The sequence below is a fragment of the Streptomyces sp. NPDC047515 genome (assembly GCF_040643055.1).
In the GTDB taxonomy this organism is placed as follows: domain Bacteria; phylum Actinomycetota; class Actinomycetes; order Streptomycetales; family Streptomycetaceae; genus Streptomyces.
The window spans coordinates 1-51,991 of record NZ_JBEYTM010000057.1 but is presented as its reverse complement, the minus strand read 5'-3'; the positions used below and the strand labels follow the sequence as shown (position 1 = coordinate 51,991).

Here is a 51,991-nt window from a genome sequence, read left to right as displayed (position 1 = left end):
CCTCGCCCGCCAGCGCATCAGCGTCCTGTTCGCGATGCTCCGCGACGGCACCTTCTACGAGTCCCGAACCCCCACCGTCACCCTCGCCGCATGAACGGGACCCACACCCCCAAAACCGACAGCGCGGGATTGACGAACGACATAGAGGCACCCCCCCCCCGCAACCCTTCCACCGTAAGTGACAGTGATGACGAAGCGAGATCACCTTGTGTATCAAATTGGCGCTTCAGCTTCGCCTTTCATCGTAGGGAGGCCTGCCGTGGGACGAGTTGAAATCAGGCGAAGCGGCGGGAGTGGACCCGTAAGGCGTGTTCGTGGGCTGATGCTGAGGCGGGGTCTGCTGGTACGGGTTGGGGTACGGGGGTTGTTGCGTATAAGCGGGCGTGACAGCTGCGGCTGCAGACTTGCGGCGGCGGGAGCGGATGGTCAGGGCGGCGGCCACTGCGCCGATGAGCGCGACTGCGCCGATTCCGATGCCGATCCAGAGGCCGGTATTGCTGCTGTTGTCGTCGGATGCGGGGGCTGCTGCGGCGGGTTTGTCGTTGTCCTTTGAACTTCCGGTCGCCTTGGAAGGCTCGGAGGAAGGACTGGGCTTCTCGGCCGCCGCAAAGTCGGGGAGCGGGTAAACATCCGCCGGGCCGGGGTCTCCGGGGGTCTTGAGTGCGATGCGGGGGCGGACGCAGCCGTAGCCCACGTAGTCATTGCGCTTGGCACCGCTGGTCGGGCCACCGGCCGTGTTCAGCATGACGCGGAGGACCTGGTTGTTGGTCCAGTCGGGGTGCTTGGACCAGATGAGGGCGGCAGAGGCGGAGGCGATGGCAGTGGCGTCACTAGTTCCGTGAGACTTACACAACTGCGTTCCGCCCGTACATGCGTGAACCATGTCGATACCTGGTGCCGAGAGGTCCACCTGAGCACCGTGCTGGGACTCTTCAGTCTTTTCTATACCCCTATCAAGCGCCCCGACACCAATGACACCCGGGGTCGCCGCAGGGTACTCCAGGCCATTATCCTTATTGCCACTGTTTCCAACTGCGGCAAAAACTAGAGACCCCTTTCCAATAGCATACTTTACGGCATCCGAAAGCTCCTGCGAGCCAGTTTCGTCACCTTGCGAAATATTAATAACCTTGGCGCCCCCGTCGACCGCAAATCGAATACCCGCGGAAACATCTTCGCTGAAATTCACACTCCCGGTCGCACCATTAACCTTCCCAGTATCGTCCCTCAGCCGAATGGGCAAGATCTTAGCTCCCGGAGCGAGCCCGAAGGCGCCGTCACCTCCACCCGATTTCCCCGTTCCTGCGATCAGACCGGCCATGGACGTCCCGTGACCGTTATAGTCAACCCTTTCGTCTCCAGGCGATCCGTGCGCCAAATCCAGCCCTTTGAGTACCTGTCCAAGAAGATCAGGGTTTGAGGAGTCCACACCGGTGTCAATGACTGCAACTTTCACGTTTTCACCAGTACTTGACTTCCACATCTGGTCAGCCTTCATTACATCCAGATGCCATTGATCCGATCGAACAGAATCCGTAAATGCAGGAATAGCCCCAACCAGCAGCAGCCCCAGCGCGGTGGACACTACAGTTCCACAGCGAGCAACCCTCGCCATACGGATGCTACTGGTATGCATTCAGATCCCTTTCAGCGAATTCTCACTGCTTAGTCGATGACTGGAGGCACCACAGGGCGCCCGCTCTGCCAAGTCGCCTCGTCCTCTGTGAGGTAATTTGACCTCTCCTCGCCTTCGCCGCGTCGGGCATTGCCCTGGCGCTGCGGGGCAACACCCGATCGCCCTGCGCTAGCACCCACGCCCTCAGCACCCCGCACCAAACCTGTACCACCCGGGGTGAAGGGCCGGGCACTCGTACGTCCAGGCTGCTGTGGGCGGCCACCGACAATTCCGCCCGTCTCACCTGTCAAGCGTCGACCGTCGACTACGCCATTCCGGCCGCCGCCGAGGCCGCCCGTACCCATGCCGTGCATCATTGGTCCACGGCCGGAGTGAGTTCCCTCGCCACCGATTACGGTGCCGCGAGGGAGACCACCCATCGGCCGACCGGAAGTCTGCGGAGCAGGGCGGCCACCAACGATGCCGCTATCGCCTGCCGGTCGGCTGACCGGCCCAGTTGCCTGGCTCACCCTGCCCGAAGAGATCGGCAGACGTCCCCCTCCCGGAGTCCTATTACTGCCGGTCGTTGCGGGTGGCGAGACAGGACCCGTACTGACGATGGGTGGCAATCCGCTGGGGCCGGGAGGACTACCACGGTCGACCGTTCCTCCAGCGGGCAAACTTGGGGGAGTTGCCGTCGGCACCGCTGGGGTGTCCGGCAACACAGCAACACTGTCTATGTCCATGCCCACGGGGCGCGACACCGCGTGAACCGCCGATGAGGGCGCACTCACCATCCCAGCCTGTACTGCCGTTCTGCCTTCCGGCTCAGGGCCGTGTGCGGCCACGCTGGCACTACTCGCGTAACCTCCTGCGGCGCTGGATGCATCTCCCTGTCGGTAGTACTCCCCACGTCCCCCCGATTTGTCTTCGGCCCTGTCTGGCGCGATCACCCCGGGCACGGCCGGAAATACCGGCTTCTCCAGATCCTTCATCTGCGACGACGAGAAGGTGTAGGTCTGCGCCAGCTTCCGCATTTGCGCAGCCGCCTCCTCGCGGTTCTTCTCCTTCGCCGCGATCAGGTCCTTGGCCAACGTCACCGCATCGGGATCGTTCCGCGCAGCAAGAGCCGCATCCAGGTTCGCCTGATCCCCCGCGTGGGGCCGAGGAATCGCGGTCTGAGCCAACGTGACCGCATGCGATGCCTCGCCCAGGCACTTCGACACAGCCTCGCTGTAGTCCCCCAGCCGAAGCGTCGCATTGGCCAGGTCCGCACTCCATGTACGAAACGCGTCGGCCCCTTCGCCCTTCCACTCCACCCACTGCGGGCGGACCTTCAAGTCCTGGGCAATCTTGTGGATCTCCGACGCCGCGCTCTTCAGTCGATCTGCAGCCCCCTGGATCTCACCGCTGCTGGCCTGGTCCAGCCACTTCAGCATCTCCTCGTGAGTCTTGCTGTCGAAATCCGTACCCATGACGCTGCCCCTCTCCCCGTCCCCGTCCTTCGCATGCAGAGAACATGTCCACCGGCATTAATTAGGCATGGCTGCCCGATGTGTCCCCCGGCTCCTCCGATTTGGCCTGAGGCTCGTGCGCCTTCTTCGCCGCAGCGTCCGCCGCGGCCTGTTCGGCCTTGTGGTGCGCCTCCGTGCTGCCCTGGATCGCGAGCATTCGCTGACGGACATCCAAGTCGACGTGCTCGTAACCCTTGTGGGATGCGAGGACCGCGATGCTCATGCCCTCGATGGAGTCGGACAGCAGCTGAGACAGCCCTTCCAGCTCCTTGATGACCGCGGAGTACGAGCCGTGGAGAGCCTCTGCCTCCATCCACCCCTTCTCACCGCCGCCGAACTTCTCGCGCCCCATCGTGTCCTCTCCGACCTTCCCCGGCCCGGCCGGAGACGCCTTGAGGTTGCGCAGGAGTTCGTCGACGCGTTCGCGAAACTTGGTGAACGACGAGAGTTCGGTGAATAGTTCGTTCGCGGCGCCCGGGGCCACCGCCCCCATTGCGCCCACGGCACCCACGAAACTCAGTGGATACGCCGAAGACTCCGCCCCTGGATCACTCTGTCCCACAGCACCCTCCCCCGTTTAGCAACAGCCGATTGACGCTTCGACTTCAGCCTTGGGGTTCACCTTAGTCAGCAGTGGTGACAGTGCGCACCTCCGGGTTGCAGGTGCAACCCGGATCACGCCAACCTTGCAGGGCTCAGGACTTGGGGGCTGCCACCGCCGCCTGGGGCCTGATGGGGAGGCGGTTGATCGGGCGGCCGGTGGCGGCTCGTACCGCTGCGGCCACCGCTGCGGGGGAGGTCACCACGGGGATCGCGGAGGCGGGCTTGGCGCCGAAGGGGGCTACCACGTCTCGTTCCTCGATGAGTTTGACGATGCGAATGTCCGGCGCATCCAGGGCCGTCGGCAGTGCGTAGCCGGTGAGGTCGGGGTGGCGGATCAGGCCGCGGGCGCTGCGGAGGTTCTCGGTGAGGGCGGCGCCGATGCCCTGGGTGATGCCCGCTTCGATACGGGTCGCCAGTTGGGACGGGTTGAGGATCCGGCCGACGTCCTGGGCGACGGCCATCTCCACGACCCGGACCGAGCCGAGTTCGATGTCCACGTCCACCACCGCGCGGATCGCGCAGAAGGCGAGGCCGACGAAGGCGTCGCCCTGGCCGGACTCGTCCAGGGGTTCGGTCGGGTGGGGGCGGCACTGGGCGGTGGCCCAGAGTTCCTTGCCGTCCATCGCTTCCGTGACCGTCGTGGACAGCACCCCGTCGTAGGAGGTGATCTTGCCGCCGGCGATCTGCAGCAGCTCCGTGGACATGCCGAACTTGTGGGCCAGGGGCTGGAGAAGCTGTGTCCGGACCATCTTGGCGGCGCGTTCCACCGCTCCCGCCGAAACCCAGGTGTGGCGACCGTGCGTGGCGGGACCCGCCGGGGGCTGATCGGTGTCGACGGACGCCACATGGACCTCTTCGATGCCCAGGGTCTCCTGGACCACCTGGCGGGCGAGGGTCGAGAAGCCCTGGCCCGTCTCCACCGCGGCGCAGATGACCGTGGCGACGCCGTCGTGGACCCTGACGGTGGCCGTGGAGACCTCGTCGGCGCCCTCCGCTCCGAGCATGTGGACCATGCCGAGCGCATAGCCGACGCCCCGGCGCACCGCACCTGGCTCGCCAGCGCCCTCCGGGCCGCCGGGGAGCAGCCAGTCGTCCTCCGGGGAGTCCTTGGGGAGAGAGGGGAGAGGGAAGTTCCTTACGGACTCCAGGAGTTCGTTCACCGGCGCCGGACAGGTCACCGTCTGGCCGGTGGGGAGGATGTCGCCGGTGGACAGGGCGTTGCGCAGCCGCAGCTCGGCCGGGTCGATGCCGAGTTTGGCGGCCAGCTTGTCCATCTGGCCCTCGTACGCCGCGCAGACCTGCATCGCACCCTCACCGCGCACATGGCCGGACGGCGGGTTGTTCGTACGGACCGCCCAGCCCTCGATGAAGGCGTGCGGGACGACGTACGGGCCACAGGCGAAGGCGACCGCCGCGGCCAGTGACTCGGACGAGGCGTCGGCGTACGCGCCCGCGTCGAGCAGGATCTGCGCCTCGACCTTCACCAGCCGGCCCTCGGCGTCCGCGTGGTGGCGGTAGCGCAGGAGCGTCGGGTGGCGGTGGGCGTGGCCGAGGAAGGACTCCTCGCGGGTGGCGGCCAGTTTGACCGGGCAGCCGGTACGCAGGGCCAGCAGGCCCAGCGGGAGCTGGAAACCGGGGTCCTCGCGGTCGCCGGTCGCGCCGGGGACACCGGTGACGACGACCTTGACCCGGTCCGGTTCGAGACCGAAGCAGGCGGCGGCAAGGTCGCGGTCGGTGTGCGGGTCGGTGGAGGCCGTGTAGATCTCCACGCCGCCGTCGGGCCGGGGCACGGCGAGTCCGGCCTCGGCGCCGATCGGGGCCGGGTCCTGACGGCCGATGCGGTACAGGCCCTCGACGATGACCTCGCCGACGACCTCCGGGTCGCCGTAGCGCAGCGGGATGTGGCGGATCAAATTGCCGTCGGGGTGCAGCGGTTCGGCCTCGAACGCCTTCTCCGGATCGGTGACCGGTTCCAGGACCTCGTACTCGACGGCGATGGCCGCGGCGGCGAGCCGAGCCGTGTCGGGGTGGTCGGCGGCGACCGCGGCGATCGGCTCACCGTGGTGTCGGACCAGGTCGGAGGCGAAGACCGGACGGTCGACGACCCTGCGTCCGTACGCGCCCTCCCCCGGGACGTCCGCGTGCGTGATGACGGCCCGTACCCCCGGCATCTCGGCGGCGCCCGAGGTGTCGATGGACAGGATGCGGGCGTGCGGGTGCGGGGAGCGGAGGACGGCCGCCCACAGCAGGCCCTCGGCCCAGAGGTCGGCGGCGTACGGGAAGGTGCCCTCGGTCTTAACGCGCGCGTCGGCGGCCGGGAGGGAGACGCCGAGGCCTAGCGCGGGCTGCTCGGTGTCGGGTCCTTCCACCGAGGGGGCGGTGATCCGTGTGCTGGTCGCGTTGGCAGCGGTGGCTGCGTCGTTGCTCACGCCATGCCTCCGTCCTGCGAGTGCGGCTGGACACCACCGGCGCCGGCGGCGGCCTGATGCGGAATGCGGGCCTCGTCGGACTCCGGGGACGGGGAGTCCGACGAGGCGGATCCGGCGCCGGCTTCGCGGCCTGCGACGACCTCGTTCACGGCGTCGAGGACGCCCCGGTAGCCGGAGCAGCGGCAGAGGTTGCCGCAGAGTGCTTGACGCGTCTCCAGTTCGCTGGGGGCGTGGTTGCCCTCCAGGAGGTCGTGGACGGTCATGGCCATGCCCGGGATGCAGAAACCACACTGGACGGCACCGCACTTGGCGAGGGCACGCTGGACGTCGGACGGCTCACCGTCCACGGCCAGACCTTCGACCGTACGGACCTCGCTCCCGGCCGTGATCGCCGCGGGGACCAGGCAGGAGGCGACCAGACGGCCGTCCACCTGGACGTTGCAGGCGCCGCACTCGCCCTGTGAACAGCCGTCCTTGGCACCGGCGAGGCCGAGGCGCTCGCGCAGCACGTAGAGCAGCGACTCGCCGACCCAGGCGTCGGTGACGGGGCGGTCGGCGCCGTTCACGTGCAGGACGTAGGAGGTGGCGGGGTGTTCGCTGGGGACGTCGAGGGGTTGGGCTTCGAGGGGCTGGGCTTCGAGGAGCTGAGCCTCGACGGGTTCGACTTCGAGGGGCTCGGCGTCGCCGGATTGAGTTTCGGAGGTCTGCTCTTCGGCGGATTGCGCTTCGACGGGGTGGGCTTCGGAGGTCTGCGCTTCGAGCGGCGGGGCCTTTGGCAGTGGCGCCTCTCCCGGGGTGCCCCGGAGGGGTGCGTCGAAGTCCGTGGCTGCTGTCGCACCCGGCTCCGCGTCGGGCGCCGTGCCGGTCGACGGCTCGGCCGGGCGCTGCTCGGGCAGGCTGTCGGCCGCCGGTGCGGCATCGACGGCGGGGACCTGCGAGAGGTCCACTCCTAGAGCGGGGGTGCCTCCGGTGACAGGGGCGGGGCCGTCCTCGACGACGGTGACCGGTGCCTCCGGTGCCGCCTCGGAGGCCTGCGGGGACTCCTCGTACGCCCCAGAAGACGTCACGGAAGACATCGCGGACGCCGTCGCGGAAAGCTGTGAATCGGGCGCGGGAAGCTGTGAATCGGGCGCGGGAAGCTGTGAACCGGGCGCGGAATCGGCTTCCGGCGCGTGCTGCGGCTCGATGTCCGCGCCTGGGGCCGGCTCCACAGCGGGCTCAGGCCCGACCTCGGCCTCGGGCTCCGCGACCGGCTGCTGTGTCGCCCACGGTGCGGGCGCACCGCCCGGCAACGTGGCCGGAGGAGTCCGGTCCGCATACCACTGGGAGGCGAGAGCCGAGGCCGCGAACTCGCCGGACTCCTCCGGGAGGTCGCCATCGGCGACCGGAATCGTCCACTGACCGGTGTGGCCGGACTCGCCGGTGTGGTCGGACTGGCCGGTGTGGCCGGCCGGTCCGGACTGGCCACCATGAACACCGTGGCCGATCGAACCGCCCTGGTCACCATGAACACCGTGGCCGATCGAACCGCCTTGGTCGGCATGCCCCCCATGGCCGGTGTGACCACCGTGTTCGACGTGAGCGCCGTGGTCGACATGACCACCGTGGTCGACATGAGCGCCGTGGTCGGCATGGCTCGTATGGTCGGCATGTCCGACGAACTCCGTGGGTCCGGCGGCCTGCGCGGACTCGGTGAAGTTCCACTGGCCGGTCGCGGCCGACGTTCCCCCGTACTGATCCTGCTGCGGGTACCCGTATCCGTACTGCGGCTGCTGCTGGTTCGGGTCCGGCCAGTGCACCACGTCGGGTTCCGGCTGCTCCGCTCCCGTGCCCTGCTGGCTCTGCGTCTGCATGACCCAGCTGCCCGTGGCCGCCGGGTCGGGCCCGGCCGCCGGCGTCAGCGGCACGATCATCGGCGGTACGTAGCCCTGGCCGGGCGCGGCCAGCGGGATGTTCGCCAGGTCCTCCGGCGGCAGGTGGACGAAGGCGGTCGCCTCGGCGTCGTACTCGCCGCCCTGCGGCGTCGGCTGCCAGCCCCCGTGCTGCGGCTGCTCCCGCTGCCCGTGCTGTTCGTTGTGTTCCTCGTTGCTCACGACAGTGCCCTCCCCAGCGCGCGTCGGGCCAGCGCGGCGACGGTACGCCGCAGATGCAGTACGGCGGGGGGCAGTGGTGGTGCCTCTCCCCCGTCGGCGGGCGGTGCCTGGTCCGGGATGCAGGCCGCGGCGACGTACTCGCCGAAGGCGGCCAGCGCGTCGGGGGCCAGACCCCGTTCGCCGTCCCAGTCGATCAGTGAGGCGATCCAGCGTTCGGCCTCCAGCGGGCGCAGCGGCATCGGCGCGATGGCGCCGACCGCGCAGCGCACCCCGCGCCGGGCCGGGTCGAGGACGATCGCGACGGATGCGGTGGCGCGGCCGGGACCGGTGCGGCCGGTGGCCTTCAGGAAGACCTGGGGGGCGTGCAGCAGCGGTACGCGGACGAAGCCGATCAGTTCGGCGGGTTCGAGCATGTCGCGGCCGGCCAGCAGGTGCGAGACCGGGATCTCGCGGCGGGCGCCTCCCGGGCCCGCGATGACGAGCTCGGCCTCCAGAGCGGCGAGCACCGGCAGGGCGTCACCGGTCGGGGCCGCGGTGGCGATGTTGCCGCCGAGCGTTCCGGCGTTCCGGATCTGGGGCGGGCCCGCGGCGCGCGCGGACGCGGCCAGGGCGGGGATGAGGGCGGCGAAGTCGGGCCGCCCCATGCGTGCGTGGGTGAGTCCGGTACCGAGCAGGGCGTGGCCGTCCTGGTAGTGCCAGCCGCGGAGCTCACTGATCCGGCCCAGGCCGACCAGCCCCGAGGGGCGCAGCAGCCCCTTGTTGACGGCCGACATCAGGTCCGTCCCCCCTGCCACAGGAACGGCGGCGGGCATGGCGCCGAGTGCCGCCACGGCCTCGTCGAGCGAGGCCGGCAGCGTCACCGGCTGCGTCGCCTGCGGTGCGTGCGTGGTCAACCCAGCTGCCCCTTCCCGGTGTCCCGGCTGTCCGGCTCGTTTCGCCGTACGGTACGTGCTCGAAGCCTGGACGTGGCAACTCTGGCACATCTTCCGAGCGGACCGACGCGAGGGTCCACGAAGGGCGTATGCGTCCCCGACCTGGAGGATGATCCCGATTCGACCCGCTTCCGTGCGGAGTGTGAATTGCCGCCTCCCGGCGGGCCTCACACGGGTCGTTCGCGCTCGGGCAGCTCCGTTCCGACGGCGCGCGTCCCGCCGGGGCGCGTACCGGTGGGAGCGTGGCCGTGGCACGCGTACCGGGTGACGCGCGCCGGCCGTCACGGCCCTCGGAGCGCGACGGCCGGTCCCGGAGCGCGGCCGGGATCACACGTTCGGGGGCGGTCCCTCAAGAGGGCGTCCGAGGACGCCGGGGCGCTGCTGCCGGGGCAACGGGCCGCTCGGTGGCCGGTAATCGACGCCGAGGGCGTCCAAGCGGGCGTAGTGCGTGGTCATCCGGCGTTCGAAGTCGGCGAAGTCCCGGTCGGCGGGGGCGGGCAGCGGCGACCAGGCGACCTCCGCGAACGCGGCGAGGCGCGGGAAGACCTGGTAGTCGACGCGGGCCCGGTTCTGCATGACCTCGGTCCACACATTGGCCTGGGTGCCGAGAATGTGACGGGCCGCCTCCTCGGAGAGCCCCGCGGGCACGGGTTCGAATCGGTAGACGTCCTCCAGGGTGCGGATGAACCCGATGGGCATCGGCTCGTCGGGGCCGCCGTCCTGACGGTGGTCCAGGTACACGTGCTGCTCCGGGCACATCACGACGTCGTGTCCGGCCTCGGCGGCCGTGACGCCTCCGCCGTACCCCCGCCAGGACGACACGGCGGCGCCCGCCGGGAGGCCGCCTTCGAGGATCTCGTCCCAGCCGATCAGGCGGCGGCCGCGAGCGGTGAGCCAGGTGTCGAAGTGCCGGATGATCCAGGACTGCAGCTCGTCCTCGTTGGCCAGGCCGAATTCGTCGATCCGGGCCTGGGCGGCCGGGGACTCCTTCCACTGGTCCTTGCGGCACTCGTCGCCGCCGATGTGGATGAACGGCGAGGTGGCGGCCGGGAAGAGGTCCAGGACCTCTTCGAGCACGCCCTCGAAGAAGCGCAGAGTGTTGTCAGTGGGGGCGAGTACGTTCGCGTTGATGCCCCAGGTGTCCCAGACGGAGAGGGTGGTGGTGTCGATGACGTCGGTGTTGCCCAGTTCGGGGTACGCGGCGATGGCGGCCTGCGAGTGGCCCGGGATGTCGATCTCGGGGACGACCCGGATATGCCGCTCGGCCGCGTACGCGACGATCTCGCGGATGTCGTCCTGGGTGTAGTGGCCGCCGTGCGGGGTCTCGTCCCACAGCTCGGAGGCCCGGTGGCCGTGCTTGGTGCGGGCGCGCCAGGAGCCGACCTCGGTGAGCCTCGGGTAGCGCTTGATCTCGATGCGCCAGCCCTGGTCGTCGGTGAGGTGGAAGTGGAAGACGTTCAGCTTGTGGGTCGCGAGGAGGTCGAGGTAGCGCAGGACGTCGTCCTTGGGCAGGAAGTGCCGTGCCACGTCGAGCATCATGCCGCGCCACGGGAAGCGGGGCCGGTCCTCGATGTCCGTGACGGGGATGACGCGCCGCGTGCCGGGGTTGACCGGCGCACGGCGGAAGGCTTCCGGTCCCAGGAGCTGGCGGAGCGTCTGCGCGCCCCAGAAGACTCCGGCGGCGCTCCCTCCGGTGATCTCGACGTACCGGCAGCCGGGCCCGGTGCCCAGCCGGTACCCCTCGGGCTCCAGAGCCGGGTCGATGCGCAGCCGGATGCCGTTCGCGGCGTCCTCGCCGTCCGGTGCGAGGGGCAGGCCGAAGGCGGCTCCGAGCGTGGAGCGCAGCCAGCGTTCGGTGTCCTCGGTGCCGGGGGCCGCCGTGATGGTGGTGAACGGGTCCAGCGGGAATCCGTCCTGCCCCGCCGCGTCACCGGAATCAGCCGCGTCACCGGCGTGCACGGGTGCCGGGATCAGCGCCGGGATCAGTTCCATGGCCATGGCGTCAGTCCTTTACCGCTCCGCCGAGTCCCGAGACCAGGCGGCGCTGTACGAGTACGAAGAAGACCAGCACGGGAATGGTCATCACCGTCGAGGCTGCCATGATCCCTCCCCAGTCGTTCTCATCGGGTTTGAAGAAGACCAGCAGCGCCATCGGGAGCGTCGACTGGGACGTGTCGCTGATGATGAACGACTTCGCGAACAGAAAGTCGTTCCAGGTCGAGATGAACGAGAAGACGCTGGTGGCCACCAGGCCGGGGAAGACCAGCGGGAAGAGGATCTGCCACAGGAAGCGGGCGCGGCTCGCGCCGTCGATCCAGGCGGCCTCCTCCAGCGCCTCCGGGACGGCCTTGACGAAGCCGCGCAGCATCCAGATCGCGAACGGCAGCGAGAAGGCGAGGTGCGGCAGGATCAGCGAGCCGAGCGTGTTCAGCCGGCCGAAGTCCCGCATCAGGAAGAACAGCGGGATGGTCAGCGCCTCGACCGGCACCATCTGCGCGACCAGGAACATGATCAGCAGCGTGGTGCGGAAGCGGAATCTGAACCGGGTCACGGCCGTCGCCGCCAGGAAGGCGATCAGCGCGGAGGCGATGACGACCGTCCCGGCGACGATCAGGCTGTTGAGGAAGTACCGCCCGAAGTCGTGCTGTTCGAAGACCCGGCGGAACGAGTCCAGGGACGGTGACAGCGTCCATGGGCGAGGGTCGGTGGACTGGATCTCGCCGGCCGGTTTGAGGGCGGAGAGCACCATCCAGTACAGGGGGAAGGCGACCGCGGCGGCGATCAGGAGGGCCGCGCCCTCAGCGGCCAGCCGGCCCGGCCGGCGGACATTCAGCATGGTCCGCGCGCTCACAGTTCCTCCCCCTGGCGCCGCGTCAGACGCAGATGGACGAGCGTGACGGCCAGCAGGATCACCAGCATCACGACACCGATCGCCGAGCCCAGGCTGTACTGCGAGGACGCGAACGCCTTCTGGTACGCGTACACGTTGAGCACCAGGTTCTGGCCGGCGATACCGCCGCCGTTGGTCATGACATAGATCTGGGTGAAGACCTTGAAGTCCCAGATGATCGACTGGATGGTGACGACGACGAGAATCGGCCGCAGCATCGGGGCCATGACCGAGCGCCAGATCCGCCACTGCGAGGCGCCGTCCAGCGCGGCCGCTTCGAGCACCTCGGCGGGGATCGCCCGGATGCCCGCGTACACGGTCACCATCACGAACGGGAACGAGCACCACAGGACTTCGAGGAGCACCAGGGCGAAGGCGCTGTAGCGCCCGTACGTCCAGGAGAAGTCGCCAAGCCCCAGCACCCGGTTGACCGGGCCGAAGTCCGGGTCGAAGAGGAACACCCAGACGGTGGAACCGGTGATCGCGGGGGTCGCCCAGGCGCCGAGCGCGGCCAGCATCAGCGCGAGCCGCGGCAGGGCCCTGATCCGGGTCAGCAGGACGGCGAGCGCGCAGCCGACCAGCAGGGTGGCCAGCACACAGGCGGCGGCGAAGACCACGGTCGCCAGGAGCACCTGCCAGAACTGGTCGTCCCCGAAGAGCGTCGCGTAGTTCCCGAACCCCTGGAAGGTGGTCGGTTCACCGCCGCTGACCTGGGCCTGGGTGTACTCCAGGAAGGAGATCAGGCCGAGTTGGTAGATCGGGTAGACGAGCAGCCCGCCGAGGAGCACGAGCGCGGGCAGGAGGTAGAGCCAGGGGGTCCAGCCGGGGCGACGGGCGGACGGGGCGGGGCGGCGGCGCCGGGGCGGGCGGGCAAAGGTCCCGCCCGCCCCGGACGTGCTGGGCACTTTGTACGCGGTACTGTTCGCGGTCATCGTCAGCCCGCGTCGGCGAACGCGGCGTCCATCTTCTTCGCCGCGTCGTCCGAGGCCTTCGCCACGTCCTTGCGGCCGCTGACGATCTCCTGGAACATCGTCGGCAGGATCAGCGAGGAGTCGATCCGGCCCCAGCCCGGCGAGGCCGGGACGAACTTCGCGCCCGCGCCGAGGTGACTCACGAACGGCTCGACGAACGGCTCCTTCTTCGCGACCGTCGCCCGCACGTCCGTGTACGTCGGCAGGAAGCCCATCGCGTCGAACATCTTCGTCTGGGTCTCCTTGCCGGTCAGGGACTTCATCAGATCCACGGCAAGGGTGCGGTGCGCGCTGCTCCTCAGTACGCCGATGTTGTTCCCGCCCGCGAACGCGGGGGCGATGGAGCCCTCGGCGACACCCGGCAGCGGCACCACCGCGTACGCGCCCTTCACCGAGCCCGCCTCGACGGCCGCGTGGCTGAAGTCGCCGCCGATCGCCATGGCGGCCTTGCCGGAGGCGAACGCGGTGACGGTGGCGTTGCCGCCCATGGACGCGCACTTGGCGGCCGGGCAGTTGTCGTCGCCGAAGAGCGAGGTGTATGCCTCGATGCCCTTGCGGGCCTTGTCGCTGTTGATGGCTGCCTCGTACGTGCCGCCGTTGTCGTCGGCCAGCTCACCGCCATGGGCCCAGATGAACGGCATCGCACTGTACGTGTACGCACCACCGACCGCCAGTCCGTACAGATCCGGCTTCTTCTTGTGGATCTTCTTCGCGGTGGAGATCAGCTCGGCCTGGGACTTGGGAGCCTCGATCCCCAAGTCCTTGAAGATGTCGGTGCGGTAGTACAGCGCGCGGACGCCGACGAAGAACGGGGCCCCGTAGATCTTGCCGCCGACCGTGACGGACTGCTTGGCGGTCGGGTCGGTGTCCCTGGCCTCGTCCCAGGCGGCGAACTCCGCGCCGATGTCGGCGAGTCCGCCGTCCTTGACGTATCCGGCGGTGTCCGTGTTGCCGTACTCGATGAGGTCCGGGGCGCTCTTCGGGTCGTTGAACGCTGCCTTGATCCGCTGGGCGCGGGTGTCGACCGGTATGTACTCGACCTCGACCTTCGCGCCCTTGTGCGCCTTCTCGAAGTCGGCGACCGCCGCGTCGGCGACCTGCTCCTTGGGCTTGTTGCCGACCTCCTGGAACAGCCAGACCCGCAGCGTGCCGCTCTTCTCGTCCCCCTTGGCTCCGTTGTCGGAGGTCTGCGGCGCGCAGGCGGTGACGGTGAGGCCCGCCAGCACAAGCGCCGTGGCCGGGGCGGCAATTCGGGCAGACAGCTTCATCCGGAACCCCCTACCGATAGGCGTTGCAACATACGCAACGCACGTTTCGTTCTGCACAACTGGCAGGAGAGTAGGTGCGCGTGCGGACGCCGACAAGTGGTCTCGACCACTCTGTGACCCGGGGGAGCAGCCCGTGCAACGCAAAGGGCCCCCGGGGTGCGCGTCAACGCGCACCCCGGGGGCCCGAAGCAGTGGCGGCCGAACGGCCCAGGACTACTTCTTGTCCTTGCCGCCCTTGCCCTTGTCCTTGTCGCCGCCGGCGCCCATGGACTCGTAGATCTCCTTGCACATGGGACAGACCGGATACTTCTTGGGGTCGCGCCCCGGTACCCAGACCTTCCCGCACAGTGCGACCACGGGGGTGCCCTCCAGGGCACTCGCCATGATCTTGTCCTTCTGGACGTAATGGGCGTAGCGCTCGTGGTCGCCGTCGCCGTTCGACACCTGCGGCGTCGGCTCTACGAGGGTCCCCGTACCTGCCCCGCGCTCGGGCTCAAGAGTGCTCATAACCGCCAAGGGTACTGAAAGCCCGGAGCTTCAGTTCAGCGACGGGTCGTCCGGGTAGGTGGCGATCATCGCCAGTTCGCTGCGCTGGCGGCGCAGGACCGCCCGCCAGAGGTGCTCCGGGCGCGGGGAGGAGACGTCTCCTGGCTCGGACTCGACGACGTACCAGGCCCCCTCGGTCAGCTCCGTCTCCAGCTGCCCGGGGCCCCAGCCGGCGTATCCGGCGAAGATCCGCAGCGAGCCGAGCGCCGCAGCCAGCAGCTCCGGCGGCGCCTCCAGGTCGACCAGGCCGATCGCCCCGTACACCCGGCGGAAGCCGAGGGGGTCCTCCCTGTTCGAGCGGGGACGGGAGCGCGGTGGCGGGCCCTCGTCTCCGGGGATGACGGCCACTCCGAGCGCCGAGTCGAGCGAGACCGGGCCACCCTGGAAGACGACGTCCGGTTCGCCGGTCAGGCCGGCCCAGGACGTGAGGATGTCACCGACGCCGACCGGGGTCGGGCGGTTCAGGACCACGCCGAGCGAGCCCTCCTCGTCGTGGTCGAGGAGCAGCACCACCGCGCGGTCGAAATTCGGGTCCGCGAGCGCGGGTGTGGCCACGAGCAGTCGCCCTGTGAGCGAGGACACCTCGGTCATGGCAGAAATGATCCCGCATCTTCGCTCCTCGCGGTGGCCAAGTGGGCCGCCATGTCATCGAACGGGCCCGAGCGCAGCTCAGGGCGCACAGAGGCATGGAGAGCGCACGGCCCCGGGGGGCGTTGCGGACGGTAACCCTCCGCAAGAGCCGGGGAGCAGAGCGTGTTGTGGCGGATTCATGACGTTCGCACACCCCCCGACCTCTTACGGAAGGGGGGGCGCGGGCCATTACCCTTTCGTTTGGCCCCCTGCCCGACCACTCCGGAACGCGAGATTCATGACCGGCACAGACGATGTCCTGCTTGTCCACGGCGGAACCCCGCTGGAGGGCGAGATCCGCGTCAGAGGCGCCAAGAACCTGGTGCCGAAGGCAATGGTCGCCGCGCTGCTCGGCAGCGGGCCCAGCCGGCTGCGCAACGTGCCCGACATCCGCGACGTGCGGGTGGTGCGAGGTCTGTTGCAGTTGCACGGTGTGACGGTCCGGCCGGGTGACGAACCGGGCGAGCTGATCCTTGACCCGACCCATGTCGAGAGCGCCAACGTCGCCGACATCGATGCCCACGCGGGCTCGTCGCGCATCCCGATCCTGTTCTGCGGCCCGCTGCTGCACCGGCTGGGCCACGCGTTCATCCCGGGGCTCGGCGGCTGCGACATCGGCGGCCGGCCGATCGACTTCCACTTCGACGTGCTGCGGCAGTTCGGCGCGACCATCGAGAAGCGCGCGGACGGCCAGTACCTGGAGGCCCCGCAGCGACTGCGCGGCACGAAGATCCGGCTGCCGTACCCGTCGGTGGGCTCCACCGAGCAGGTGCTGCTGACGGCCGTGCTCGCCGAGGGCGTCACCGAACTGTCCAACGCGGCCGTGGAGCCGGAGATCGAGGACCTCATCTGCGTGCTGCAGAAGATGGGCGCGATCATCTCGATGGACACCGACCGGACGATCCGGATCACCGGTGTCGACCGGCTGGACGGCTATACGCACCGCGCGATCCCGGACCGCCTGGAGGCGGCCTCCTGGGCGTCCGCCGCGCTGGCCACCGAGGGCAACATTTACGTACGGGGCGCGCAGCAGCGCTCGATGATGACGTTCCTGAACACCTTCCGCCGGGTCGGCGGCGCGTTCGAGATCGACGACGAGGGCATCCGTTTCTGGCATCCGGGCAGCGCGCTGAACGCCATCGCCCTGGAGACGGACGTGCACCCCGGCTTCCAGACCGACTGGCAGCAGCCGCTGGTCGTGGCCCTGACGCAGGCCTCGGGCCTGTCCATCGTCCACGAGACGGTGTACGAGTCCCGGCTCGGCTTCACCTCCGCGCTCAACCAGATGGGCGCACACATCCAGCTCTACCGCGAGTGTCTGGGCGGCTCCGACTGCCGCTTCGGCCAGCGCAACTTCCTGCACTCCGCGGTCGTGTCCGGGCCGACGAGGCTGCAGGGCGCGGACCTGGTCATCCCGGACCTGCGCGGCGGTTTCTCGTACCTGATCGCCGCGCTGGCGGCGCAGGGCACCTCGCGGGTGCACGGGATCGACCTGATCAACCGCGGCTACGAGAACTTCATGGAGAAGCTGGAGAAGCTGGGCGCGAAGGTGGAGCTGCCCGGCGGGGCGCTGGTCTGAGACCCGGCGGCCGACGGCTGCTGACGGGGGTTCGGGGCACCGCCCCGGGCCCCCGCTTCCCGTTCCCGGAGGGTCCGGGTTCGTCCCTCCGGGTCCACGTTGGCGGCAGAGGCCCGGAAAGGGCCCTCTCGGGCCGGTACACGGAAGGGCGGTCACCCTGGTCGGGTGACCGCCCTTCGTCGCGCCTGTGGGGCTTACTTGCCCTTGGCGGCTTCCTTGAGCTTGGAGCCCGCGGAGACCTTCACGCTGTAGCCGGCCGGGATGTTGATCGGGTCGCCGGTCTGCGGGTTACGAGCGGTGCGAGCGGCACGGTGGGTGCGCTCGAAGGTCAGGAAGCCGGGGATGGTGACCTTCTCGTCGCCCTTGGCGACGATCTCACCGACGGTCTCGGCGAGCGCGGCCAGCACGGCGTCGGCGTCCTTGCGAGTCACCTCGGCGCGGTCGGCCAGGGCGGCCACCAGCTCACTGCGGTTCATGTTGTTACTCCCGTGTTCTTCTTGCCTGTGAGGCGTGAGATCGAAGCCGATGCTGCCAGGGCCCTCGGACAGTCCCCGGACCCGGGTCTGTCGTCAGACCCTCGCGCCCGATTACGCATCCTGCCCCCACCTGCGGCGGGAAAGCCAATCCGGCACCCTCCGGAGTCACACGAAAAGCACCACTGCCTCATCGTGGTGACGTTCCGTCGACTCCCCGAAAGCGGTCCGCAGCGGATGCGGGGCTCTGCGGGACGCGCCGCCCGCCCACCCTAAAGGGGCGTTTGGGGCGCCGCGACCCGCGACGCGCCGTACGCAGGGCCGACGTGGGGTGCCGCGGCCGCGGCCGGACACCAGCAGGGGCCGCGGCGGGTTCCGCGGACGGTCGGCGTCAGCCGAGCTCCCCCGCGCCCGTCAGGGTGCCGCCCGCCGCCTTCGCGGCGTCCCGGACGGCACCGGCGACCGCTCCGGCGACCTTGTCGTTGAAGACCGACGGGATGATGTAGTTCGCGTTCAGCTCGTCCTCGGCGACGACGTCGGCGAGGGCACCCGCGGCGGCGAGCATCATCTCGGTGTTGACGGTGCGGGACTGGGCGTCCAGCAGACCGCGGAAGACACCCGGGAAGACCAGCACGTTGTTGATCTGGTTCGGGAAGTCGGAGCGGCCGGTGGCGACAACTGCCGCCGTCTGGCGCGCGATAGCCGGATCCACCTCGGGGTCCGGGTTCGCGAGCGCGAACACGATCGCACCGTCGGCCATGGCGGCGACATCGGTGCCGTCCAGGACGTTCGGGGCGGAGACGCCGATGAAGACATCGGCGCCCACGACGGCCTGCTTGAGGGTGCCCGTGACGGACTCGGGGTTGGTGTTGTCGGCGATCCAGCGCAGCGGCGAGTCGGCGTGGGCGGAGACCAGGTCCTCGCGGCCGGCGTGCACCACACCGTGGATGTCGGCGACGACGGCGTGCTTGACGCCGGCGGCGATGAGGAGCTTCAGGATGGCCGTACCGGCCGCTCCGGCGCCGGACATGACGACACGCACGTCCCCGATTCCCTTGCCCACCACGCGCAGGGCGTTGGTCAGCGCGGCCAGGACCACGATCGCGGTGCCGTGCTGGTCGTCGTGGAAGACGGGGATGTCCAGGGCCTCGCGCAGCCGCGCCTCGATCTCGAAGCAGCGGGGGGCGGAGATGTCCTCCAGATTGATGCCCGCGAAGCCGGGGGCCATCGCCTTGACGATCTCGACGATGGCGTCGGTGTCCTGGGTGTCCAGGCAGATCGGCCAGGCGTCGATGCCGGCGAAGCGCTTGAAGAGGGCCGCCTTGCCCTCCATCACCGGGAGGGCGGCCATCGGGCCGATGTTGCCGAGGCCGAGCACCGCGGAACCGTCCGTCACAACTGCGACGGAGTTGCGCTTGATGGTGAGACGGCGGGCGTCCTCGGGATTCTCGGCGATCGCCATGCAGACCCGGGCCACACCCGGGGTGTAGATCATCGAGAGGTCGTCACGGTTGCGGATGGGGTGCTTGGACGCCATCTCGATCTTGCCGCCGAGGTGCATCAGGAACGTACGGTCGGAGACCTTCCCGAGCACGACGCCCTCGATGCCGCGCAGGTTCTCGACGATCTCGTCCGCGTGCGCGGTCGAGGTGGCGGCGATCGTGACGTCGATCCGCAGCTTCTCGTGACCGGAGGCGGTCACGTCGAGGCCGGTGACCGAACCGCCGGAGGACTCCACGGCCGTGGTGAGCTGGGAGACCGCTGTGCCGCTCGCGGGCACCTCCAGCCTGACCGTCATCGAGTACGAGACGCTGGGCGCCGTTGCCATGGCCGAGTCCTTCGCTTTCCTTAGCTTCTTTGCCGCGCGGCCGGGGCGCTCGCCTCGGACGCGCTACCCGATCGTCGCACCTACTGGCCGGTAGCCGGTAATGACTGCCACGTTTCGGAAAGTAGTTTCCACCATACGAGAGATGATCGCTTCAGCGGAACCCCCAAACGCTTCCGACCCGACCGCCTCCGTGGACACGACCGGGTCCGTGCACAAGAGCAGACCCGTGAACAAGAACAGACCCGCGCCACCGGAAGGTGACGCGGGTCTGTCTTCTTGGTCAAGCGGCACCGACCCGCCATGCTCGCCTCGCGGCAAGTGGTCGCTCGAAGCGACGAAGGTTGGGCCCGGGGGCTTGGATCGAGCCGGTGCCGACTCCAGGCTAACAAAGACCCCGCGGAAGTGATTCCCGGAGTACGGGTCGGTTCGGAAATCCGCCCGCCCGGCTGCGCCCGCGCCCGCTCGCCCCGCCCCTCAGCAGGTCCGGGACACCGCCCTCGTCAGTCCCTCAGCAGGTCGGGGACACCGCCCTCGTCCGGCAGGTCCCGCTTCCCCGAGACCACCGTGAGCTGCTGCGTCGCACGCGTCAGCGCCACGTACAGCACCCGCAGGCCGGCCGGGGACTCGTCCGCGATCTCCGCGGGCGAGACGACCACCGTGGCGTCGTACTCCAGGCCCTTCGCCTCCAGGCTGCCCAGCGCCACCACCCGCTCGCCGAGCTCGGCGAGCCAGTCGCGGGCCTGGGCCCGGCGGTTCATCGCGACGACCACGCCCACCGTGCCGTCCACCTCGGCCAGCAGCCGCCGCGCCTCCTCGCGCACCGAGGCGGCCAGATCGCCGTCCCGTACGGTCTCGAAGCGCGGCTTCACGCCCGTGGAACGGACCGCGGCCGGTGACTCCATGCCGGGCATCGCCAGCGCCAGGACCTTCGAGGCCAGCTCGGCGATCTCCGCCGGGTTGCGGTAGTTGACCGTGAGGGTGAAGCGGCGGCGCGGGCGGTTGCCGAGCGCCTCGTCGCGCGCGCTCGCGGCCTCGTCCGGATCGGACCAGGAGGACTGCGCCGGGTCTCCGACGATCGTCCAGGTGGCGTGCCGGCCGCGGCGGCCGACCATGCGCCACTGCATGGGCGTGAGGTCCTGCGCCTCGTCGACGATGACGTGCGCGTACTCCGTACGCTCCGCGGCCAGCCGCTCGGCCCGCTCGCGCTGGGTCTCCTCGCGCTGCGGCATCAGCTCCTCCAGACCGGAGAGCTGGTCCAGCGGGTCGAAGTCGCGCTTCTTCTTCGGCCGGTGCGGGGTGCCCAGCAGCGTCTGCAGCTCGTCGAGGATCGCCACGTCGTGCACGGAGAGCGGGCCGTTCCCCTCGCTGTCGAGCCGCTTCAGCGAGCGGGCGAGGCGGCGCACCTCACCCTGGTTGAGGACCCGGCGCGCCCAGCGGCCGAGCCGCTTCTCGTCGGCCATCGCGGCGAGCACCCCGCGCGGGGTGAGTTCGGGCCACCAGGCGTTCAGGAAGTCGAGGAAGGGGGTCTCGGTGGAGACGTCCTCGTCGAAGGAGGAGCGCAGTTCGGCGGCCAGTTCGGGGTCGGTGTAGCGGCCCCGGCCGGAGGACTTGTTCCACAGGGCGTCCAGGAGCATTCTGCGGGCGCGCGGGCGCAACAGGTTGACCGGGGCGGTGCCGCCGAGCACGGACTGCCGGATGCGGTGCAGTTCGTCGGCGCCCAGCTCGACACGGGCGCCGAACGCGACGACCCGCAGCCGGGTCGGGGTGCCCGGGGCCCGGTCGGTTCCCCCGGTTGCGTCGGCTGCGTCGGCTGCGTCGGCTGCGTCGCCGAAGGACAGCTGGCCCTCCCGCTCCGGAGCCCTGTGAGAAGTGCCGGGCCGTTCCAGCGCCCCGCGTGCCGCCTTGCGCAGCACCTGGAGCATCCGGGAGGAGCCCTTGATCCGGGCGACGGCGGGTTCGTCGTACGTGGTGGCGCCCTCGACGCCGGCCGCCTCGTCGGAGAGCGAGCCGACCGCGCGGATCGCCACCTGCCCCTCCTCTCCCAGCGAGGGCAGCACGCCCTCGGTGTACGCGACCAGGAGCGGGGTCGGTGAGACGACGAGGATGCCGCCCGCGTACCGCCGCCGGTCCTGGTAAAGGAGGTAGGCGGCACGGTGCAGGGCGACGGCGGTCTTGCCGGTGCCCGGACCGCCGGAGACCTCGGTGACGGAGGCGGCGGGTGCCCGGATCACCAGGTCCTGCTCCGCCTGGATGGAGGAGACGATGTCCCGCATCGTGTGGCTGCGGGCCTGGCCGAGCGCCGCCATCAGGGCGCCGTCACCGATGACGGGGAGCTTGTCGCCCCCCAGGTGGGCGGTCAGCTCGGGGCGCATCAGATCGTCCTCGACCCCGAGGACCCTGCGCCCCTTGGAACGGATGACCCTGCGGCGTACCACCCTGCCCGGTTCCTTCGGCGTCGACCGGTAGAACGGCGCGGCGGCCGGTGCGCGCCAGTCGATGACCAGCGGCGCGTAGTCGGAGTCGAGGACGCCGATGCGGCCGATGTGCAGCGTCTCGGCGATGTCGGCGGAATTGTCCTCGCGTACGGCGTCGTCGGCCGGCTCGACGGAGGTGTACGCGCCGTCCGGGCCGCGTTCGCCGTCCTTGCCGAGCAAAAGGTCGATCCTCCCGAAGAGGAAGTCCTCGAACTCGCTGTTCAGCCGGTTGAGATGGATTCCGGCCCGGAACACCTGGGCGTCGCGCTCGGCGAGCGCGCCCGGGGTACCGACCTGGCCGCGCTTGACGGCGTCGTCCATGAGAAATTCCGCCTCGTGGATCTTCTCTTCGAGACGGTCGTAAACACGGTCGAGATGTTCCTGCTCGACACCGATTTCCCGGTCCCGCAACGAATCGACAGCGGCATCCTGCGCGGCCACCGAGGCCCCCTTCTGACGTGCATTGGGCAGCCGTCAACCCTATGCGAAGGCGGGGCCGCCGCGCACCTGCCGCGCGTATCGAAATGACTCGCGGGGGTTTCGATCAGGCATCGGCCCCCGCGTCCGGGACCGCAGGAGCGACAGCCTCCGTGCCCGCGCGCCCGGACGTACCCGCGTCCGCCGGCCTGCCCGCGTCCCCGGACGTACCCGCGTCCGTGAGCGCCCCCGCGGCCGCCCTGCGCCGGTGGCGGGCCACCCGCTCCCGGTTTCCGCACACCTCGCTGGAGCACCAACGGCGTCGGCGCCCCCGCGAGGTGTCCAGGTAGAGCCGACGGCAGTTGTCGGCCTCGCAGCGGCGCAGTCCGGCTCGGGCCACCGGATCGGTCAGGAGCTCCACGACGTCGCGGGCCACGACGGCCAGCAGCGCCCCGCATTCGGGATCGGCGCTCAGGGTCCGAACCAGCGTGCCGCTCCCGCCCCGTACGGCCCGCAGCCCCGGAGGGGCGGCTGCGGCAAGCGCGTTGACCCGTTCCAGGGCGCTCTCGGCTCTGTGGCCACCGAGCTCGGCGGTCAGCAGGCGCTCCACGCCGGCCCTCAACTGCCGAAAGCGCACCACCCAGGTGTCGTCCACCGCGCCGAGGTGGGTGCCGCTCGGCACGAGTCCGGCGGCCACCAGCCAGTCGGCGAGCCGCTCGGCGCCGTCGAGCAGTTCGCAGGCGCCGGAGGTGCCGATTCCTGTTGCCACCAGATCCAGGCAGGGGCGCCCGGAGTCGAACCGCCAGTCGTACGAGCTCTTGCCCGCCGCCATGCGTAGGTCACCGCCTCGGGGTCTCCGATCGGGGTCTCCCCCAGGGTGCCCCTCAGGCGTCCACCCCGGAACCCCTGCTGCCACACGGGTCCGCGCCGACGGGGGCCCGTACGGTGTCCCGATGGACAACGACCCCCGTACCGCCACTCCGGAGGCCGGGCCACTCCTGCTCCGGCCCTGGCTGCCCGAGGACATGGCGGCGCTGATCGAGGCGCACCGCGATCCCGTGATGCGCGCCAAGCTGCTCGTGCCGATCACGGACGAGGCGGAGGCACGGCGCTGGCTGCGGGTGGAGCAGGAGGGCCGGGAATCCGGCGACGACCCGACCACCGTTCGAGGACCACCATCAGTCCGTCCGGGGCCTCAGCCCATCAGCAACGGACCGTCGTACAGAATCCGCTGGAACAGCCGGTGGTCGCGCCACTCGCCGTTGATGTGCAGATAGCGCGGGGCCATGCCGTACTGCTCGAAGCCGCACTTGGCGAGCACCCGCTGCGAGGCCTCGTTGTCCAGCACCGTCCCGGCCTCGACCCGGTGCAGCCGCAGATCGTCCCTGGCCACCTCGCAGACCCGCTCCACGGCTGCCGTGGCGAGGCCGCGGCCCGCGTGCTCGACATCGACCCAGTAACCGAGGACTCCGCTGCGGAACGGCCCGAGCGCGATGCCGGTGAGGTTGAACCCGCCCACCGCACGGTCCTGCTCGTCGGCGAGCACCCACGGCATCGTCCGCCCCGCGTCACGGTCCGCGAGCATTCCGGCCAGCCGTTCCCGCTGTCCCTGCTCGGTGTAGAAGGCGTCGGGCCGCACAGGCTCCCAGGGCTCCATGTACGCGCGACTGCGGGTCAGGGACACGGCGAGGGAGGCGGCGTCGGCCGGGGTGGCGGGACGGAGCCGCACCTTCGCGTCGAGCTGGTGAATGTCGTCGATCATCCGTTCACGTTATCCGGCCTCAACACGCCGTCTCCGCCCGGTCTCGTGACCCGTTCACGCCGCCTGCCGCGCGGACAGGGCCGCCAGGCGGTCGAAGGTGCGGATCAGCTCCGTCCGCCTCTTCTCCTTGTACTCCGGTTCAGGTTCGAGACCGTCGATGGTCCGTTCCCACACGTCCATGAAGGTCTTCTTCCAGCCCTGGACCACCGCCGCACCGGGCACCGTGGCACCGACGTAGTGCTGCTCGGCGATCAGACACAGCAGCTCGACGTTGCACGGCACGGCGACGCCCCAGTAGTCGTCGGGCTCCAGGCCGACCGGGTCGTCGGCCATCGCCTCCTCGATCTGGGAGACGAGCCGCCCCGTGATGTCCGACAGATGATCGGCCGCCGTGTCGTCGTCGAAATTCCCACTGCCCCAGGTACCCACAGGGCCCCCTCCGGTCGTCGTTCCATGCCTGCGACCGTTGTAGCAAGCCGCACTGACAACGCCCGGTTCCGGCCCGGCAAGCCGCACCGACGAGAGCAGGCGGCCCGGGTGCCGTGCGCTCCTGGACGCCCGCGTATGGAGCTGCGCGCCTGAGCGATGGAGCGAGACCGTCCCCGCCACTTCACTGGGAGACATGACAACCACTCGGCCCATGCGCCCCTCCCGCACCCCGCAGCACCTCGTACTCGGTGGCGCCGCCGTCGCCACCGGACTGGTCGCGGGCACGTTCTACGTGTTCTCCTGCGCGGTCATGCCGGCCCTTGGGCGCAGCGACGACCGGACCTTCATCGAGGTCATGCAGAACATCAACGACGTCATCGAGAATCCGGTCTTCTTCGCCGGATTCTTCGGAGCGCTGGTCCTCACGGCGGTCGCCGCCTGGCAGCAGCGCCGGTCCCCCGGTGCGCGCCCGTGGGTCTTCGCCGCCCTCGCCGTGTACGCCGTCGCCTTCCTGCTCACCTCGGGCGTCAATGTCCCGCTGAACAACGCCCTCGCACACGCCGGGAATCCGGCGCGGATCTCCGATCCCGCAGCCGTGCGCGAGAGTTTCGAGGACGCCTGGGTGGCCTGGAACGCCGTCCGGGCCGTCCTGTGCACCGCCGCTCTCGCCCTACTCCTGCGTGCCCTGTTCCTGACGGCACTCCGGTATCCGCGACGTCCTCAGGAACCCGTGTACTCGCTGTCCTCCACCGGGTCCAGCGCCAGCCGGTAACCGCGTTTGACGACCGTCTGGACGAGCCGGGGCTCGCCCAGCGCCGTACGCAGCCTCGCCATGGCCGTCTCCACCGCGTGTTCGTCGGTGCCGCTGCCGGGCAGCGCGCGCAGCAGATCGGCGCGGGCCACCACCCAGCCCGGCCGGCGGGCCAGGGCATGGAGCAGAGCCATTCCGGCGGGCGGCACCGGGCGCGGTTCGCCGTCGACGATCACGGCGTGACCGCGGATCTCGACTCGGTGTCCGGCGACCGGCAACGCACGTACTCCGGCAGGAAGTTCATGGCACAGCAGCTGGACGAGCGGCGTCAGCCGGAAACGCTCCGGCTGGACGGTGTCGATCCCCCGGGCCCGCAGCGGCAGGGCGGTGACCGGTCCGACGCAGGCCACCAGAACGTCGTCCCGCAACGCGCCCAGGAGCTCCGGGAGCAGCCCGCGCTTCTCCGCCCGGCCGAGCAGCGAGGTGGCGGCAGGAGCGCTGGTGAAGGTGAGGGCGTCCAGGCCCCGGGCCAGGGTGATGTCGAGGAGCCGGTCGAGCGGGGCGATGTCCTCGGGGTCCATCCAGCGGTAGACGGGTACGGCGACGACCTCGGCCCCCGCCGCGCGGAGCGGCTCGATGAAGCCGGAAAGAGGTTCGCCGTGCAGTTGGAGGGCGACGCGGCGGCCTTCGACGCCCTCGTCCAGGAGCCGGTCCAGCACCTCCGCCATGGACTCCGAGGCGGGGGACCATGCCTCGGTCAGCCCGGCGGCCCGGACGGCGCCCTTGACCTTGGGACCGCGGGCCAGCAGTTCGGTGCCGCGCAGGGCCTCCAGCAGCCGGCCGCCCAGACCCCAGCCGTCGGCGGCCTCGATCCAGCCCCGGAAGCCGACCGCGGTGGTGGCGACGACCACATCGGGGGCGGATTCGACGATTCGGCGGGTGACGGCGAGGAGTTCGCCGTCGTCGGCGAGCGGCTCGATCCGCAGGGCGGGCGCGTACAGGACCGCCGCTCCCCGTCGCTCCAGCAGTGCGCCGAACTCCTCCGCGCGGCGTGCGGCGGTGACCCCGACGGTGAAGCCCGCCAGCGGCCCGTGCTGTTCGTCCTCGTGCATGTCGTCTACCCGGCTCTCGTCCCGCTGCCGCCCGATGATGCCGAGGGCCGAGCCTGCCAACGGTGCGTGACAGACCTGGTTCACCCGTATTTCCCGCCCGTCACGTCGTATGACATCGAACGGTCATGATCGCACCTTGCTCGCACCTCGCTCGCACCACGACGCGGCTGAGCCGGGGCTCGGCGGGTGCGGGCACGGCTGGGTGCGGTCCGGCGAAGGTATACCGTCCCCCGCCGCCCGAATCCGCTGGGCGGGCCCCGCCATGAGCGACGCGTCGGGCTCCGGCAGCCAGCTCCCACCGGGCCGCACCATCCAGCCCTCCTCGGAACCCAGACGGACCGCGGCTTCGCGCAGGGCGTCCAGCCCGGGGTGACGCAGCCCCTTGCGCCAGACGAGCAGGAGCGGGGAGAGCGGTACAGGCCGGACCAGCGGACGGACCACGGTGCCCGGCAGAGGAGGAAAGTCGACGACGCACAGGACCGGGTGCCACGACTTTGCCATGACGCGCTGAAATTCAGCCACGCCGATCGCGAGCGGAAGGGGTGGTGCCAGTTCGATGCCCCACTCGGCGAAGAGCAGCCGGGCGAGGTCCGTCCACTCCCTGGTGCGCGAGTTCCCGGCGCCCGCGTAGACGGTCTCACCCGCCAGGTCCTCCAGCGCGACGGCCTCGTGTGCGGCGAGGCGGTGCTCGACGGGGAGCAGAACGGCCATCGGCTCGTACCTCACCGGCTGCACGCCGAGCCGGGCCCGGACCCCGGGGTCAAGTCCGGCGGCCCGGCCGAAGGAGACGTCGAGCCGACCGGCGACGACCTCCCCCGCGGCCCAGGTGAGCCCGCTCTCGAAGCGCGCCATCAGCTCGCACCCCGGGGCCAGTTCCCGCGCGCGGGCGAGGACCCGGGCGGCCGTCATGCCGTCGGTGTTGAGGTCGACGAAGAGCGGCCGGGCCGCGGGGTCGGTGAAGGCCGCGGCAAGATCGGCGTGCGCCTCCAGCACCCGCCGGGCGTACGGGAGGAGTCGTTCACCGTCGGCGGTGAGGGAGACCTGCCGGGTGGTCCGTACGAACAGCTCCGCGCCCAGTTCGCGTTCCAGTCGGCGGATGTCCCGGCTCAGCGCCTGCTGGGCGACGTAGAGCCGGGTCGCGGCGCGGGTGAAGTGCAGTTCCTCGGCCACGGCGACGAAGGCGCGGAGCAGCCGGGGGTCGGTATGGAGATGCGTAGGGGCGCCCGGATCGGCAGCGGAGGAGGCCACACCGAGAATTTACAACACAAGTGCGTCAATCGGTACGGAGAAGGTGTTGGACCGCGTGGGCCGCGCGCCCCGAAGGTGGAGCCATGCCGTACGCGAGAACCCCACCCACCACTCCCCTGCTCGCCGTCTCCGGAGATCTGCTGGTCATCGCCCCGCGCGCGACCGCCCCCGCCCGGCCCGCGTCCACCAATCCGTACCGCAGACTGCTCGCCACCCCGGGCGCGCGGGCGTTCACCGCCGGTAATCTCCTCGCCCGGGTGCCCATGGGCATGTTCAGCGTCAGCGCGGTGATCATGATCGCCGGGTCGCGCGGCTCCTACGCCCTGGCCGGTGCCGTCACCGCGACCGGCCTCGCCGCGACGGCGGTGGTCGCGCCCTGGACGGCCCGGCTCGTCGACCGGCACGGGCAGGCCAGGGTCGCCGTGCCCGCCACCGCGATCGCCGTTCTCGGATCGCTCGCCCTGCTGCTCTGTGTGCACTACGACGCCCCGGCCTGGACGCTCTTCGCCTCCTACGCCGCGACTGCCACCACCCCCAACACCGGCGGGATGTCCCGTGCCCGCTGGGCCCATCTGCACCCGGGTGATCCGGCCGCCCTGCACACCGCGAACTCCTTCGAACAGGCCGTCGACGAACTCTGCTTCATGCTCGGCCCGGCCCTCGCCGCCCTGCTGTGCGCGGCGCTCTTCCCGGAGGCCGGAACACTCGTCGGGGCGATCCTGCTGATGACCGGCATCCTGATCTTCGCCGCCCAGCGCGCCACCGAACCGCCGGTGGCGCCCCGCACCCACGCGGGTTCCCCGCTCCGCGCCCCCGGCATGCCGGCCCTGCTCGCCACCTTCCTCGCCACCGGAGCGGTCTTCGGTGCGATGGAGGTCGTCACGATCGCCCACGCCGGGGGCGCGATTCTGGCCCTCCAGGCGGCCGGATCGTGTGTGGCGGGACTGTGGTACGGATCGCTGCGCCCGGCCGCGGACATCCGGCGCCGACTGCTGGGCTGCCTGGCGGGCATGACGGCGCTGATGTCCCTGCCGCTGCTCGCCGCTTCCTCGACCGATTCGCTGCTCGTCCTCGCGGGCGCGCTGCTGCTGGCCGGTGCCGCCACGGCCCCCACCATGGTCACCGGGATGACGCTGGTCCAACGCCTCACGCCCGAGGGCCAGTTGAACGAGGGCATGACCCTGGCCGTGACCGCGCTGCTGGGCGGGATCGCCGCGGGATCGGCGACCGGCGGCTGGATGGTGGAGCACACGGGGCAGGTGACCGGCTATGTCGTACCGGTCTGCGCGGCGGGGCTGGCGCTGCTCGTCGCGGGGGCCGGGGTCCGTGCCCCCCGGAGCTGACGCCGGGCGGCAGAAATCCGGGCACAAGAACGAGGACCCCGTTGCCGGTGGGCAACGGGGTCCTCGTTCACATGGGAATTGTGGAGATGGCGGGAATCGAACCCGCGTCCAACGGTGCAGAATCAGGGCTTCTCCGTGTGCAGTTCGCTGTGCTTTTCTCGGCCCCGGTAGTCACGCGAACAAGCTACCGACAGGCCCAGCCACTGTTTGATTTCCTTCCAGGCCCCGTGACCGGGCCTAGAAGTTTAGATCCCTTGATGATGCCAGGATCCGGGTCGGGATCACCCCCGGGCTGACACTTCGCAAGTCGCTACTTAGGCAGCGAGGGCGAAGGAATCGCGCTTGGTGTTGGCGATTATTGGTTGCGACATATGGTTTACGAGATCATTGCCGCTTCCTCGACACGCTTCCCCTGCTTCGACATCCGCTGTCGAAACCGATCATCCCCATGTTGTGTTTTCAATAGGTGCACCTGCGGTGAGGCGCAGTGCCATCGTACGTGACGAACGCACGACGATGCCAGCCTATTCCTGCCGGCCCGTCCGCACGCTTCCCTGGCCCGCCCACGCACCCCGCAGGGCAAGGCGGCTACGCGCTCCGCTGGCGCCGCCGCGCCGCCGAGACTGCGCGGTTCGTCTCGCGCAGGTCCTGCTTCTCACGCAGGGTCTGCCGCTTGTCGTACTCCTTCTTTCCCTTCGCCAGAGCGATCTCGACCTTGACCCGGCCGTCCTTGAAGTACAGCGCGAGCGGCACGATCGTGTGGCCCGTCTCGCCCGACTTCGACTCCAGCTTGTCGATCTCGGCCCGGTGCATGAGCAGCTTGCGCTTCCGCTTGGCCGAGTGGTTGGTCCAGGTCCCCTGCACGTACTCCGGGACGTGGATGTTGTGCAGCCATGCCTCGCCCCCGTCGATCTGGACGAAGCCGTCCACCAGGGAGGCCCGCCCCAGCCGCAGCGACTTGACCTCGGTACCCATGAGTACGAGACCGCACTCGTAGGTGTCGAGGATGTGGTAGTCGTGCCGCGCCTTCTTGTTCTGCGCGATGAGCTTGCGCCCCGTGTCCTTTTCCTTAGCCATAGTGCGGCCATTTTCGCACTACGACCCACCCCCGAGGCCACTCAATACCGTCTCGGCCCGCCGCTCGGCCCCGGAGCCGACCGCGAGGTCGGGGGTGATGCCGCGGCCGTCGACCCCACGACCCGCCGGGGTGCGGTAGTGGCCCACGGTCAGCTCGGCTACCGAACCGCCCGGGAGCTTGCTGGGCATCTGGACCGATCCCTTGCCGAAGGTGCGCGATCCGACGGTGACGGCGCGGCCCCGGTCCTGGAGCGCGCCGGTGAGGAGTTCGGCCGCGCTCATCGTGCCGCCGTCGACGAGGACGACGAGCGGGCGGACGGTGTCGCCGCCCGGCTGCGCGTAGAGCGCGCGCTGCTCGCCGTGCACGTCGTACGTGGCGACCAGGCCGCCGTCCAGAAAGGCGGAGGCGGCGGTGACGGCCTCGGTGACCAGGCCGCCGGAGTTGCCCCGGAGATCGAGGAGCACTCCGGCGCGCGCCGGTGCGTCCCGGACCGCGTCGCGCACCTTCGCGCCCGAGCCCCTGGTGAACGAGTCGACCTCGATCAGCACAGCTGCGGAGGAATCGGAACGGTCCGGTCCGATCCGCCGCACGGTGACGGCCTCGGTGGTGAGTTCGGCTCGGCGCAACGTCTCGGTCCGCAGCGCGGCGCCCCGCTGGACCCCCAGCGCGACGGTGGTACCGGCGGCCGCCTCCGTACGGTCTCCGCGCAACAGGGCGACGACCTCGGAGACGGGGCGCTTGTCGACCCGGTGGCCGTCGACGGTACGGAGCAGGTCGCCCGGCTCGATGCCGGCCCGCTCGGCGGGGCCGCCGGGCTGGACCCGGGCCACCTCGACCAGTCCGTCGGCGGAGCGCCTGGCGGAGATCCCGACGCCGGTGTACGAGCCGTCGAGGGCCTGCTCGAACTCCTCGTACTGCTGCTCGTCGTAGACCGCGCCCCAGCGGTCGCCACTGCGGCTGACGGCTTCCTCGGCCGCCTTCTTGCCGGACTTGCCGTCGGCCACGGCCCGTGCGGCGGCGGCGGCCACCTCGTCGCCGTCGAGGGTGGCGGCGACGGAACGGGTCGCCGGTTCCGGGGACTTCGCGCCGCCGCGCGGCAGGGAGCCGGTGGCCGCCGCGGTGGCCAGCACACTCGCGAAGACCAAAGTCAGGGCCGCCCCGCGGCGCACACCGCGGGGCCCGAAACACTGCGCGGGACCCGACATGGCGTCGAGTCTAGGACAACGCCCCTGCGGCGCACGGCCGGTTGGCCGTGCGCCGCAGGGGCGCTTGTCACACCTTCAGGTACTTGCGGAGCGCGAAGAGAGCGGCAACGGCGGGCATCAGCAGACCGATCGCCAGGACCAGGGGCAGCTTGGTGAAGACCGCGTCCCAGCCGATGAAGTCGATCAGATTCAGCTTGCTCTGCAGTGCCAGGCCGCCGTCGATCAGGAAGTACCGGCCGGCCAGCAGCATCACGCAGGCGAGCACACCGCCGATGAGGCCGGCGAACGCGGCCTCCATGATGAACGGCATCTGGATGTAGAAGCCGGAGGCGCCGACGAGCCGCATGATGCCGGTTTCACGCCGTCGGCTGAACGCGGACACCCGGACGGTGTTCACGATCAGCATCAGCGCGATGACCAGCATCAGCGCCATCACGAAGAGGGCGGCCACGTTCATGCCGTTCATCAGCTGGAAGAGGTTGTCCAGGATGGATCTCTGGTCCTGGACGGACTGGACCCCGTCACGGCCGGCGAAGGCGGTGGCGACGACCTTGTACTTCTTCGGGTCGTGGAGCTTGACCCGGAACGACTCCTGCATCTGGTCCGGCGTGATGTTGCTCGCCATGGGCGAGTCGCCGAACTGCTGCTGATAGTGCTTGTACGCCTGGTCGGCAGACTCGTACGTGACCGTCTGGACGACGTCCATCTTGTGGAGATCGGCCTCGATCTCCTTCTTCTGCTCCGTGGTGACGGCGCCCTTGGCGCACTTGGGCGTGGAGGTCACATCACTCTTGCTGCAGAGGAAGATCGAGACGTTGACCTTGTCGTACCAGTAGTCCTTCATCGTGCTGACCTGCTCGCGCATGAGCAGCGCGCCGCCGAACAGGGCGAGCGAGAGGGCGACGGAGACGACGACGGCGAAGGTCATCGTGAGGTTGCGACGGAGGCCGACGCCGATCTCCGACAGGACGAACTGGGCGCGCATGGCGTCCTTTCAGTGCTCGGTGCTCAGTGCTGGTAGCCGTAGACGCCGCGGGCCTGGTCGCGAACGAGACGGCCCTGCTCCAGCTCGATGACGCGCTTGCGCATCTGGTCGACGATGTTCTGGTCGTGGGTCGCCATGATCACGGTGGTACCGGTCCGGTTGATCCGGTCCAGCAGCTTCATGATGCCCACGGAGGTCTGCGGGTCGAGGTTGCCGGTCGGCTCGTCCGCGATCAGCAGCATGGGGCGGTTCACGAACGCCCGCGCGATCGCCACGCGCTGCTGCTCACCACCGGAGAGCTCGCCGGGCCTCCGGTCCTCCTTGCCGCCGAGGCCGACCAGGTCGAGAACCTGGGGCACCGCCTTACGGATCTCACCGCGCGGCTTGCCGATGACCTCCTGCGCGAACGCCACGTTCTCCGCAACGGTCTTGTTGGGGAGGAGCCGGAAGTCCTGGAACACCGTGCCCAGCTGGCGGCGCATGTGCGGCACCTTCCAGTTGGACATGCGCGCGAGGTCCTTGCCCAGGACATGGACCATGCCCTGACTGGCGCGCTCTTCACGGAGGATGAGTCGCATGAAGGTGGACTTGCCGGAGCCGGAGGAGCCCACCAGGAAGACGAACTCGCCCTTCTCGATATCGAGAGACACATCCCGTAGAGCGGGACGGCTCTGCTTCGGGTAGGTCTTGGAGACGTTGTCGAATCGGATCACGGATGCACCACGGTCGGCCGGGAGTAGGTGTGCGTGACCATACGCGAACCGGACTGAGGCGTGCAGGCGCGCATCCGAGGATGGGCGTTTTATGGCGGAACGGCACTGGTCGGCAGTGGGCCGAAGCCCTACGGATCGGGTGATGCCCGGCGGGCCGCGCCGAAATCCGCGCGAGCTGGCACAGTGGTAGGGGGAACGGATGCGTTTCCATGAGCGTTGTGCGGAGTGAAGGCGTATGCGGCTCCGCCGCGCGGGAGGAGGAAAGCGCATGACCTATGACCGTCTGGTGTGCGCAAACTGCGCGGCGCCCGTGAACGAGGGCCGCTGCCCCGTGTGCCGGGCCAGCCGTGAGCGGCTGCAGCAGGAGCAGGGACAGGGAATCTTCGCCGGGCTGAGCCCCGTGACGTTGGTAGCCCTGCTGGTGGTGCTGCTGGGGGCGCTGGCGCTGCTGGCGCACCAAACCGTGTAGCACCGGAGCGCGCAGTCGAGGCCGTCCGTCTGCGGAAGCGTGTGCGTGTACGCGGAGGGGCCCGGGATGCCGACCGGCATCCCGGGCCCCTCTGTGCGTACATGTGCCGCAGGCGGCCCTCAGGGCCTCTCGTTCGGACCTTGCCGGGCGGCCCGATCCGGACGAAAGCCCCTAGGCGACCGTACGGCCGTTCATCAGGCGCGGCAGGATCCGGAAGCCGATGCCTCCGGCAATCATCGTCGCGGCGCCGACCAGCAGGAACGTGGTCTCGGCAGCACCGGTCTCGGCGAGCTCGTCCTTGCCCTTGCCCTGCTCGACCGGCTGGTTGCCCGCCGAGTCGGGGGTGGTGTTGTCCGCGCACTTCGCACCGTCGAGGTCGACGGTGCAGGTGTTGGCGTCGCCACCGGTGGTGCCGGAGGAGGCGTTACCGGTGGTACCGGACGTGCCCGACGTGCCGGACGTACCCGACGTGCCCGACGTGCCCGACGTGCCCGACGTGCCGGACGTACCCGACGTGCCGGACGTGCCCGACGAGCCCTGGCTGCCCGAGGAGCCCTGGGTGCCGGACGAACCCTCCGTACCCGACGAACCCTCCGAACCGGACGAACCCTCCGTACCCGACGAACCCTCCGAACCGGACGAACCCTCCGTACCCGACGAACCCTCGGTACCGGACGAACCCTCCGTACCCGACGAACCCTCGGTACCGGACGAGCCCTCCGAACCGGACGAGCCGGTCGACTGACCGCCGATGTCGACACCGCCGAGTTCACCGCCCTCGGAGCCGCCCTCGGAGCCGCCCTCGGAGCCGCCCTCGGAGCCGCCCTCGGAGCCGCCCTCCGAACCGTTCAGGTCGGCGTCGACACCCAGGCCGCCTTCGTCGACGTGAGCCTTCGCGGAGAGACCGCCGACGTTGACGTCGAGGCCGACGGCCGACGCCGCACCGGCAGCGGTGAGCGAGGCGCCCGCGGCGATCACCGCACCCGCGGCTATCCGCGCGACGCGTACTCGCGTCTTCTTGGTCATCTGCTGCTACCCCCAGTAGCTGTTCTCGTCAGTGGAGCAGCCATATGCGGGCCCCGGCTCTGCGGGGTTCGCTCCGAACGGCGCCACATCGAGTCGTGGCCATACCGCCCGCCCCCGTTCACACCCGTCCCAGACATACGCATGCTGCTCTAGCACCCTGTCCAGAGTTAAGGACTACGTCAAGGCCGTTCCGGGCAATGTGAACCGGTTTGCTCGCAGTTGACCTTCATTCAGCATCACGACTGTGACGCACTCGCCACGGCGTCTGCGCAACTCGGAGGCCCAACTCCCCTTCGGAGCCGCTCCGTACCGCCCCCGACGAAAACGGCGGTGCCGGAACCCGTGGGGATTCCGGCACCGCCGCAAGAAACAGAAGCAAGGTGCAGAGGACAGGAACAGGCCTCCGCGGCCCGCCTACTTCTCCCGCTGCTTGCGCCAGCGGATGCCCGCCTCCAGGAAGCCGTCGATCTCGCCGTTGAAGACCGCTTCCGGGTTGCCCATCTCGAACTCTGTACGCAGGTCCTTGACCATCTGGTACGGGTGCAGGACGTACGAGCGCATCTGGTTGCCCCAGGAGTTGCCGCCGTCGCCCTTGAGGGCGTCCATCTTGGCCTGCTCCTCCTGGCGGCGGCGCTCAAGGAGCTTCGCCTGGAGGACGTTCATCGCGGACGCCTTGTTCTGGATCTGCGAGCGCTCGTTCTGACAGGAGACGACGATGCCGGTCGGGAGGTGGGTCAGGCGCACCGCGGAGTCCGTGGTGTTGACGCCCTGGCCGCCCGGACCCGACGAGCGGTACACGTCGACGCGGAGCTCGGACTCGTCGATCTCGATGTGGTCGGTCTGCTCGACCACGGGCAGCACCTCGACACCCGCGAAGGACGTCTGGCGACGGCCCTGGTTGTCGAAGGGCGAGATCCGGACGAGCCGGTGGGTGCCCTGCTCGACGGAGAGCGTGCCGTAGGCGTACGGCACCTGGACGGCGAAGGTGGTCGACTTGATGCCGGCCTCTTCCGCGTACGACGTCTCGTAGACCTCGGTCTTGTAGCCGTGCCGCTCGGCCCAGCGGACGTACATGCGCTGGAGCTTCTCGGCGAAGTCGGCGGCATCGACGCCGCCGGCCTCGGCCCTGATGTTGACCAGGGCCTCGCGGGCGTCGTACTCGCCGGAGAGAAGCGTACGGACCTCCATCTCGTCCAGCGCCTTCTTGACCGACTCCAGCTCGGACTCGGCCTCGGCGAGGGCATCGGCGTCGCCCTCGTCCTGGGCGAGCTCGAAGAGGACCTCAAGATCGTCGATCCGGCCGCGGAGGGCCTCGGTCTTGCGGACCTCGGCCTGGAGGTGCGAAAGCTTGCTGGTGATTTTCTGCGCCGCCTCCGGGTCGTCCCAGAGGGAGGGAGCGGCCGCCTGCTCCTCGAGCGCGGCGATGTCCGCCCTCAGCGCATCCAGGTCCAGGACGGCCTCGATCGACCCCATGGTCGAGGAGAGGGACTTCAGCTCTTCGGAAATATCGACGACTGCCACGGGTCCAGCGTAACGGCTGTCGGCGCGGACATTCCTCGGGCCGCATGATCACGACTCGGCGACGGGCCGCGCGCCTTTGCGACCCCTGCTGCCGAGGGGGCCGCCCGGCCCCGGAACCGCCCCGTGGGGGCGCTCCGGTCAGGGTGTTCCCGGCGCCGAGCTCTTCGTGTCCTGCGCGGGCGCGTCCGTCCCGTCGCCGTCCAGCGCCAGCCGGCCGCCCACGCCGAGGGCCACCACCAGCACCAGTGCCGCGGCGCCCAGCGTCAGACGGCGCTTGCGGACCGCCGCGGACTTGTTGCGGGCCGAGCCGGGGCGGGGCCTGCCCGGCGCGCGCGGGGCCCTGGCCGTGCCCCGGGGGCCGCCGGAGAGTTCGTCGGGGGCCGGCACACGCATGCTCGTGTGGGTGTCGCGGTTGGAGTCGGTGGACGAGCCGGGGACCAGCGGGACCGCGCCGCGGCGGCGGGGTTCCTCGGGCGCGGGGGTGTACTGCTGCTCGTCGTACGTCCGGGGCTCCGGTTCGGCGTCCGGCTCGTCCACGTCCAGCGGCGGGATGCCGGCCAGCTGCGGGAGCTGCTCGCGCAGCCGGGCCGCCAGCTCGGAGGCGCGCAGCCGGGAGGCCGGGGCCTTGGCCAGGCACTGGACCAGGAGCTGCCAGAGCTCCTCGGGGATGCCGGGGAGCGGGACGACCGTCTCCGTGACGTGGCGGCGCAGGACCGCGCCGGGGTGTCCGCCGCCGAACGGTGTGAAGCCGGCGAGGAGTTCGTACAGGACCGTGGCGAGGGCGTAGATGTCCACAGCGGCGCGGGGCGGGAGGCCCTCGACTATCTCGGGGGCCAGATAGTCCGGCGTGCCGATGATCTTGCTGGCCTTGGTGCGGCGCGGGGTGTCGATCAGTTTGGCCACGCCGAAGTCGGTGAGCAGCGCGGGGTGCGAGCCGCCGGGGCCGAGCGGGCCCTCCATGTCGAGCAGGATGTTCTCCGGCTTGACGTCACGGTGGACCACTCCGGCCGCGTGCGCGGCGGCCAGACCGTCCGCGACGTCCGCGATGATCGCGACGGCGGCCTCGGGCGCGAGACGGCGTTCCCGGTCAAGGCGGGTACGCAGGTCCGTGCCGCGGACCAGGTTCATGACCAGCGCCAGGTCGTTGCCGTCCACCACGAGGTCGCGGACGGCGACGACATGGGGATGGTCCAGGCCGAGCAGCGCGGTGCGCTCCTGGACGAAGCGGCCCACGAGCTCCTGGTCGGACGCGAGGTCCTCGCGGAGCAGCTTGATGGCCACCGGGCCCTCGGGCCCCTCGCCGAGCCACACCGTGCCGGCGCTGCCGCGCCCCAGGATCTGGTGGGCGGTGTACCGGCTGCCGATATTCCGTGCCAAGACTGCTCCCTCAGCGGCTGGCGATGGACCGTCGCTCATGACCCCCGGTCGACAAAGTTACGCGTCGATCGGGGTGTTGAGTGCCCGGGATGGCGCCAACCCTCACTTCTGCGGGCGAAATGAGATGGAAACTGGCCCGCAGAAGTCGATTTAGCTACAGAGTTGATGATGTGTCGGCCACTCAGGGGCCGCGGCTGCCGCCCAGTTCCGAGACCCAGTCGGTCACGGTGGAGACGGCGTCACTGATCGCCTGCCAGTAGCTCTTGCCCTGGCCGATCCAGTCCTGCAGCGGGGTCAGTTCCCAGATCAGCCAGCCCGCGACGAAGAGCAGGACCAGCGTGAACAAGCAGCCCTTGAGGCAGCCGAGTCCGGGGATCCTCATCGGGTTGGCGCTGCGCTGCCTGGGCTCGCGCGGCTGCCTCGGGGCGGGCTGCTGGGGCGGCGGCTGCTGCGGGGGCGCGTACTGCTGCCGCTGGTACTGCTGTTGGGGCTGGTGCTGCGGCTGATACTGCTGGGGCTGGGAGTACTGCTGCGGCGGCTGCTGGTACTGCGGACGCCGCGGTGGCTGCTGAGTCTGCGGCTGGGGCCGCTGGGGACGGCGGCGCAGCGGGTCCTGGTTCGGGTCGAGGTACTGGACCTGCGTCTGCTCATTGCGGTCACGGGCCGCCCGGAGCTGGGACTGCCAGGGGTGCGGGTCCTCGGGCTGCGGAGCGCCGTCCGGGCGCGGCGGTACGGGCGGCAGGACCGAGGTCGGGTCGGCGTGCCCGCCCGAGCCCTGGCCGGGGGCGTGCTGCATGACGCTGGTCGCGGCGTTCGGATCGTACGAGCCCGCGTTGCTCGGCAACACCTGCGTCGGGTCGGCCGCGCCGGGCGTCTGCGGAACGGCCGCGGGCGCCGGGTCGGGTGCGAGCAGGGCGCCCACGCCGTCGGCCGCCGCGATCTGGGCGGCACTGGCGTGCACCCCGATGCCGGCCGCGACGGTGCGCAGCGCGCGGGCCAGGTTCTCGGCGCTGGGCCGCCGGTCCGGGTCCTTGCTCAGGCAGCGCTCGATGACCGTCCAGAGCGGCGCCGGGACGGTGGTGGGGCGGCGGGGCTCCTCGCTGAGGTGCCGGTGCAGGACTTCGAGGGCGGTGCCACCGGAGAACGGCGGGCGGCCGGTGACCAGCTCGTACAGCAGGATGCCCGCGCCGTAGATGTCGACGGCGGAGGTCTGCGGGCGGCCCTCGGCGGACTCGGGCGCCACATAGGCGGGCGTGCCGACGAACTCATGGGTCCGGGTGAGCCCCGGGGAGTCGGCCAGCCGCGCGATGCCGAAGTCCGTGAGCATCGGGCGCATCCCGCCGTTGCGCTCGTCGAGCAGGACGTTGGCGGGCTTCAGGTCGCGGTGGACGACGCCGTCGGCGTGACTGGCGGCGAGCGCGTCCGCGATCTGGGCGGTGAGCAGCGCGGCGGCGACCGGGGTGAGCGGGCCGTTCTCACGGAGGTAGCGGTGCAGGTCGGGGCCGTCGACCAGATCCATGACGAGGGCGAGGAGATCGCCCTCGACGACCAGGTCGCGGGTGCGCACGATGTTCTCGTGGGTGAGCCGGAGCAGCACGGAGCGCTCGCGCAGGAACCGCATCACGACGTCCGCGTCGTTGGCGAGCTCCTCCTTCAGGACCTTGATCGCCACGGTCTCGCCGGGCTGGCCGGCCACGGCCGCCTCGGCGCCTGCGGTCTCCCGCTGGCGGGCACGCCAGACGGTGCCCGTGGCGCCGCGTCCCAGCGGCTCCTCGAGCAGGTACTTGCTGCCTACCGGCCGCACGTCATGCGCTCCCTGCTGATCGTGGTGCTTGCGGTGCTCCCGGATCGGTCCGGGAGTTCCGGCCCACTCTAGGGCCTGTCGTCAAACTGCCGCCGCCGTCCGGAGGGCTGCCGTGCGGCGCCCGGCACGCACGACGGACGGCGGTCCGTCGGCAGGCCCCGACGCGGGGCGGCCGACGGGGTCGAGCCGATCCGCCCGGTGATCGTCGCCGGCTCCGCCCGCCGGGCCCCGGCGCCTCCCGAGGAGGTGCCGGACCGGTCGCGGAACAAGACGCTCACATCGGGCCCATGGTTGCCGCACACCTGTACGACGCGTTCCGGCCACTCTCCCGGACCGGTTCCGCCGCCGCGGAGAACCTTCCAAGCAGGCACTTATGGGCGCACAGCAGACGTTTCAAGATCACTTAGCGGCGACCCCCGGGCGTGTTGTCAGTGGCAGGTGCGAGGATGCCTTCAGCACAGGACTGTGGGGTCGGGAGCCCTGCGGCATGTGACGAACCTGTACCGGACGACGCGTCCGTGTCGGGTGGGGGGAATCACAGGGCCTTTCCCCTGCCCGGCGCCCCGCGCAGAAGGGACCGCTGACGGCGATGCAGATCCGGCTGACCGTCCTCGCGCCGCGCAGCGGCCAGACCCCGGCGCGCGCCTGCGACGTGCTGGTCACCGCCCCGTCGGGGACGGCGCTCGCCACTGTGGCGTCCCCCCTGGCGGCAGCGGTCTCCGGGCCCGACGGCTCGCTCGGCAGCGGTGCGGTGGTGCTGTTCGCCGGGCGTGAGCGGCTGGACGCGCAGCGGTGCGCGCTGGGTGAGCCCCCGCTGGTCGACGGAGCCGTGCTCTCGCTCCAGGTCCCGGGCGAGGACGAGGCGGCGGACGACTCCGTTCCGGCGCAGCTGCACGTGATCGCGGGGCCCGACGCCGGCGGCGTCCATCTGCTGCACGGTGGCCGGATCCGGATCGGCCGCTCCGCCGACGCGGACGTCCCGCTCGACGACCCCGACGTGTCCCGGCTGCACTGCGCGGTGACGGTCTCGGCGGACGGTCTGGTCTCGGTCGCGGACCTGGGTTCCACCAACGGCACCCTGCTCGACGGCATGGAGGTCCGCGACCGCCCGGTCCGCCTGGATCCCGGCGCGCTGCTGCGGCTCGGCGAGTCGACGCTCCGGCTGACCTCCGGCGCCCGTACGCCGACGCTGGCGACGGCCCCGGACGGCGAGGGGCATCTGCGGGTGTCCGGCACGGCCGGTGCCGATGGCGACCCCGAGGCGTACGGCTCCGGCCACGCGTACGCCCAGGGCGTGTCCCCCGGCTCCGGGCCCGCCCCCCAGGAAGAGGCCGACGACCCTCACGCGTACGGAAGCGGCGACGGCGGGCACACCGACACCCGCCGCCGGTCCCCCGCCGAGCGCTCCCCCCGGTCCATGGGCGAGGAGTCGCCCCGGCGGGGTGGGATAGGCGCCTGGGCGCGCAGATTCGCGGGCAACAAGGGCGAGCCGGTCCACGAGGCGACACCCGACGGGACGGGGGAGGCCGGGCCGCCGTACCCGTCCGACGGCCCCCTGGCGCCACCCGGGTCCGCCGCGTCGAGCAGCTGGCCCGACCCCGCGGCCGTATTGCTGACCGCGCTCGGCCCCGGCCCCCGGCTCTGGGAGCGCGGCACCGCGCACCCGGAGGCGCTCGTGGTGCGCCTGGGCACGACGGACCGGGCCGAGCTGCCCGCCGTACCGGTGACCGTGGGGCTGCGGGAGGCCGGTTCCCTCGGGCTCGCCGGGCCGCGGACGCGGCTGGCCGGACTCGCCCGTTCGACGGTGGCGCAGCTCGCCGCGCTGCACTCCCCCGCCGACCTGGAGATCGTGCTGATCAGCACGGACCGCGCGCGCGGCGCGGACGAGCGCAGGCGCGAGTGGGCCTGGCTGGGCTGGCTGCCCCATCTGCGGCCGATGCACGGCCAGGACTGCCGGCTGCTCCTCGCGTACGACCGCGAGCAGGCCGTCGCCCGTACGACGGAGCTGGTGCGCCGGCTGGACGAGGGGCCGCTCGGGCCCGGCTGGGCGAGTCTGGACCGGAGCACGGTCGCCGAGGCCGCCGAGCGGTACACCGGGCCCTACACCGTGGTGATCGTCGACGGCGACCCCGGTTCGGCGGCGCTGCGCGAGACCACCGCCCGGCTGGCCGCCGCGGGCTCGGCCGCCGGAATCCATCTGATCTGTCTGGCGCAGACCCCGGCCGCCACACCCACCTCACCGGTCGCGGCGACGTACGAGGCCGCCTGCCACGCCTCGATCGCGTTCCGCGAGTGCGGGGCGGTGGCGATACTGAGCGGCGATGTGGCGACGGCCCTGCGACTGCTGCGTACCGCGGACGGCCGGGCCGCGGGCCGTGGCACCGTCGCCGCGGTGGACGCGGTGTCGGCGCACTGGGCCGACCGGTTCGGCCGGGCGCTGGCGCCGCTGCGCACGGAGGGTTCGGCCACGACCCACGGCCGATCCGCGTCGGTCGCGCTCCCGCCGACCGCCCGGCTGCTGGACGAGCTGGGCCTGGCGCGCGCCACTCCGGCCTCCCTGATGGCCCGCTGGGCCTCCACCGCGGACGACCAGCCCGGCGCCACGGCCCGCGGTCCGGGCCGCTGGACGGGCGGGCCGGGAGGTGCGGCCGGTGGAGGTACGGCCGCGGACGCCCGCGGTCCGGGCCGTACGGAGCACCCGCGCGGCGCGACCCCCCGCGTGGGCGCCCAGCGCTCGGCACCGGACGGCGTGGGCGGATACGTCCCCGGTTCGGGCCGCACCCCGTATCCCGGCAGCGAGACCGCCACGCACGTCGGCACACCGGGCCACGGCCTCGCGGGCGACGACGCCCACGACACCCGTGGCTCCGGGCGCAGCCCGTACCCCGGCACCGCCGCCCCCCGGGTCGGCGGCGGGCACTACGGCGGCTCGCCCGGGAACACCCCGGGCTCCCACACCGCTCCCGGGCCGGAGTTCCGGGGCGGTGGCGACGTCCAGGAGGCCGGCGGTCTCCGTTCGGCCGGGTCCGGGCGCACCCCGAACCGGGTGAGCGGACCGCGCGACGGCGACACGCCCCGGATCGCGGCGCGGACCGCCGAGGGCGCGGCGGCGGCCGGACATGCCGCCGCGGACACCGGCACGGGCACGCCCGCCGCCGCCCCCGCCGAAGGCACCGCCGCCGTGGCCACCGGGCGACCCGTCGTGGTGCTCGGGGCCGGGCCCCGGGGCCCGGTCAGTGTGGACCTGGCGGAGGAGGGCCCCCATCTCCTCATCGAGGGGCCGCCCGGCAGCGGACGTACGGAGCTGCTGCGGGCCGTCGCCGCCTCACTGGCCGCGGCCGCCCGGCCCGACCTGCTGGGCATACTGCTGGTCGACGGCGCCGGGGGCGAGCGCGGGGAGAGCCTCGGCCCGTGCGCCGAACTCCCGCACGCGTTCGCGCACCTGGTGGCCTCCGATCCGGTGCGGATGCGCGAGTTCGCGCAGGCGCTGGGCGGTGAGCTGAAGCGGCGGGCCGAACTGCTCGGCTCGTCCGACTTCACCGAGTGGCACCACCACCACGAGGTGGCGCAGCGAATGGTCGGTCAGCGGCCGCCGACGGCCGCGGAGCAGCGGGGCGACGTGGACTCGCCGATGAGCGGGACGCTCCGGCTGCGGCCCGCGGCGGCGCGGTCCGTGCGCCCCGGGCCCTCCCCGCTGCCCCGGCTCGTCGTCCTGGTCGACGACTTCGACGCGCTGGTCGCCCCGGCGCTCGGCAGTCCCGGCCGGCCGGCCGCCGGTTCCGTCGTGCGGGCGCTGGAGGCGGTGGCCCGGGAGGGCGGCCGGCTCGGCGTCCACCTGGTCGCGACGTCCGCCCGCCCGGACCGTACGGAAGACACGGATCTGACCCACGGGGCCCGGCTGCGCATCGTGCTGGATGCGCCGGCCGTGCCGCCCTCGCCGGAGGACCCGGCGCCCGGCCGTGGCCGGCTCGGTCATCCGGACGGGCGGGTGACGCCGTTCCAGGGCGGCAGGGTGACGGGACGCATTCCGCGTACGGCGACGCTGCGCCCCACCGTCGTGCCGTTGGAGTGGGAACGGATGGGCGATCCGCCCACCCGGCGCCCGGTCCGGGAGCTGGGCAACGGCCCGACGGACCTGGCGCTGCTCGCCAGTGCGCTGGAGCGGGCGGCCCGGTCGGTCGAAGCGGAGCCGATAGCCCCGTTCGGGCCCGTTCGCTCCTGAGGTATGCCCGATCCGTACATGCACTGACATCACGTCACGAGCCCATTACGATCAAGGAGTTGACGCAGGGAGCGGTATTGTGGCGCCCGTGCACCGGGCGTAGGACTGTGCGCACACGACGATGTGAGAGACGGGGAAGCTATGCGCACAACCCTTCGGATCAGCAGGGCCGCCGTGGTGTTCAGCGCCATCGGCGCACTGGCCCTCACCGGTTGCAGTGACGACGGCGACAGTGGAAAGGGCAAGCCGGAAAAGAGCTCCGGGAACGGCAAGGGGAGCTCGTCGAGCGTCGCCCTGCCGAAGCTGGACGGCGAGAAGCTCTCGGTCGCGGCGGTCTGGACCGGAGCCGAGCAGGCCAACTTCGTCAAGGTCCTCAAGGAGTTCGAGAAGCGCACGGGGGCGACAGTCTCCTTCGTCCCGGCGCAGGACCCGATCGTCAACTTCCTCGGTACGAAGATCGCGGGAGGTCAGCCGCCGGACGTCGCGATGATCCCGCAGGTCGGCGCGATCCAGCAGGCCGCGCAGAAGAAGTGGGCCAAGCCGGTCGGCCCCGAGGCCAAGGCCCAGCTGGCCAAGAACTACTCGCAGGTCTGGCAGGACCTCGGCGCGGTGGACGGCACCCAGTACGGCGTCTACTTCAAGGCCGCCAACAAGTCCCTGATCTGGTACAACGCCAAGGCGTTCGAGAACGCGGGCGCGTCCGAGCCGAAGACCTGGAAGGACTTCCTGGCGACGGCGGAGACGGTCTCCGCCTCGGGTGTCACCCCGGTCTCGGTCGGTGGCGCGGACGGCTGGACCCTCACCGACTGGTTCGAGAACATCTATCTCTCCCAGGCGGGCCCGGAGAAGTACGACCAGCTGGCCCAGCACACGATCAAGTGGACGGACCCGTCCGTCAAGGACGCGCTGACCACGCTCGCGCAGCTCTTCGGCAAGCCGTCACTGATCGCGGGCGGCGCCGATGGCGCGCTGCAGACGGAGTTCCCGGCCTCGGTCACCCAGACCTTCACCGGCGGTGACCAGCCGAAGGCCGCGATGGTCTACGAGGGCGACTTCGTGGCCGTCAACATCGCGCAGACGAAGGCGAAGATCGGGACGGACGCCAAGGTGTTCCCGTTCCCGGCGGTCGGCGCCGAGTCCCCCGTCGTGACGGGCGGCGACGCGGCGGTGGCCCTGAAGGACGGCAAGGGCGCGCAGGCCCTGCTGACCTGGCTGGCCTCGACCGACGCCGCGAAGATCATGGCCGAGCAGGGCGGTTTCATCTCGCCGAACAAGGCCCTGGACGCCGCCGCGTATCCGAACGAGGTGCAGCGCACGATGGCGAAGGCGCTGATCTCGGCGGGTGACGCGGTCCGGTTCGACATGTCCGACCAGGCTCCGCAGTCGTTCGGCGGGACGCCCGGGAAGGGCGAGTGGAAGACCCTCCAGGACTTCCTGAAGAACCCGAAGGACATCTCCGGGACTCAAGCGAAGCTGGAGTCCGACGCGGCCAAGGCGTACAAGAGCTGACGGGATGACGACAGCCGCAGCGGGGGGCGCCGACGCGGTGCCCCCCGCCGACAAGCATCCGTCCGGACAGCCGTCGGTACCCGCGCCCAGGAAGCCGTCCGATGCCCCGGCCAGTGGCCCGAAGCGCGGACTCAGGAGTGTGACCGGCACCCGTCGGATCATCGCCGCGCTCTTCCTGGCGCCCGCGCTGGTGCTGCTCGGCGCGCTCGTGGTCTATCCGATCGTGTACTCCGTGTACCGGTCGTTCTTCGACCAGGCGGGTACGGGCTTCGCCGGACTCGACAACTACAAGGCGCTGTTCACGGACGACACCATCCGCACGGCGATCAAGAACAACGCGATCTGGGTCGTGTTCGCCCCGACGGTCTCCACGGTCCTCGGGCTGATCTTCGCGGTGCTGACGGAACGGATCCGCTGGGGTACGGCGTTCAAACTGATCGTCTTCATGCCGATGGCGATCTCCATGCTCGCCGCCGGCATCATCTTCCGGCTGGTGTACGACCAGGCCCCGGAGCGCGGGGTCGCCAACGCCGTATGGGTGGGTGTGCACGACACCTTCGCCGAGTCGGCGAGCTATCCGAAGGCGCATCCGCTGCCCGTCCATCCGCTCAAGGCGGGCGGCGGCGGCTCGTTCGTCACCAAGGTGCCGGTGCGGGCCGGACAGCCGGTCCAACTGCCGCTGGTCGGTGTGGCACCGGCGAAGATGCCGACGGACGCGAAGCCGGCGAAGGCCGCCGCGGCGACGTCCGGGAAGATCACCGGTACCGCGTGGCTGGACTTCACCAACGGCGGCGGCGGCAGGCCGAATGTCATCGACGCCAAGGAGCTGGGGCTCAAGGGCATCAAGGTCGAAGCGGTCAAGGACGGCAAGGTGGTCGCCTCGGCGACCGCGGGCGCGGACGGCACGTTCACCCTGCCCGCCTCGGCCGATGGTGCCGAACTCCGGCTCCCCGCATCGAACTTCAAGGAGCCGTACAACGGGGTCGAGTGGCTCGGCCCGACGCTCGTCACACCGGCGATCATCGGCTCCTACGTCTGGATGTGGGCCGGGTTCGCGATGGTGCTGATCGCCGCGGGCCTGGCCGGTCTGCCGCGTGAACTCCTCGAAGCGGCCCGGGTGGACGGCGCGAACGAGTGGCAGGTGTTCCGCCGGATCACGGTGCCGATGCTCGCGCCCGTTCTCTCGGTGGTGCTGGTCACGCTGATGATCAACGTCCTGAAGGTCTTCGACCTGGTCTTCATCATCTCACCGGGCTCCTCGCTGGCCGACGCGAACGTGCTGGCGCTCCAGCTCTACCGCTCCTCGTTCGGCACGGACGCCGACCTCGGGATCGGCAGCGCCATCGCCGTACTCCTGCTGCTGCTGGTACTCCCGGTGATGTACGTCAACATCCGCCGGATCCGGAAGGAGGGGCGCCGATGACGACAGCCTCGGCCACGACCGCGAGCACGACGGCCGGTACCGCACCGGTGAAGGCCGAGCGGTCCCTCGGAGCACGCATCGCCGCCCGCGCCGGCGGCGGCGTGATGCGGGTCTTCCTCATCCTGGTGGGCCTGTTCTGGCTGATGCCGACCGTCGGGCTGCTGCTCTCCTCGCTGCGCGGCGCGGACGACATCGCGTCGAGCGGCTGGTGGAAGATCTTCACGGCCCCCTCCCAGCTCACCTTCGACAACTACTCCCGACTGCTGGACAATTCGACCATCACCCACTCCCTCCTCAGCACCGTCATGATCACCGTCCCGGCGACCGTCCTGGTCGTCGTGATCGGTTCACTGGCCGGATACGCCTTCGCATGGATGGACTTCCCCGGTCGCGACTGGTGGTTCCTGGTGGTCGTGGGGCTGTTGGTGGTGCCGGTCCAGGTGGCTCTGGTCCCGGTGTCCAAGCTCTTCGGCGCAGTCGGGATCTTCGAGACGACCTTCGGCGTGGTCATCTTCCACACGGCCTTCGGTCTGCCCTTCGCGATCTTCCTGCTGCGGAACTTCTTCGCGGAGATCCCGAGGGAACTGCTGGAAGCGGCCCGGCTCGACGGGGCCGGCGAGATCCGGCTCTTCACCCGGGTCGTGATGCCGCTCGGCGGTCCGGCGATCGCCTCGCTGGGGATCTTCCAGTTCCTCTGGGTGTGGAACGACATGCTGGTCGCGCTGATCTTCGCGGACTCCGACTCCCCGCCGATCACCGTGGCCCTGCAGCAGCAGGTACGGCAGTTCGGCAACAACATCGATGTGCTGGCGCCCGGCGCCTTCGTGTCGATGGTGATTCCGCTGGCGGTCTTCTTCGCCTTCCAGCGCCAGTTCGTCTCCGGCGTGATGGCGGGCGCGGTGAAGTAGTTCGCGCACAGCAGTACGTCAACACGGGGTGGTCCTGTTCACCGCAACAGGGCCACCCCACCTGCTGTTTCACAGGTTTGCCACATTTTGACGTAACTCCGTCACTCCATCGGCCGTTTGCGGACCGCCCGCCCGCGCTGCGAACGACCCATGGATGTGTTGTGCCCCGGTTCAGTGTCATCGTGCCCGCGTACCGGGTTCAGGCGTATCTGCACGAGAGCCTGGACTCGGTGCTGACGCAGTCGTTCGAGGACTTCGAGCTCATCGCGGTGGACGACTGCTCGCCCGATGCCTGTGGCGCCGTCATCGACGAGTTCGCCGCCCGCGACGGCCGGGTGCGGGCCCTGCACCTGCCGGAGAACGTGGGCCTGGGCCGGGCCCGGAACGCCGGGATCGCGCAGGCCACCGGCGACTACCTGATCTTCCTGGACAGCGACGACACCCTCACCCCCGGCGCCCTGCGGGCCGTCGCCGACCGGATCGAGGAGACCGCGGAACCCGACGTCCTGGTCTACGACTACGCCCGCACGTACTGGACGGGCGAGAGCGTGCGCAACACCTTCGCCGAGCACCTCGCCCAGACCGGACCCGCCACCTTCACGCTCGCCGACCGGCCGGGGCTGCTGAAGGTCCTGATGGTCGTCTGGAACAAGGCGTACCGCCGCGAGTTCGTCGAGGCCGAGAAGTTCGCCTTCCCGTCCGGTTACTACGAGGACACACCCTGGACCTACCCGGTGCTGATGGCCGCCCGCTCGATCGCGGTGCTCGACCGGGTGTGCGTCGGCTACCGGCAGCGGCGCCGGGGCAACATCCTGGCCACCACCAGTCGCAAGCACTTCGACATCTTCGAACAGTACGACCGGGTCTTCGCGTTCATCGACTCCCGCCCCCGGCTCGCGCCCTGGCGGCCGTTGATCCACCGCAGGATGCTCGACCACTTCTGCACGCTGTTCACCGCCCGGGGCAGGCTGCCGCGCGGCAGCCACGCCGAGTTCTTCCGCCGCGCCCGCGCCCACTGCGCCCGCTACCGCACCCCCGGCGCCCCCGCCACGCTCCGCGCCCGGCTGCGCCACGGCCTGATCCGGCTGGGCGCGCGCCGTACCTACCGCGCGCTGTGGACGGCGCAGGTGCTGCACAGACGGCTGCGGAGGGTCACCGCGGCCGTCCGCCGGGTACTGCGGGCCGCCGCCCTCCAGGCGTACTACCGCGTCCAGTTGCGGCTGCCCGTCCAGCGGGACCGGGCGGTGTTCGCCGCGTACTGGCACCGCGGCTACGCCTGCAGCCCGGCGGCGATCGAGGCGAAGGCCCGCGAACTGGTCCCCGGGCTGCGGACCGCCTGGATCTGCCGCCCCGAGGACGCGCACACCGTGCCCACCGGGACGCGCGGCATCACCCCCGGGACGTACGGCTACTGGCGGGCGCTGGCCCGCTCCGGCTATCTGGTGAACAACGTCAACTTCGACCGCCGGCTGGTCAAGCGGCGCGGCCAGGTGCTGGTCCAGACCCATCACGGCACCCCGCTCAAGACCATGGGCCTGGACCTTCAGGACCGGCCGGCGGCGGCCCGCGGGACGGACTTCGGGCAGTTGCTCGCCAACGTCGACAAGTGGGACTACTCCCTCTCCGCGAACCGGCACTCCACCCTCGTCTGGGAGAAGGCCTATCCGTCGGCCTCCGCGAGCTGCGCGACGCTGGAGTACGGCTCGCCGCGCAATGACATCTACCAGCGGGCCACCGCCGACGACGTGGCGCGGCTGCGCGAGACGATCGGCGTCCCCGAGGGCGCCCTGGCCCTGCTGTACGCGCCCACGCACCGCGACTACCGGCGCGACCAGCACTCCGTGCTCGACCTGGCACGCGTGGCACGGGACCTCGGTCCGGGCTTCGTGATCCTGGCCCGCGCCCACTACTCGTACGGGGGCCAGCCGGTCCGCGAGCCGCATCCGCGGGTCGTCGACGTCAGCGGCCATCCGTCCGTCGAGGCCCTGGCGCTCGCCTCCGACGCGCTGATCACGGACTACTCGTCGCTGATGTTCGACTACGCCAACCTGGACCGGCCCGTCGTCATCCACTGCGGCGACCGCGAGGCGTACGAGGCGGCCCGCGGCACCTACTTCGACCTGCACTCCTGCCCGCCCGGCGCGATCGCGTACAGCGAGGCCGAGCTGCTCGACGTCTTCGCGACCGGCCACTGGTGCGGCGCCCGCTCCGCCCGGCAGCGCGAGGCGTTCCGGCAGCGCTTCTGTCCGTACGACGACGGGTACGCGGCGGAGCGGGTGGTGCGCCGGGTCTTCCTGGGCGAGGCGGCCGTGCGTCCGCCGGTGATCCCTCCGGCGCTGCGGCAGCCCGCACCGGCGGCGGGCGACCCGGCACGGGTCCCGGTCCCCGCCCACGCCCCGCTCCCCGGGGACCGGCAGGCTGCCACGGACCTCGGTCTCGCCGGGGCGCGCCCCACCAACCTCCCCTGACCGCGCCCCCTCCCCCGTGCCGCGCCTGCCCCGCCTGCCCCGCCTGCCCTGAGAACAGAGTCCGAGGAAGAGCCCGTATGACCCGGCTGAGTGTCATCATCCCCGTCCGCCGCGCCCGAGGGCAGCTGCGCGAGTGCCTGGAGTCGGTGCTCACCCAGTCGTTCACGGACATCGAGGTGATCGGGGTCGACGACGGTGCGCCGGACGGATCGGGGCTGCTGTTCGACGAGTTCGCCGTACGGGACCGCCGGGTGCAGGTCGTCCATCTGCCGCCGGGGGCCGGCCAGGACGGGCGGCGCAACGCCGGGGCCGAGCGGGCCGTCGGCGACTATCTCCTCTTCCTGGAGGGCAACTTCGTCCTGCTGCCGGGCGCCCTGCGGGCCGTCGCCGACCGGCTGGAGGCCTGTGGTGACCCCGAACTGCTGCTGTTCGGCCATCACCGGCGGCCGTTCCGGGGCCGCCCCCGGCCGACCCGGTCTCTGGAGCTGCTCCGCGCGCTGTCCGAGGACCAACTTCCCCTCGCCGGGCATCCCGTACTCCTGGACATCGCGCCGGTCTCCTGGAACCGCGCCGTGCGCCGCACCCTTCACGAGGGCGAGAAGCTGGTGTTCGGACCCGGACAGCACGGGGAGCGGATGTACGCGCTCCAGACCCTCGCCGTCGCCGGATCCGTCGCTGTGCTCCCCACCGCGTGCGTCGAGCACCGCGGCCGGCGCGGTCTGCCCGTCGAGACCGACGGCCCCGAAGCGGCGGACGGCTCCGCGCCCCACCGGCTCGTCGACGCGTACGCCGGTCTGATGGAGTTCGTCCGGGACCGGCCGCCCCTGCGTCCCGTACGGGCCCTGCTCTTCGACCGGGCGGCCTCGGAACTCCTCGCCGGGTACCCGGTGGTGACCCGGCGACGCAGGCGCTACGTACGGTCCGTGGCGGCCTTCCACCGGGCGCACCGGCCCGAGGAGCACCGCTTCCCGGCCGGTGCCAAGGGGCTGCGGCCGAGACTGATGAGCGAGGGCCGGTATGTCGCGCTCGCCGCCCTCGACACGGTCCTGGCCCTGCGCCGGAGACTGCGGGCGGCGCCCGGCGCGGTCCGGGCGCGGGCCGGACGCGCCCTGTCCACGCGTTACTACTGGTGGCAGCGGAGGCTTCCGCTGGACCCCGGGCTCGCCGTCTACGCCGCGTACTGGAACCGCGGGGTGAGCTGCAATCCGGAGGCCGTCTTCCGCAAGGCCCGGGAGCTGGCCCCGCAGGTGCGCGGGGTGTGGGTGGTGGCGAGGAACCAGGCGGGCACGGTGCCCGAGGGCATCGACCACGTGGTGCCGGGAACCCGCCGCTACTGGCAGGTGCTGGCCCGTGCCACGTACTTCTTCAACAACGTCAACTTCCCCGATCACCTGGTCAAGCGGCCCGGCCAGATCCATGTGATGACCCATCACGGCACTCCGCTGAAGATCATGGGGCTCGACCAGCAGGACTATCCGGCGGCGGCCCAGGGGCTGAACTTCGACCGGCTGCTCCAGCGCGTCGACCGGTGGGACTGGAGCGTCTCGGCCAATCCGCACTCCACCGAGGTGTGGGCCCGTGCCTACCCGGGCGCCGCGCGGTCCCTCGAAGCGGGCTATCCGCGCAATGACGTCTTCGCGACGGCGACGGACGAGCGGATCGCGGAGATCCGCGCGGGGCTCGGCATCCGTCCTGGGCAGCGGGCCGTGCTGTACGCGCCGACGCACCGCGACTACGAGGCGGCCTTCACCAGCCGGCTGGACCTGGTGCGGCTCTGCGAGGCGCTCGACCCGGACACCGTGGTGATGGTCCGCGCCCACTACTTCTACGAGGGTGCCGGACTGCCGGAGCACCCCTCGCTCCTCGATGTCTGTGACCATCCGCGGATCGAGGAACTGTGCCTGGCGGCGGACGCGCTGGTGACGGACTACTCGTCGGTCATGTTCGACTACGCCCATCTGGACCGTCCGATCGTGGTGCACGCCCCCGACTGGGAGACGTACCGCACGGTCCGGGGGGTCTGCTTCGATCTGCTGTCCGGAAGACCCGGCGACACCCCGGGGGCGGTCTCCACCAGCACGGAGGAGCTGGCCCGGATCCTCCTCGACGGCAGCTGGCGGAGCCCGGCGAACGAGGCGCTTCGGGCCGCGTTCCGGGCCCGGTTCTGCCCTTACGACGACGGGCGCGCCGCGGAACGGGTGGTGCGGCAGGTGCTGCTGGGGGAGGCGGCGCCGGTCGGCGGACGGGCCTGAGGACGAGGTCCGTCCGCCGACGCGGTCTCAGCTTGGCGTTTAACGTGGGCGGGCTTGGTGTTCTTTGATCGATTCGGCGCGTTTGACGGTCTTGCCGACGTCGTGGTGCCTGGCCCGGTGGCTG

At 70.8% G+C, this 51,991-nt stretch carries 37 protein-coding genes and 1 other RNA gene; 10 read left to right on the top strand and 28 right to left on the bottom strand.

Going from position 1 to position 51,991, the window contains the following annotated elements; genetic code table 11:
- Positions 1 to 226 precede the first annotated feature (226 nt).
- The 11 genes from mycP to ABZ826_RS32030 all read right to left on the bottom strand — a co-directional run bounded on the left by mycP (position 227) and on the right by ABZ826_RS32030 (position 15,452).
- On the bottom strand, positions 227 to 1,585 hold the full coding sequence (gene mycP / locus ABZ826_RS32080; RefSeq protein ID WP_361456172.1) for a type VII secretion-associated serine protease mycosin: 1,359 nt from the start codon (positions 1,583 to 1,585) through the stop codon (positions 227 to 229).
- Between the two features lie 1,566 nt (positions 1,586 to 3,151).
- A complete protein-coding gene (locus ABZ826_RS32075; RefSeq protein ID WP_361456169.1) occupies positions 3,152 to 3,640 on the bottom strand; it encodes a hypothetical protein in 489 nt (162 codons plus the stop codon).
- Positions 3,641 to 3,824: 184 nt separating this feature from the next.
- Positions 3,825 to 6,161 (bottom strand): molybdopterin cofactor-binding domain-containing protein, encoded by a 2,337-nt coding sequence (locus tag ABZ826_RS32070; protein WP_361456166.1) that lies wholly within the window; start codon positions 6,159 to 6,161, stop codon positions 3,825 to 3,827.
- The gene (locus ABZ826_RS32065) at positions 6,158 to 8,254 is read right to left on the bottom strand and encodes a 2Fe-2S iron-sulfur cluster-binding protein (RefSeq protein WP_361456163.1); all 2,097 of its coding nucleotides are present in this window, start codon (positions 8,252 to 8,254) and stop codon (positions 6,158 to 6,160) included. The genes ABZ826_RS32070 and ABZ826_RS32065 overlap by 4 nt, the downstream gene beginning before the upstream one ends.
- Positions 8,251 to 9,147 carry an FAD binding domain-containing protein gene (locus ABZ826_RS32060; protein WP_361456160.1) on the bottom strand — a complete coding sequence of 299 codons (897 nt, stop codon included), beginning with the start codon at positions 9,145 to 9,147 and terminating at the stop codon, positions 8,251 to 8,253. Before ABZ826_RS32060 ends, ABZ826_RS32065 begins: the two co-directional genes overlap by 4 nt.
- A 366-nt stretch (positions 9,148 to 9,513) precedes the next feature.
- The gene (locus ABZ826_RS32055; RefSeq protein WP_361456157.1) at positions 9,514 to 11,184 is read right to left on the bottom strand and encodes a beta-N-acetylhexosaminidase; all 1,671 of its coding nucleotides are present in this window, start codon (positions 11,182 to 11,184) and stop codon (positions 9,514 to 9,516) included.
- Positions 11,185 to 11,188: 4 nt separating this feature from the next.
- The gene (locus tag ABZ826_RS32050; protein ID WP_361456154.1) at positions 11,189 to 12,037 is read right to left on the bottom strand and encodes a carbohydrate ABC transporter permease; all 849 of its coding nucleotides are present in this window, start codon (positions 12,035 to 12,037) and stop codon (positions 11,189 to 11,191) included.
- Positions 12,034 to 13,008, bottom strand: a complete 975-nt coding sequence (locus ABZ826_RS32045; RefSeq protein ID WP_361456151.1) for a sugar ABC transporter permease — start codon at positions 13,006 to 13,008, stop codon at positions 12,034 to 12,036. Before ABZ826_RS32045 ends, ABZ826_RS32050 begins: the two co-directional genes overlap by 4 nt.
- A gap of 2 nt (positions 13,009 to 13,010) precedes the next feature.
- Positions 13,011 to 14,315 carry an extracellular solute-binding protein gene (locus ABZ826_RS32040; RefSeq protein ID WP_361456148.1) on the bottom strand — a complete coding sequence of 435 codons (1,305 nt, stop codon included), beginning with the start codon at positions 14,313 to 14,315 and terminating at the stop codon, positions 13,011 to 13,013.
- A gap of 213 nt (positions 14,316 to 14,528) precedes the next feature.
- The gene (locus ABZ826_RS32035; protein WP_072484142.1) at positions 14,529 to 14,822 is read right to left on the bottom strand and encodes a DUF3039 domain-containing protein; all 294 of its coding nucleotides are present in this window, start codon (positions 14,820 to 14,822) and stop codon (positions 14,529 to 14,531) included.
- A gap of 30 nt (positions 14,823 to 14,852) precedes the next feature.
- A complete protein-coding gene (locus ABZ826_RS32030) occupies positions 14,853 to 15,452 on the bottom strand; it encodes a YqgE/AlgH family protein (protein WP_361456145.1) in 600 nt (199 codons plus the stop codon).
- A 277-nt stretch (positions 15,453 to 15,729) separates the two neighbouring features.
- On the opposite strand from ABZ826_RS32030, the gene murA reads away from it, so the two are divergent.
- On the top strand, positions 15,730 to 17,070 hold the full coding sequence (gene murA / locus ABZ826_RS32025) for a UDP-N-acetylglucosamine 1-carboxyvinyltransferase (protein ID WP_351073520.1): 1,341 nt from the start codon (positions 15,730 to 15,732) through the stop codon (positions 17,068 to 17,070).
- 194 nt (positions 17,071 to 17,264) lie between these two features.
- Here murA and ABZ826_RS32020 read toward each other — a convergent pair whose 3' ends face one another.
- The 6 genes from ABZ826_RS32020 to ABZ826_RS31995 all read right to left on the bottom strand — a co-directional run bounded on the left by ABZ826_RS32020 (position 17,265) and on the right by ABZ826_RS31995 (position 24,453).
- Positions 17,265 to 17,546: an HU family DNA-binding protein gene (locus ABZ826_RS32020; protein WP_003968811.1), complete on the bottom strand. Its 282-nt coding sequence runs from the start codon at positions 17,544 to 17,546 to the stop codon at positions 17,265 to 17,267.
- 388 nt (positions 17,547 to 17,934) lie between these two features.
- Positions 17,935 to 19,371, bottom strand: a complete 1,437-nt coding sequence (locus ABZ826_RS32015) for an NAD-dependent malic enzyme (RefSeq protein WP_361456142.1) — start codon at positions 19,369 to 19,371, stop codon at positions 17,935 to 17,937.
- A 500-nt stretch (positions 19,372 to 19,871) separates the two neighbouring features.
- The gene (locus ABZ826_RS32010; RefSeq protein ID WP_361456139.1) at positions 19,872 to 22,286 is read right to left on the bottom strand and encodes a UvrD-helicase domain-containing protein; all 2,415 of its coding nucleotides are present in this window, start codon (positions 22,284 to 22,286) and stop codon (positions 19,872 to 19,874) included.
- A 103-nt stretch (positions 22,287 to 22,389) separates the two neighbouring features.
- The gene (locus ABZ826_RS32005) at positions 22,390 to 23,094 is read right to left on the bottom strand and encodes a CGNR zinc finger domain-containing protein (RefSeq protein ID WP_361456136.1); all 705 of its coding nucleotides are present in this window, start codon (positions 23,092 to 23,094) and stop codon (positions 22,390 to 22,392) included.
- Between the two features lie 363 nt (positions 23,095 to 23,457).
- A complete protein-coding gene (locus tag ABZ826_RS32000) occupies positions 23,458 to 24,024 on the bottom strand; it encodes a GNAT family protein (protein WP_361456133.1) in 567 nt (188 codons plus the stop codon).
- Between the two features lie 54 nt (positions 24,025 to 24,078).
- Positions 24,079 to 24,453, bottom strand: a complete 375-nt coding sequence (locus tag ABZ826_RS31995) for a DUF4259 domain-containing protein (protein WP_361456130.1) — start codon at positions 24,451 to 24,453, stop codon at positions 24,079 to 24,081.
- Between the two features lie 193 nt (positions 24,454 to 24,646).
- On the opposite strand from ABZ826_RS31995, the gene ABZ826_RS31990 reads away from it, so the two are divergent.
- Complete coding sequence (locus ABZ826_RS31990; protein ID WP_361456127.1) at positions 24,647 to 25,225, top strand: anthrone oxygenase family protein; 579 nt, start codon at positions 24,647 to 24,649, stop codon at positions 25,223 to 25,225.
- Here the strand turns inward: ABZ826_RS31990 and ABZ826_RS31985 are convergent.
- Entirely contained in the window at positions 25,174 to 26,316 is a 1,143-nt protein-coding gene (locus ABZ826_RS31985; RefSeq protein ID WP_361456175.1) for a uroporphyrinogen-III synthase, read from the bottom strand. The genes ABZ826_RS31990 and ABZ826_RS31985 overlap by 52 nt on opposite strands.
- A 123-nt stretch (positions 26,317 to 26,439) precedes the next feature.
- Positions 26,440 to 27,564, bottom strand: a complete 1,125-nt coding sequence (locus ABZ826_RS31980) for a LysR family transcriptional regulator (RefSeq protein WP_361456123.1) — start codon at positions 27,562 to 27,564, stop codon at positions 26,440 to 26,442.
- Positions 27,565 to 27,647: 83 nt separating this feature from the next.
- Between ABZ826_RS31980 and ABZ826_RS31975 the strand changes: the two genes are divergently transcribed.
- Positions 27,648 to 28,907, top strand: coding sequence for an MFS transporter (locus tag ABZ826_RS31975; RefSeq protein ID WP_361456120.1), 1,260 nt, complete (start codon positions 27,648 to 27,650; stop codon positions 28,905 to 28,907).
- A gap of 78 nt (positions 28,908 to 28,985) precedes the next feature.
- Here the strand turns inward: ABZ826_RS31975 and ssrA are convergent.
- From ssrA to ftsE, 5 genes are all read right to left on the bottom strand, one after another.
- Positions 28,986 to 29,355: a transfer-messenger RNA gene (gene ssrA, locus ABZ826_RS31970) on the bottom strand.
- Between the two features lie 140 nt (positions 29,356 to 29,495).
- The gene (smpB, locus tag ABZ826_RS31965) at positions 29,496 to 29,984 is read right to left on the bottom strand and encodes an SsrA-binding protein SmpB (protein ID WP_361456117.1); all 489 of its coding nucleotides are present in this window, start codon (positions 29,982 to 29,984) and stop codon (positions 29,496 to 29,498) included.
- Between the two features lie 18 nt (positions 29,985 to 30,002).
- On the bottom strand, positions 30,003 to 31,190 hold the full coding sequence (locus ABZ826_RS31960; protein ID WP_361456114.1) for a S41 family peptidase: 1,188 nt from the start codon (positions 31,188 to 31,190) through the stop codon (positions 30,003 to 30,005).
- Between the two features lie 67 nt (positions 31,191 to 31,257).
- Entirely contained in the window at positions 31,258 to 32,175 is a 918-nt protein-coding gene (gene ftsX, locus ABZ826_RS31955) for a permease-like cell division protein FtsX (RefSeq protein ID WP_361456110.1), read from the bottom strand.
- A gap of 23 nt (positions 32,176 to 32,198) precedes the next feature.
- Positions 32,199 to 32,888 (bottom strand): cell division ATP-binding protein FtsE, encoded by a 690-nt coding sequence (gene ftsE / locus ABZ826_RS31950; RefSeq protein ID WP_361456107.1) that lies wholly within the window; start codon positions 32,886 to 32,888, stop codon positions 32,199 to 32,201.
- Positions 32,889 to 33,156: 268 nt separating this feature from the next.
- On the opposite strand from ftsE, the gene ABZ826_RS31945 reads away from it, so the two are divergent.
- The gene (locus ABZ826_RS31945; protein WP_361456105.1) at positions 33,157 to 33,357 is read left to right on the top strand and encodes a hypothetical protein; all 201 of its coding nucleotides are present in this window, start codon (positions 33,157 to 33,159) and stop codon (positions 33,355 to 33,357) included.
- 171 nt (positions 33,358 to 33,528) lie between these two features.
- Here ABZ826_RS31945 and ABZ826_RS31940 read toward each other — a convergent pair whose 3' ends face one another.
- The 4 genes from ABZ826_RS31940 to ABZ826_RS31925 all read right to left on the bottom strand — a co-directional run bounded on the left by ABZ826_RS31940 (position 33,529) and on the right by ABZ826_RS31925 (position 39,085).
- Positions 33,529 to 34,383: a hypothetical protein gene (locus tag ABZ826_RS31940; protein ID WP_361456102.1), complete on the bottom strand. Its 855-nt coding sequence runs from the start codon at positions 34,381 to 34,383 to the stop codon at positions 33,529 to 33,531.
- A gap of 414 nt (positions 34,384 to 34,797) precedes the next feature.
- Positions 34,798 to 35,904: a peptide chain release factor 2 gene (prfB, locus tag ABZ826_RS31935; RefSeq protein WP_361456099.1), complete on the bottom strand. Its 1,107-nt coding sequence runs from the start codon at positions 35,902 to 35,904 to the stop codon at positions 34,798 to 34,800.
- Between the two features lie 138 nt (positions 35,905 to 36,042).
- Complete coding sequence (locus ABZ826_RS31930; RefSeq protein WP_361456096.1) at positions 36,043 to 37,281, bottom strand: serine/threonine-protein kinase; 1,239 nt, start codon at positions 37,279 to 37,281, stop codon at positions 36,043 to 36,045.
- A gap of 181 nt (positions 37,282 to 37,462) precedes the next feature.
- Positions 37,463 to 39,085 carry a serine/threonine-protein kinase gene (locus tag ABZ826_RS31925; protein WP_361456093.1) on the bottom strand — a complete coding sequence of 541 codons (1,623 nt, stop codon included), beginning with the start codon at positions 39,083 to 39,085 and terminating at the stop codon, positions 37,463 to 37,465.
- A gap of 589 nt (positions 39,086 to 39,674) precedes the next feature.
- Here ABZ826_RS31925 and ABZ826_RS31920 point away from each other — a divergent pair.
- The 6 genes from ABZ826_RS31920 to ABZ826_RS31895 all read left to right on the top strand — a co-directional run bounded on the left by ABZ826_RS31920 (position 39,675) and on the right by ABZ826_RS31895 (position 51,867).
- Positions 39,675 to 43,307: an FtsK/SpoIIIE domain-containing protein gene (locus tag ABZ826_RS31920; RefSeq protein ID WP_361456090.1), complete on the top strand. Its 3,633-nt coding sequence runs from the start codon at positions 39,675 to 39,677 to the stop codon at positions 43,305 to 43,307.
- Positions 43,308 to 43,448: 141 nt separating this feature from the next.
- Complete coding sequence (locus ABZ826_RS31915) at positions 43,449 to 44,816, top strand: ABC transporter substrate-binding protein (protein WP_361456087.1); 1,368 nt, start codon at positions 43,449 to 43,451, stop codon at positions 44,814 to 44,816.
- Between the two features lie 4 nt (positions 44,817 to 44,820).
- Positions 44,821 to 46,239: a sugar ABC transporter permease gene (locus tag ABZ826_RS31910; RefSeq protein WP_361456084.1), complete on the top strand. Its 1,419-nt coding sequence runs from the start codon at positions 44,821 to 44,823 to the stop codon at positions 46,237 to 46,239.
- Positions 46,236 to 47,147, top strand: a complete 912-nt coding sequence (locus ABZ826_RS31905) for a carbohydrate ABC transporter permease (protein WP_361456081.1) — start codon at positions 46,236 to 46,238, stop codon at positions 47,145 to 47,147. Before ABZ826_RS31910 ends, ABZ826_RS31905 begins: the two co-directional genes overlap by 4 nt.
- A 161-nt stretch (positions 47,148 to 47,308) precedes the next feature.
- On the top strand, positions 47,309 to 49,615 hold the full coding sequence (locus ABZ826_RS31900) for a bifunctional glycosyltransferase family 2 protein/CDP-glycerol:glycerophosphate glycerophosphotransferase (protein WP_361456078.1): 2,307 nt from the start codon (positions 47,309 to 47,311) through the stop codon (positions 49,613 to 49,615).
- 77 nt (positions 49,616 to 49,692) lie between these two features.
- Entirely contained in the window at positions 49,693 to 51,867 is a 2,175-nt protein-coding gene (locus tag ABZ826_RS31895) for a bifunctional glycosyltransferase family 2 protein/CDP-glycerol:glycerophosphate glycerophosphotransferase (RefSeq protein ID WP_361456075.1), read from the top strand.
- Positions 51,868 to 51,991: the final 124 nt, after the last annotated feature.

Excerpts from the sequence above, each read along its gene's own strand:
- ABZ826_RS32055 (WP_361456157.1), bottom strand. The coding sequence starts at position 11,184 with ATGGCCATGGAACTGATCCCGGCGCTGATCCCGGCACCCGTGCACGCC.
- ABZ826_RS32045 (WP_361456151.1), bottom strand. The coding sequence starts at position 13,008 with ATGACCGCGAACAGTACCGCGTACAAAGTGCCCAGCACGTCCGGGGCG.
- ABZ826_RS32040 (WP_361456148.1), bottom strand. The coding sequence starts at position 14,315 with ATGAAGCTGTCTGCCCGAATTGCCGCCCCGGCCACGGCGCTTGTGCTG.
- ABZ826_RS32035 (WP_072484142.1), bottom strand. The coding sequence starts at position 14,822 with ATGAGCACTCTTGAGCCCGAGCGCGGGGCAGGTACGGGGACCCTCGTA.
- ABZ826_RS32030 (WP_361456145.1), bottom strand. The coding sequence starts at position 15,452 with ATGACCGAGGTGTCCTCGCTCACAGGGCGACTGCTCGTGGCCACACCC.
- murA (WP_351073520.1), top strand. The coding sequence starts at position 15,730 with ATGACCGGCACAGACGATGTCCTGCTTGTCCACGGCGGAACCCCGCTG.
- ABZ826_RS32020 (WP_003968811.1), bottom strand. The coding sequence starts at position 17,546 with ATGAACCGCAGTGAGCTGGTGGCCGCCCTGGCCGACCGCGCCGAGGTG.
- ABZ826_RS32015 (WP_361456142.1), bottom strand. The coding sequence starts at position 19,371 with ATGGCAACGGCGCCCAGCGTCTCGTACTCGATGACGGTCAGGCTGGAG.
- ABZ826_RS32005 (WP_361456136.1), bottom strand. The coding sequence starts at position 23,094 with ATGGCGGCGGGCAAGAGCTCGTACGACTGGCGGTTCGACTCCGGGCGC.
- ABZ826_RS32000 (WP_361456133.1), bottom strand. The coding sequence starts at position 24,024 with ATGATCGACGACATTCACCAGCTCGACGCGAAGGTGCGGCTCCGTCCC.
- ABZ826_RS31990 (WP_361456127.1), top strand. The coding sequence starts at position 24,647 with ATGACAACCACTCGGCCCATGCGCCCCTCCCGCACCCCGCAGCACCTC.
- ABZ826_RS31985 (WP_361456175.1), bottom strand. The coding sequence starts at position 26,316 with ATGCACGAGGACGAACAGCACGGGCCGCTGGCGGGCTTCACCGTCGGG.
- ABZ826_RS31975 (WP_361456120.1), top strand. The coding sequence starts at position 27,648 with ATGCCGTACGCGAGAACCCCACCCACCACTCCCCTGCTCGCCGTCTCC.
- smpB (WP_361456117.1), bottom strand. The coding sequence starts at position 29,984 with ATGGCTAAGGAAAAGGACACGGGGCGCAAGCTCATCGCGCAGAACAAG.
- ABZ826_RS31960 (WP_361456114.1), bottom strand. The coding sequence starts at position 31,190 with ATGTCGGGTCCCGCGCAGTGTTTCGGGCCCCGCGGTGTGCGCCGCGGG.
- ftsX (WP_361456110.1), bottom strand. The coding sequence starts at position 32,175 with ATGCGCGCCCAGTTCGTCCTGTCGGAGATCGGCGTCGGCCTCCGTCGC.
- ABZ826_RS31945 (WP_361456105.1), top strand. The coding sequence starts at position 33,157 with ATGACCTATGACCGTCTGGTGTGCGCAAACTGCGCGGCGCCCGTGAAC.
- ABZ826_RS31940 (WP_361456102.1), bottom strand. The coding sequence starts at position 34,383 with ATGACCAAGAAGACGCGAGTACGCGTCGCGCGGATAGCCGCGGGTGCG.
- ABZ826_RS31920 (WP_361456090.1), top strand. The coding sequence starts at position 39,675 with ATGCAGATCCGGCTGACCGTCCTCGCGCCGCGCAGCGGCCAGACCCCG.
- ABZ826_RS31915 (WP_361456087.1), top strand. The coding sequence starts at position 43,449 with ATGCGCACAACCCTTCGGATCAGCAGGGCCGCCGTGGTGTTCAGCGCC.
- ABZ826_RS31910 (WP_361456084.1), top strand. The coding sequence starts at position 44,821 with ATGACGACAGCCGCAGCGGGGGGCGCCGACGCGGTGCCCCCCGCCGAC.
- ABZ826_RS31905 (WP_361456081.1), top strand. The coding sequence starts at position 46,236 with ATGACGACAGCCTCGGCCACGACCGCGAGCACGACGGCCGGTACCGCA.
- ABZ826_RS31895 (WP_361456075.1), top strand. The coding sequence starts at position 49,693 with ATGACCCGGCTGAGTGTCATCATCCCCGTCCGCCGCGCCCGAGGGCAG.